The organism is Pedobacter sp. MR2016-19 (assembly GCF_014947265.1).
Lineage (GTDB): Bacteria > Bacteroidota > Bacteroidia > Sphingobacteriales > Sphingobacteriaceae > Pedobacter.
In genome coordinates, this window is the sequence record NZ_JADCNK010000003.1 from 346,029 (window position 1) to 403,699 (window position 57,671).

General features: G+C 40.0%; 40 protein-coding genes and 1 tRNA gene (2 of these 41 cut by a window edge). 21 read left to right on the top strand and 20 right to left on the bottom strand.

Going from position 1 to position 57,671, the window contains the following annotated elements; genetic code table 11:
* From IM793_RS06170 to IM793_RS06180, 3 genes are all read right to left on the bottom strand, one after another.
* A protein-coding gene (locus IM793_RS06170; protein ID WP_193420214.1) for a Gfo/Idh/MocA family protein crosses the window boundary here: on the bottom strand, positions 1-422 show its 5' end (the start). Its footprint begins 910 nt before the window's first position; 422 of the gene's 1,332 nt are visible here — the first part of the coding sequence; it begins with the start codon at positions 420-422; its stop codon lies off the left edge, out of view.
* Between the two features lie 784 nt (positions 423-1,206).
* Positions 1,207-2,757 carry a SusD/RagB family nutrient-binding outer membrane lipoprotein gene (locus tag IM793_RS06175; RefSeq protein ID WP_193420215.1) on the bottom strand — a complete coding sequence of 517 codons (1,551 nt, stop codon included), beginning with the start codon at positions 2,755-2,757 and terminating at the stop codon, positions 1,207-1,209.
* A 13-nt stretch (positions 2,758-2,770) separates the two neighbouring features.
* Positions 2,771-5,944 (bottom strand): SusC/RagA family TonB-linked outer membrane protein, encoded by a 3,174-nt coding sequence (locus IM793_RS06180; RefSeq protein WP_193420216.1) that lies wholly within the window; start codon positions 5,942-5,944, stop codon positions 2,771-2,773.
* 567 nt (positions 5,945-6,511) lie between these two features.
* Here IM793_RS06180 and IM793_RS06185 point away from each other — a divergent pair.
* The 5 genes from IM793_RS06185 (at position 6,512) to IM793_RS06205 (ending at position 13,590) form a co-directional block, all read left to right on the top strand.
* Complete coding sequence (locus IM793_RS06185) at positions 6,512-7,399, top strand: AraC family transcriptional regulator (protein WP_121286271.1); 888 nt, start codon at positions 6,512-6,514, stop codon at positions 7,397-7,399.
* Between the two features lie 1,307 nt (positions 7,400-8,706).
* Complete coding sequence (locus tag IM793_RS06190; RefSeq protein WP_193420217.1) at positions 8,707-9,543, top strand: fumarylacetoacetate hydrolase family protein; 837 nt, start codon at positions 8,707-8,709, stop codon at positions 9,541-9,543.
* 132 nt (positions 9,544-9,675) lie between these two features.
* Positions 9,676-11,391: an IlvD/Edd family dehydratase gene (locus IM793_RS06195; protein ID WP_193420218.1), complete on the top strand. Its 1,716-nt coding sequence runs from the start codon at positions 9,676-9,678 to the stop codon at positions 11,389-11,391.
* A gap of 8 nt (positions 11,392-11,399) precedes the next feature.
* Complete coding sequence (locus IM793_RS06200) at positions 11,400-12,719, top strand: gluconate:H+ symporter (RefSeq protein ID WP_193420219.1); 1,320 nt, start codon at positions 11,400-11,402, stop codon at positions 12,717-12,719.
* 742 nt (positions 12,720-13,461) lie between these two features.
* Positions 13,462-13,590, top strand: coding sequence for a transposase (locus tag IM793_RS06205; RefSeq protein WP_370629764.1), 129 nt, complete (start codon positions 13,462-13,464; stop codon positions 13,588-13,590).
* Between the two features lie 251 nt (positions 13,591-13,841).
* Here IM793_RS06205 and IM793_RS06210 read toward each other — a convergent pair whose 3' ends face one another.
* Genes IM793_RS06210 through IM793_RS06220 form a run of 3 tightly spaced genes read right to left on the bottom strand, consistent with a single transcriptional unit; the run spans position 13,842 to position 15,485 of the window.
* The gene (locus IM793_RS06210) at positions 13,842-14,963 is read right to left on the bottom strand and encodes an ImmA/IrrE family metallo-endopeptidase (protein WP_193420220.1); all 1,122 of its coding nucleotides are present in this window, start codon (positions 14,961-14,963) and stop codon (positions 13,842-13,844) included.
* Positions 14,954-15,262, bottom strand: a complete 309-nt coding sequence (locus IM793_RS06215) for a hypothetical protein (protein WP_193420221.1) — start codon at positions 15,260-15,262, stop codon at positions 14,954-14,956. The genes IM793_RS06210 and IM793_RS06215 overlap by 10 nt, the downstream gene beginning before the upstream one ends.
* Positions 15,255-15,485 (bottom strand): colicin E3/pyocin S6 family cytotoxin, encoded by a 231-nt coding sequence (locus tag IM793_RS06220; protein ID WP_193420222.1) that lies wholly within the window; start codon positions 15,483-15,485, stop codon positions 15,255-15,257. Before IM793_RS06220 ends, IM793_RS06215 begins: the two co-directional genes overlap by 8 nt.
* 1,344 nt (positions 15,486-16,829) lie before the next feature.
* Between IM793_RS06220 and IM793_RS06225 the strand changes: the two genes are divergently transcribed.
* From IM793_RS06225 to IM793_RS06235, 3 genes are all read left to right on the top strand, one after another.
* Positions 16,830-17,555 (top strand): helix-turn-helix transcriptional regulator, encoded by a 726-nt coding sequence (locus IM793_RS06225; protein ID WP_193420223.1) that lies wholly within the window; start codon positions 16,830-16,832, stop codon positions 17,553-17,555.
* A 130-nt stretch (positions 17,556-17,685) separates the two neighbouring features.
* Entirely contained in the window at positions 17,686-19,464 is a 1,779-nt protein-coding gene (locus IM793_RS06230) for a hypothetical protein (protein ID WP_193420224.1), read from the top strand.
* Positions 19,465-19,471: 7 nt separating this feature from the next.
* On the top strand, positions 19,472-21,196 hold the full coding sequence (locus tag IM793_RS06235) for a hypothetical protein (RefSeq protein WP_193420225.1): 1,725 nt from the start codon (positions 19,472-19,474) through the stop codon (positions 21,194-21,196).
* Between the two features lie 39 nt (positions 21,197-21,235).
* Here IM793_RS06235 and IM793_RS06240 read toward each other — a convergent pair whose 3' ends face one another.
* On the bottom strand, positions 21,236-21,553 hold the full coding sequence (locus tag IM793_RS06240) for a bestrophin family ion channel (RefSeq protein WP_193420226.1): 318 nt from the start codon (positions 21,551-21,553) through the stop codon (positions 21,236-21,238).
* A gap of 500 nt (positions 21,554-22,053) precedes the next feature.
* Here IM793_RS06240 and IM793_RS06245 point away from each other — a divergent pair, with 500 nt between their 5' ends.
* Genes IM793_RS06245 through IM793_RS06255 form a run of 3 tightly spaced genes read left to right on the top strand, consistent with a single transcriptional unit; the run spans position 22,054 to position 28,048 of the window.
* Positions 22,054-26,940, top strand: coding sequence for a hypothetical protein (locus IM793_RS06245; RefSeq protein WP_193420227.1), 4,887 nt, complete (start codon positions 22,054-22,056; stop codon positions 26,938-26,940).
* The gene (locus IM793_RS06250) at positions 26,937-27,395 is read left to right on the top strand and encodes a hypothetical protein (RefSeq protein WP_193420228.1); all 459 of its coding nucleotides are present in this window, start codon (positions 26,937-26,939) and stop codon (positions 27,393-27,395) included. Before IM793_RS06245 ends, IM793_RS06250 begins: the two co-directional genes overlap by 4 nt.
* The gene (locus IM793_RS06255; protein WP_193420229.1) at positions 27,392-28,048 is read left to right on the top strand and encodes a hypothetical protein; all 657 of its coding nucleotides are present in this window, start codon (positions 27,392-27,394) and stop codon (positions 28,046-28,048) included. The genes IM793_RS06250 and IM793_RS06255 overlap by 4 nt, the downstream gene beginning before the upstream one ends.
* Before the next feature lie 309 nt (positions 28,049-28,357).
* Here the strand turns inward: IM793_RS06255 and IM793_RS25105 are convergent, their stop codons facing one another.
* The 7 genes from IM793_RS25105 to IM793_RS06290 all read right to left on the bottom strand — a co-directional run bounded on the left by IM793_RS25105 (position 28,358) and on the right by IM793_RS06290 (position 33,215).
* Complete coding sequence (locus IM793_RS25105) at positions 28,358-28,504, bottom strand: winged helix-turn-helix transcriptional regulator (RefSeq protein WP_193420230.1); 147 nt, start codon at positions 28,502-28,504, stop codon at positions 28,358-28,360.
* 212 nt (positions 28,505-28,716) lie between these two features.
* Complete coding sequence (locus IM793_RS06265; RefSeq protein WP_193420231.1) at positions 28,717-29,343, bottom strand: nucleotidyl transferase AbiEii/AbiGii toxin family protein; 627 nt, start codon at positions 29,341-29,343, stop codon at positions 28,717-28,719.
* The gene (locus tag IM793_RS24770) at positions 29,301-29,789 is read right to left on the bottom strand and encodes a hypothetical protein (protein WP_227256153.1); all 489 of its coding nucleotides are present in this window, start codon (positions 29,787-29,789) and stop codon (positions 29,301-29,303) included. Before IM793_RS24770 ends, IM793_RS06265 begins: the two co-directional genes overlap by 43 nt.
* Before the next feature lie 95 nt (positions 29,790-29,884).
* Positions 29,885-31,102 carry a site-specific integrase gene (locus IM793_RS06275; protein ID WP_193420232.1) on the bottom strand — a complete coding sequence of 406 codons (1,218 nt, stop codon included), beginning with the start codon at positions 31,100-31,102 and terminating at the stop codon, positions 29,885-29,887.
* Positions 31,103-31,558: 456 nt separating this feature from the next.
* Positions 31,559-31,631: transfer RNA gene (locus IM793_RS06280), tRNA-Lys, on the bottom strand.
* A gap of 210 nt (positions 31,632-31,841) precedes the next feature.
* Positions 31,842-32,540, bottom strand: a complete 699-nt coding sequence (locus IM793_RS06285; RefSeq protein WP_193420233.1) for an NUDIX domain-containing protein — start codon at positions 32,538-32,540, stop codon at positions 31,842-31,844.
* Between the two features lie 3 nt (positions 32,541-32,543).
* The gene (locus IM793_RS06290; protein ID WP_193420234.1) at positions 32,544-33,215 is read right to left on the bottom strand and encodes an HAD family phosphatase; all 672 of its coding nucleotides are present in this window, start codon (positions 33,213-33,215) and stop codon (positions 32,544-32,546) included.
* A gap of 199 nt (positions 33,216-33,414) precedes the next feature.
* Here IM793_RS06290 and IM793_RS06295 point away from each other — a divergent pair, with 199 nt between their 5' ends.
* A complete protein-coding gene (locus IM793_RS06295; RefSeq protein ID WP_193420235.1) occupies positions 33,415-34,566 on the top strand; it encodes an aldose epimerase family protein in 1,152 nt (383 codons plus the stop codon).
* Between the two features lie 133 nt (positions 34,567-34,699).
* Here IM793_RS06295 and IM793_RS06300 read toward each other — a convergent pair whose 3' ends face one another.
* From IM793_RS06300 to IM793_RS06320, 5 genes are all read right to left on the bottom strand, one after another.
* Entirely contained in the window at positions 34,700-35,869 is a 1,170-nt protein-coding gene (locus IM793_RS06300) for an alpha-hydroxy acid oxidase (RefSeq protein ID WP_193420236.1), read from the bottom strand.
* Between the two features lie 223 nt (positions 35,870-36,092).
* On the bottom strand, positions 36,093-36,914 hold the full coding sequence (locus IM793_RS06305) for an amidohydrolase (RefSeq protein WP_193420237.1): 822 nt from the start codon (positions 36,912-36,914) through the stop codon (positions 36,093-36,095).
* 12 nt (positions 36,915-36,926) lie between these two features.
* Positions 36,927-37,256, bottom strand: coding sequence for an L-rhamnose mutarotase (locus IM793_RS06310; RefSeq protein WP_193420238.1), 330 nt, complete (start codon positions 37,254-37,256; stop codon positions 36,927-36,929).
* Between the two features lies 1 nt (position 37,257).
* Positions 37,258-38,112, bottom strand: coding sequence for a fumarylacetoacetate hydrolase family protein (locus tag IM793_RS06315; RefSeq protein WP_193420239.1), 855 nt, complete (start codon positions 38,110-38,112; stop codon positions 37,258-37,260).
* A 24-nt stretch (positions 38,113-38,136) separates the two neighbouring features.
* Positions 38,137-38,901 carry an SDR family NAD(P)-dependent oxidoreductase gene (locus IM793_RS06320; protein ID WP_193420240.1) on the bottom strand — a complete coding sequence of 255 codons (765 nt, stop codon included), beginning with the start codon at positions 38,899-38,901 and terminating at the stop codon, positions 38,137-38,139.
* Positions 38,902-39,167: 266 nt separating this feature from the next.
* Between IM793_RS06320 and IM793_RS06325 the strand changes: the two genes are divergently transcribed.
* The 7 genes from IM793_RS06325 to IM793_RS06355 all read left to right on the top strand — a co-directional run bounded on the left by IM793_RS06325 (position 39,168) and on the right by IM793_RS06355 (position 54,380).
* A complete protein-coding gene (locus IM793_RS06325; protein WP_193420241.1) occupies positions 39,168-41,903 on the top strand; it encodes a hypothetical protein in 2,736 nt (911 codons plus the stop codon).
* Positions 41,903-43,456 carry a glycosyl hydrolase family 65 protein gene (locus IM793_RS06330; protein ID WP_193420242.1) on the top strand — a complete coding sequence of 518 codons (1,554 nt, stop codon included), beginning with the start codon at positions 41,903-41,905 and terminating at the stop codon, positions 43,454-43,456. The genes IM793_RS06325 and IM793_RS06330 overlap by 1 nt, the downstream gene beginning before the upstream one ends.
* 216 nt (positions 43,457-43,672) lie before the next feature.
* Positions 43,673-45,250, top strand: coding sequence for a glycoside hydrolase family 28 protein (locus tag IM793_RS06335; protein WP_227256154.1), 1,578 nt, complete (start codon positions 43,673-43,675; stop codon positions 45,248-45,250).
* Position 45,251: 1 nt separating this feature from the next.
* Entirely contained in the window at positions 45,252-48,068 is a 2,817-nt protein-coding gene (locus IM793_RS06340) for a glycoside hydrolase N-terminal domain-containing protein (protein ID WP_193420243.1), read from the top strand.
* A gap of 212 nt (positions 48,069-48,280) precedes the next feature.
* Positions 48,281-51,721, top strand: a complete 3,441-nt coding sequence (locus IM793_RS06345; RefSeq protein WP_193420244.1) for a malectin domain-containing carbohydrate-binding protein — start codon at positions 48,281-48,283, stop codon at positions 51,719-51,721.
* A 98-nt stretch (positions 51,722-51,819) separates the two neighbouring features.
* On the top strand, positions 51,820-53,388 hold the full coding sequence (locus IM793_RS06350) for a sodium:solute symporter (RefSeq protein WP_193420245.1): 1,569 nt from the start codon (positions 51,820-51,822) through the stop codon (positions 53,386-53,388).
* A 59-nt stretch (positions 53,389-53,447) separates the two neighbouring features.
* Positions 53,448-54,380, top strand: coding sequence for a dihydrodipicolinate synthase family protein (locus tag IM793_RS06355; RefSeq protein ID WP_193420246.1), 933 nt, complete (start codon positions 53,448-53,450; stop codon positions 54,378-54,380).
* 151 nt (positions 54,381-54,531) lie between these two features.
* Here IM793_RS06355 and IM793_RS06360 read toward each other — a convergent pair whose 3' ends face one another.
* Positions 54,532-55,401, bottom strand: a complete 870-nt coding sequence (locus IM793_RS06360) for an AraC family transcriptional regulator (protein ID WP_193420247.1) — start codon at positions 55,399-55,401, stop codon at positions 54,532-54,534.
* A gap of 387 nt (positions 55,402-55,788) precedes the next feature.
* On the opposite strand from IM793_RS06360, the gene IM793_RS06365 reads away from it, so the two are divergent.
* Together IM793_RS06365 and IM793_RS06370 are read left to right on the top strand one after the other, a co-directional pair.
* Entirely contained in the window at positions 55,789-56,457 is a 669-nt protein-coding gene (locus IM793_RS06365; RefSeq protein ID WP_193420248.1) for a DUF3826 domain-containing protein, read from the top strand.
* Between the two features lie 458 nt (positions 56,458-56,915).
* On the top strand, positions 56,916-57,671 hold the 5' end (the start) of the coding sequence (locus IM793_RS06370) for a TonB-dependent receptor (protein ID WP_193420249.1). It continues 2,439 nt past the right edge of the window; 756 of the gene's 3,195 nt are visible here — the first part of the coding sequence; its start codon is at positions 56,916-56,918; its stop codon lies off the right edge, out of view.

The following is a 57,671-nucleotide window of genomic DNA, read 5'->3' on the forward strand; positions in this document are numbered from 1 at the left end:
TTTTCAACATATACATCTTTACCTGCCTGTACTGCATGGATCATCATCAGGGCGTGCCAGTGATCGGGTGTCCCGATAATTACGGCATCGACATCTTTATTATCGAGCAGCGCACGGTAATCTTTATATCTTGTTACTTTTGCGGCGTCAACATTCATCGACTTTAATTCGGCCATTCTTTCATCAAGCACATTGGCATCACTATCGCACAGGGCGATCAGGTTTACGCCTGGTACTTTGAGAGCCGCTTTGAGGTCGGACCATCCCATGCCTTTGATTCCGATTACACCAATATTGATTTGGTCGTTTGCGCCAATAGTCTTACTGAAAAGGGCATAGGCAGGATTATCTAAGGCAGAAAGCAGGGCAGTGGTTCCTACTGCGGTTGCAGCGTAGTTGAGGAAATTTCTACGGTTTAACATTTAATTTGGTCTATGGTTAATACTTAAGGTAAATTACAAAATAATTAGTGGAGCATCCAAGATATGGGTAAAATTAATAAGAATGTTACCCGTATTTTTGTCACTCCATCAGTTTATGGGTTACTTTATTTGATTGGGCAATACAAAAGTTGTAGCATATATTCCTTGGCGATCGTCATGCTGAATTTATTTCAGCATCTTTCCTGCTAAATAACAAGCTTGATATCTTAAAAACTATACTTTGGAGATAAATGTTTTTTTTCGCTCTATGCCGCGGGGCATGGTACTTTGGAGCGCCAAAGTACCCAAAGCGCTTTGTCAATCCAGCAATGAGCCTTTTGCACAATCTCACGCGCATCAAAAAAACAGCGGCACTTCGTTTTGTGTTCAATGTTTTTTTAAATTAAATAATCGGTTATGAACACAAAACCACTGCGTTTCAGGTTTGTTACTACCATTTTTACTGTTGTGCACCTGTTTTTTTGATTCTCCTGGCCCTTGGGATTGACAGCGTTCTTCGGTAAAACCTGTAATTTATTAAAGCAAGCTAGCAAAACGTATAAAAACCCCAAACCAAAAGATGTGTCTACACAATAGGTCTGCGCGGGAATGAAGGCCGTGCTAATAAAGTCTGTCAAAGGTAAGCTTGTCGAAGGGCCTGTTTAAATGTCTTAAGAGACGTTTAAACAGGCTCAACGTGACAAATTCAATCACAATTTATAATACAGCCTCTTCGGATTTAGCTGATCAAAAAGGCAAATTTTGAGCACTACTCAGGATTTTTCTATTTATCCCAAAAAATACGGGTGTCCATATTATCCGGCCCACCATTGTCTGCAACCGCTGCCTGGTAATTCGTTGCATTTGCAGAAAGCTCAAGCGTTGGATAAACAAAGCGGCGAACAAAACCACCGGTTATATTTTGTCCTGCGATGGTATTGGGCGATAAAGCTGGAAAACCGCTCCTCCTGAAGTTAGCAAATGCCTCGGTACCATTGCCCCAGGAAGCTACCCAATATTGCGTATTAATCAGGTTGAGTGCATTTGCAGAATTATAGGCATTAACGGGATTATTAATAAATGCATTTTGCGTAGCTAAAGGAATAATGGCTGCCGGGTTATAGGTTGTCCATTGGTCCATTGCCGCACGTATACCATTGGCGTAATAAACATCGGGTGTACTGCCACCGGTTATCCAGCCTCTAACAGCGGCTTCTGCCAGCAGTAATTGCGTTTGTGCGTGAGTGATAAAAAATTGCGGAGCAGTTAAACTACCGAATATACTATAATTAACCTGAGAATAATTAAAACCCGAGCCGTTAGCCCCTCTAAATCCAGGAGCAGTTGATAAAGTAGCACTGCTATAGCCTACAGGAAGTCCGAACTGGTTTGCAGATATGGTATCTGGCACGGAGGTAGGTGCAGCTAATGGGTTCGCATATTTACCAGATATGAACTTCAATCGCGGATCACCACTATTTTTTAGCTGATCTACAAAGGGAGCCGCTAAATAATACGTATTCGCTATTGCCGTAATCGTCTGGCTTACGGGATTCACATAAGTGGTATTGTATTTCAGGTAACAGTTGTCGGCATTTGATGTCATTACACCACCAGTTACGGCAGCTTGCACAATAGCTTGCGCTTTTCCCGGATCTATTTTACTATACCTCATGCCCAACCGAAGCAATAAGGAATACCCTAATCTTTTCCATTGGGCGATATTGCCACCGTAAAACACATCAGCCTTTACGATATCTTTTGCCGGATCTAAAGCTGCCGTTGCCTCCGTAACCTCTTTAATCAGGTCGGTGTAAATCGCTGCCTGGTTATCGTATTTAGGGGTAAGCACATTTGATAAATAGGCTTGTCCGGCTTCACTATAAGGTACATTTCCGTAACTGTCTACCAGCATCATAAATTGGTAGGCTTTCCAGATTCTGGCTTCATTATATAAATTTGTTCTTGCCGGATTGCCTTTGATCTGGCTTAATATCTGGACCAGTAATTGAACAGGGCCTGAAGAACTTGTTGCGCCAGTATTTGTTCCCGTATACTCAGCATTCCATTTTGACGAAGTATAAGTTTGATTCAGCTGGTTAAAATTAAACGCCGAGGTGATTCCCGAAAACGGATTAACAAATTGCTGCACAATGGTTGGCTCAGTTTCCATCGTAGCTCCATGCGTTCCAAATTGTGCGCTAGTAAACAAGAATGCCGCGTCGAGTTCTGTCGGATTATTTGGATTAATATTCAATTTATCAAACCCTTTATTGCAACTGGAAATTACTGTAACCCAGATGGCGATGGCTATAATTCTGATTAAATTTTTCATATTGTATAAAGCGTTAGAATTTTACATTTAAGTTAAATCCGTAAGTACGTGTTGTTGGTAGTGATGCCTGCTCATAACCTGTTAAGTTATCTCCGCTTGAGGCAATTGCTTCGGGATCAATGTTGGGCGTATATTTTTTGATGATCAATACATTATGGCATACCGCAGAAAGCACTAAGCTTTTCACATATTTTTTATTGATAAATCTGGACAAGTCGTATCCCAGCGAAAGGTTTCTTAATTTAACAAAACTCGAGCTGTAAATAAATGGATCTAAGATATTCGTTGAACGATAATTTGCATAAAAATCTTCTGCATTTACAGCGGTGGTGTTTGGTAATCCGTCAGTAGCGTTTACGCCAGGGAAAATTACGCCACCCACACGGCCAGGTAAAGATTCTTTTGATAAACCTTCTCTTAATAAGTTTAAACTTGTGCTGGAGAGTACTTTACCACCTGCTTTATAATCAATATGGGCGATAAAGGTAAAGCCTTTGTAATTGAACGTATTTAGCCAACCGCCAGTTGCTGTTGGAAGGCCACTACCAAAGTTAACTGGTTTAGCACTTGCTACGGGTTTGCCTCCTGATAATACGATATTTCCGGCAGCATCCCGCTTGTAAGTTGAACCTACAATCTGGTTAAGGGGTAAACCTACCACATCAACAATAGACCCAAAAAACTCAGGGCTGCCCACTACAAGTTGCGATTGGTTGTTTGCTAATGACAATACTTTTGAAGAGTTGAAAGCAGAATTAAAAGCCGTTTTCCAGGTAAAGTTTTTGTTTTGGACAGGGATTAATTCCAGGTTAAATTCTAATCCTTTATTGTCCAAACCACCCAAGTTAACTAACGTGGTGCTGTAACCGCTTGCTGCAGACAGACTTATTGGAACGGCTTGATTAGTCGTTTTTTTATCGTAAGCAGCCATGTCCAGATTTACTCTACTGTTGAACATGCGCAACTCGATACCAATTTCTTTTTCATTTACGCCGAAAGGTTTAATCTGGGTATTTGGTGAAGCTGTTCCGTTAATACTGCCTAATGGAAGCCCGTTGAATGAATTCTGACCAAGCAAAAATGTTAATGCATTATAGGCGCCAACCCCCTGGGCGCTTCCCGTTTCTGCAACAGCAACTCTAAGCTTTCCAAAATTTAACCATTTTGCTTTTGGAAGTAATTCCGAAAAAACGAAACTTCCACTAACTGAAGGATAGAAATAGTGATCTATATCTCTGGCCAGTACCGAATACCAGTCTGTACGGCCGGTAACATTCAGGTATAATAAATTTTTGTAGGAAAATTCTGCAGTACCATACAATGAATTTACGGTTTGCTTAGTGAGATTGTAACTCGAATTTGCCGTAACACCGTTTCCAATGGTATATAAATCTCTGATGTAAAAATTGGTTACCGCCTCGTTAAATGTAGACGTAATTAAGGGAAAGTGATTACCACCTACCGTTGCATTAAATGCAAAATCTTTCCACTTATGCCCGCCACCCAGCAGGAAGTCAAAGTTATTCTGGCGTGTACTTGATGTACTTATTCCATAGCTACCGTTATATAGCCCTGTTGGTGCTGCAGATACAGCCAGCGTGCCCGTCGGCGTGTTCGATTCATAGGTGGTTTGCAAAAGATCCATATTTGCCCTGCCCTGAAGATATAGCCAATCGAAAAACTGATAGCGTACCACAGCAGTACCTAACAAATGATCTTTTGTTTGTCTTTGAAATTGCTTCGCCAATATCCAGTAGGGGTTGGTAACGGTTGCAAACCTTGAAGTAGGTGTTTCGTTTCCGTTGGCATCTATTGCGCCTGCCTCCAGTACATCAAAAGAAATGGAGTTAGCCAACCTGTAAATTGAGGTAGGAATTGAATTTCCCTGTACGCCAACAAGTGGCGGATTGTTATTAAACTGGTGATCGTAGTTAACGTAAAATTGTGCAGATAATTTTTCGGTAAGTTTATAGTTAATGCCAACGTTAAAAATCTTTTTATGAAAATCGTTGTTTGGTACTATGCCTTGAGCATCCTGGTTAGAAAGCGACACCCGAAAACTTCCCTTATCGTTACCGCCAGAAAGTGCAACGGTATTGCTCCACGATGGTGCAAGTCTGAAGAACGTACTTATCCGGTCTTTAACAGGCGCATAAGGACGCTGAACGCCGTCGAATTGAAACGTTGGTACATTATCAAATGGCACACCAAAACTCCAGGCACCAGAACTCTGCGCAGTACCTACTGATGAGGGGCGAATATTATTCTCACCTTGCCCGTATTCATATTGAAAATCTGTAAAATCCAGCGCCTGGTTTAAAGTGAAATTAGAGTTAAAGTCAATCCCTATTCCACTATTCTTAGATCCCGACTTTGTGGTAATAATGATTGCTCCGTTAACGGCACGCGAACCATACAATGCTGCAGCGGTAGATCCTTTCAGAACAGTCATTGATTCGATATCATCCTGATTGATGCCTTGCAAATTATCTCCCTGGTCTACGTTTTGTGTATAACCATTACTACTGCTTGCCCCCTGCGACATTGGCAAGCCATTGATTACGATTAGCGGCGAATTGTCTGCGGTAAAAGAAGATTGTCCACGCAAACGAATCTTTGTACTCCCACCTGGCCCTGCAGCGGGTGGAGAAACGTCCAATCCGGCGATCTGGCCCTCAAGCGCATTGGCAAGGTTAGTTGTGCGGTTGGTTTGCAGTGCCTGTACATCAGCTTTTTGAGCTGAATAACCCAGACTTTTGGCCTCCCGTTTTATACCGAGAGCAGTTACGATAACTTCATTTAAAGCATTTGTAACCGCCACCATAGAAACATTAACAACGGTTTTTGCATTTACCGTTATTTCTACCGGTTTATAACCAATGGATGTGAACACCAACACGGCATTGGTATTGGCAACATTTATCGTATAACTGCCGGATGAACTGGTTATAGTGGCATTTCGCGTTCCCTTTTCAGCAACGCTTACGCCGGGTAAACCAACGCCCTGTTCATCTGTCACTTTACCTGTAATGCCTATCGGAGCTAATTTTAACTTTTTTGCTGGTAAAGATTTGCTAAATATTGCGGTTGTTAGCCCACCAGCTGAAGCGCTTGCGGATTCGAAAAGAATGAATACCGTTAACACAGTACAGGTAAATACCAGTGGAAGTAATTTTTTTTTCATCATTGTAATTTGGTTAGAATTGGTTTTTAATAAACAGCTTAAATAACCGCAGAAGAGGCGGTGCTGTCAGTTCGGAACATACGCAGCGTTTAACGACTACATATGGTGCTTGAATGTGAAGTAAATCTATCTCATATGATTCTATTGGTTTGTTAGTTAATCAATCTCTGTTCTAATCATCCATGGCAAATATGCCTGGGCTAAATAGTTTATCTGAAGAAAATAGTTGCGAAGAATAGAAGCATTACTTTCCTTTTATATTTGGTTTCGAAACAGTTATGTTACACAAGCAAATAAAGACAACTTTAATGAAAAGCAATTTCAGTATTACAGCAAAAAATTGTAACATATTAACATAGCTATTTCTTTGTGATATTGGTTGCTGTATGATAAAGTATTCAAAATATGTCTGTTTATCAATTACTTACGAGATTGTTTTGACGTAAAACTAATCTGCTACCTAAATAATAAACCCTGACGTTGTTAATATACTTACCATCAACAGGTAATAGATATGCATTATATCGTACATAATTTATAATTTCATGCTATAGTTAACCAATTATAAACATGAAGGCTACGTTAAAAAAGGCTACTCCAAACCCAGAGCATTCCTTTAATATCCATAAGGATATAGGGCATGCGATATTAAGCGCCTGGCATTATCACCCCGAGTGCGAACTATTAGTTGTTAAAAGAACCTATGGCACCTGTCTGATAGGCGACCATGTTGGTCCATTTAAAAATGGTGACGTATTTTTATTTGGATCAAACCTCCCACATACTTTCCGGTGTGAACAAAAATACCTGGAAAGCGATACCGAAAAAGTTGGAGAAACCATTGTGATTCTTTTTGAAAACAACATCTGGGGCGATACATTTTTGAACCTTCCTGAAATTAGTCCGATTGTTAAACTGCTAAACACAAGTAAGCTGGGTTTGCGTTTAAAAGGAGCAACCAGACGAAAGGTTGGCAAAATAGCGGAGGAAATGCTTAACGAATCGCCTGCCCGTAAGCTGATCAGTTTATTGTCCGCTTTAGAAATAATAGCGGCTACGAAAGAATATGAAATTATATCATCCAACGGCTTTAACCCGGAAGTAAACAGCATTGACCAAAACCGCATTAACACGATATTCGAATACACGTTTAATAATTACCACAAAAAAGTAGCGCTGGAAGATGTAGCTGAATTAATTAACATGGGAAAACACTCTTTTTGCAGGTACTTTAAATCCAAAACAAAGAAAACATACATTCAGTTTTTAATGGAAGTGAGAATTGGAAATGCATGCCGATTGTTATTAGAAGAGGAATTTAATATGACTGAGGTAGGCTATGCCTGTGGCTACAACAATATCTCTCATTTCTATCATCAGTTTAAAGCGCTTACGAAAAAAAATCCAATGGACTACAGATATAATTATCTTAAAACTGAAGAGAAAAAATTTGCCTAGTAACCTCAGTTCGCTTATTAATATTTCTTTAAATTCTAATACAGATATTTTCATTCATAGCCGTCACCTTGAGGGGTAATTAATTGTTTAAAATCAACATGAACGACAAATTTTTTAGCGAATTATAGGCTTTGAGAGGAATCGTCATTCCCAACTTGATTGGGAATCGTAATGCAAGCGCAGATTCCCGCCTGAGCCTATCGTGTGGATATATCTTTTGGTTTTTTATACGTTTTGCTAGCTTGCTTTAATAAATTACAGGTTTTACCGAAGAACGCAGTCAATCCCAAGGGCCAGAGAAATCAAAAAAAACAGTTGCAGGAAAGAACTAATAGTACTGCCAAACCTAAACGCAGTGGTTTTGTGTTCATAACCGATGATTTAATTTTAAAGAAATATTGAACACAAAACGAAGTGCCGCTGTTTTTTTTGATGTGTGTAGGGCTGTGCAAAAGGCCCATTGCTAGATTGACAAAGCGCTTTGGGTACTTTGGCGCTCCAAAGTACCATGCCCCCGCGGCATAGAGCGGAAAAGACAATATTTATGTATTAACTAGAGTTCGATTAATAAAGTGGCTTTTAGAGCTATTCTTTAGGTGTTTTAGTATTAGTGTCGTCGCCCTGATCTCTATAGCTATCGGATTCATTTCAGGATCTTAATAGCAGGAAAGATGCTGACCACGTAGTAGCTACAAGACAATTGAAAACACAATTTCTACTTGTAAAATAAATTCAGCATGACGACCGACTTAATGAATTTGTACTAAGAAAACAAAGATGGAATTAACAAAGATGTGTCCAAAAGATAGGCCTGAGCGGGATCCGATAGCTATCGGATGACGACCGTGCTAATGGAGTTTGTCAATGATAGGGTTAATTAATTGTTAAAATCAATATGAATGATATATAATTGTCTTTTCTTGTCCTCCGTATGGGGTTGATGACAGATATACAAGGGACGTCATTTCGACCGCAGTTGAGAACCCGAAGGCTCTGCTAAGCAAAATCTTTTAACATAGTTCAAAGATTTCTCCATTTCGCTGCGCTCCATCCGATAGTTATCGGATCGAAATGAGGCGATTTTTTTGATCTGTCAATGATCGGTGTAGCGAAGCGAAAAGCTACAAAGTAATCAAATCAGGCAACGCAAACCAGTAATTTTAGTATTGAAGCATTTTATTGTATTATATTAACATTATGCTGTAAATGTGCTTTAAAAGGACTTATTTGCCTTTCGATTTTACCGCCTGGATACTTAAATAAAGTTCAAACTTAATTTTCGATCCAAAAAACTTAACCAAATAATTATGAGAATTTATAACACCTCCAGCGGGATTATTATCAACCACAATAACCAATATTTTTTAACAGAAGAGAAAAGCTGGGATAAGTTTGTAAACAGGAGCAACCTTTTTAAAGTGGTTAGTAGTGAGTTGCAACAGCTCCAGCCTAACGAAGATTTACAAGCGCTCACCCATTCAGCTGTTTTAACGCCTATAGGTAACCAGGAAGTATGGGCATCGGGCGTAACCTACTTTCGTAGCAGGGAAGCCAGAATAGAGGAATCAAAAGAAGCAAAAGGCGGGGATTTTTATGCCAGGGTATATGATGCAGACCGGCCGGAACTTTTTTTTAAATCGCCGGCTTACCGTACAGTAGGTTCCGGAGGAAACATACGGATCAGGGCAGATTCTAAATGGAATGTACCTGAACCGGAACTGACCTTATTTATTTGCTCAGCAGGTACTATAGAGGGTTATACAATCGGTAATGATGTATCATCGAGGGACATCGAGGGCGAAAATCCGCTTTATTTACCGCAGGCAAAATCATACAATGGGGCTACCGCTTTAGGACCTTGTCTTTTAGTAACAGAGGGCCCGATAGATCCGGATACCGATATCAGCATCGAAATATCCAGAAATTCAGTAGTTCTTTTTAAGGAGAAAATATCCATTAATCAAATGAAACGTAAGCATACGGAATTAGTGGCTTACTTGTTTCGGGAATTGGATTTTCCTCATGGAACCTATTTAATGACAGGTACTGGAATAATCCCTACAGATGATTTCACTTTACAAAGCGGAGACCTGGTTAAAATAACCATTTCAGAGATTGGTTCACTCATAAATACCGTAGCGTGATCAGCAAGGAAAACAAATTATAGGTTTAGCAACCGCTGCCTAAGCAAGTGAAACGATTTTTCAATAAAAAGTCCGCTAGCGAAAAATCTAATTAAAGAAGTAAAAAATAGCGCAACATAGCATATTCTAGATATGAAATCATATAGAAGTTCGACCTGGTTTGGGAAAAAAGATAAAATGGGCCTCATTTATCGAAGCTGGATGAAAAACCAGGGCATGCCCGAAGACATGTTTGACGGCAGACCGGTAATCGGGATTTGTAATACGTGGTCTGAACTTACACCTTGTAATGCCCACCTGCGTGATATTGCCGAAAGTGTTCGTCGCGGGGTATTGGAGGCTGGTGGTTTTCCGCTCGAATTTCCCATCATGTCATTGGGTGAAACGCTCATGAAACCCACCGCCATGTTGTTCCGTAACCTAGCCAGTATGGATGCAGAGGAATCAATAAGAGGCAACCCCATTGATGGTGTCGTATTACTTACGGGTTGCGATAAAACTACGCCTTCTACGCTCATGGGCGCGGCAAGTGTAGATCTGCCAACGATTGTGGTTCCTGGCGGACCCATGTTAAACGGAAAATATCACGGACATGACATCGGCTCAGGAACAAGCGTATGGAAGCTGACAGAGGAATTAAAGAAAGGCGAAATTACTTATGATGAATATGCAGAAGTAGAAAGTTGCATGTCTCGAAGTCCGGGCCACTGTATGACCATGGGCACGGCGTCTACTATGGCTTGCATGGTTGAAGCGTTAGGCATGAGTCTTTCCGGTGGTGCGGCTATACCTGCCGTTGATTCCCGGCGGAAAAGGCTTGCACAGCTATCGGGTAGGAGAATAGTTGAAATGGTTAAAGAAGACCTGAAAATTTCTAAAATATTAACACGGGATGCTTTTGAAAATGCCATTAAGGTAAATGCTGCGGTAGGAGGTTCCTCAAACTTTATTATTCACCTCACCGCTATTGCAGGGCGTATGGGGGTAGCACTAAATTTAGACGATTTTGATGATATTGGCAGTAAAATGCCGCTTCTGGTAAATCTTATGCCTTCAGGGAAATTTTTGATGGAGGATTTTTACTATGCCGGTGGTTTACCTGCTGTTATAAAACAAATGCAATCTGTTTTAAAAATGGATACCCTAACGGTAAGCGGGAAAACGCATGCCGAAAACATTGCCGATAAAGGAATAAATTACAATAAGGAAGTTATTTATGAATTTGAGCAGCCGATTATTCAGGAAGCAGGGATTACGGTACTAAAAGGTAATCTGGCAATTAACGGAGCGGTTATAAAGCCATCAGCAGCTACGCCCGGCTTGATGCAGCATCGGGGTAGGGCAGTAGTGTTTGAAAATATTGAGGATTACCATGCGAGAGTAGACGACCCTGATTTGGATATCGATGAAACTTGTGTTATGGTCTTGAAAACGGTTGGTCCGGTCGGCTATCCGGGGATGCCTGAGGTAGGTAATATGACTTTACCGAAAAAGCTGCTTGACAAGGGCGTAACCGATATGGTGAGGATATCGGATGGCAGGATGAGTGGTACGGCATATGGCACGGTTATACTGCATGTATCGCCGGAGTCTGCTATTGGTGGAAATTTAGCGCTGGTAGAAAACGGCGACATGATTGAGCTGGATGTAGCCAATAAACGTATCCACCTTGAAGTGAGTGATGAAGAGTTAGCCCTGAGGCGAAGCAATTGGGTACCGCCAATTCCTGCTGCAACACGTGGTTATGTAAACTTATATGTGAACCATGTTCAGCAGGCAGATAAAGGTGCTGATCTGGACTTTTTAGTAGGCGGCTCAGGTTCAACCGTAACCAGAGACTCTCATTAAGCAGAAACATGGATGTACTGATTCTTTTTGGCTGTATAGTTACACTTGTATTATTAATTGCCTGGGCGAAGGTTAATACCTTTCTTGCATTTTTAATCGTATCTGTAATGGCAGCTTTATTATTAGGTATGCCCGCCGCCAGTATTCCGCAAACGGTTAATAAAGGATTAGGGGATACCTTAGGATCGCTGGCAATCATCATCGTTTTGGGCGCCATGCTTGGAAAACTCGTCGCTTCAAGTGGTGCCGCTCAAAAAATAGCTTCGGTATTAAAAAAAACATTTGGCCCAAAACACATTGCCTGGGCCATGTCTTTAACAGGTTTTATAGTGGGCATTCCGTTATTTTATAATGTTGGGTTTGTGTTGCTTATTCCAATTATTTTTTCGGTAGCGTACAACTATAAATTACCTCTGGTATATGTAGGCTTGCCTATGCTTGCATCGCTGTCTGTAATGCATGGTTTTTTGCCACCTCATCCATCGCCCATGGCTTTGGTTACTCAGTTTAATGCAGATTTGGTTAAGACCTTTATTTATGGCTTAATAGTGGCCATACCTGCTATAATTATTGCAGGCCCTCTTTTCTCAAGAATATTAATAAATATGCAATCCAGCCCAACAGTTACCTTGCGGGCTGATGAACTGCCCGATAATGAATTGCCGGGGATAACAAATAGTGTGGTTTCTGCATTGTTACCTGTGCTTATCATTTTGGGTACCACGTTGATCACCAGGCTATGTAGTGGCAATATGGTTGTTGTAAATTTTGCCGGATTTATTGGTGATCCAACAATTGCCATGATATTAACCATTTGTATTGCAACATTTACACTAGGAGTAAGGTCAGGTAAAAAGCTGACTGACATTATGGTCATTTATGTTGATGCAACAAAAGATATAGCGATGATCCTTTTAATAATTGGTAGCGCTGGCATTTTGAAGCAAGTATTTGTAGAAACAGGGGTGAGCAACAGCCTTGCCGCAATTTTGCAGGGGCTAACCCTGCCACCTTTGTTACTGGCCTGGTTAATAACGGCGGTGTTAAGGCTTTGTCTGGGTTCGGCTACCGTAGCTGGCCTCACCGCTGCCGGTATCGTTTATCCGCTTGTTGGGCCTCATGGTGCCGATCCAAATTTAATGGTGCTCGCAGTTGGATCAGGAAGCCTGTTTTGTTCGCACGTAAATGACTCCTCTTTCTGGCTATTCAAAGAGTATTTAGGATTATCTATCAAACAAACATTTTTGTCCTGGTCGCTGATGGAAACGCTGGTTTCCGTTATCGGGCTTATTGGAATACTGATCCTGAACCAAGTATTGTTTAGATAGATAATAATCATCACCTTTAATAAAATCGTTTTTAATTTTCCTTATGCGTCAGTTTATTGGCAGGTGTTCTATAATTTGTAAAGCAAAAATATAGCTTTTAATGTACGCCCGAATCACTCACTGAAGTTTTGTGAATTCGAGCGATTTTTGGTGTTTTCCTAAAAGTAAAGACCCTGCTAATCGTGCAATTGCAGGGTTTTTACATTTTGATAGTCTTTTGGTGTGGATGTTGGGATTCGAACCTGAAATGCATCATTTTAAATACTTTGTTAGCTTTTCAGTCAGAGAGTTGCATCTAATGAACCGAAAAAGTCTACAAAATCAATGACTTTTGAAGGATTTTATCCTTTTTTTGAACTATAAAGAATTAAATATCTAAATTTGGATAGGGAATTCACATCCATGGCCAATTACAGTATGTTTTCTGATCACGAATTGGCGAGATTGTTGAAATCTGACGATCGCCTGGCTTTTACTGAGATATTCAACCGGTATAGTTCCCCTTTATTTGTCAATGCCTATAATTAGCAACACACAAAAAAAAGCTTATATCCAGATTATGCCAATCATCAACTGAATTAAAACGAACTATGTCATTGGTAAAAAAATTCCGAGGATTGTTTGAAAATAAAACAGGCAATGAATTGAATGCGTGGATTACTGAAGCTAACCATTCGGTTATTGCAGAGTTGAAGAGTTTCGCCACAGGATTGTTATCTGACCTTCAGTCCATTGAAATGCTATCAATCTACATTGGAGCAATGGTCCCGTCGAAGGCAATGTTAACAAACTGAAGACTATTAAGCGTCAAATGTATGGAAGAGCAAGCTTCGATTTACTCAGGAAAAGATTAGTATTAGCACCGGATTGACCACCAAAATTGGGGAAGAACCACTTTCACTGAATTACACAATTATCACCTCGTCCATTGAAGAGGCAATGGTAAAACACGCAAATCCAAAAATTATGACTGAGCAGGTGTTTGCTAATTTCAATCAGATCGTTTCAGAGCGTGTGGTTTTGTGGCTCGAACATCTGGATGCGCGAAAAAATAGAGTGGACCTTTAAGCTACCAATTGCCCAGTCACCTGTTCCAATAAAAATTGGGTGTTGATATTTTTGCTATGATTCATAGAAAGCCTCGGATCTTTTTTTGATAAATAACAGGAAGTCAGGATGGCCTAATAATGAAAGATGGTTGATATGATTAAACCTGTGTAAAGCTTCCTTTATAAAATCGTCGATTGATTGGTCTGGGGACTTAGACTTTCTACTACTGTTCAGCCCAGAAAGCTTTCCACCAATGACCTGTTTAAATTTTTGCGCACCACTTCCGGGCGCGAGATCCTCGGCAAGTTTATCCAGGATTTCCCGCCAAGTCCTTCCATCTTCAGGGATATTGACCGAAACATCCAAAGTCCACCAGTGGGTTCTGGTGCCTTGATGTTCACAGTTATTGTAGGAGTCATAACTAGGATACGGGTAGGCATTGAATTCGTTCCCCTGCATTTGATGGGAAAATTGGGTGCCATTAGTACATCCAGATTCTATGACTAAATTATCTTCCTCTACACAAAATGCTATTTTTCCTGATAAACAGTTGCACATATGCCATGCGATAGCTAGGGAATCTAAGGAAGTGTGGGTGCGCAGAAGCTTTACCTGAACCAGGTCTAAACGGCCGCTTTGCGCATACATTTTCTGGATAGTGTCTTTAGGTATAAGGTGGTTTAAAATCTCTTCAAATGCTTTCTTTAACCTAATCCTGGCAGCTATTTCGGAGACACGACACCGGGTGCAGGTCCTAGCCACCAGTGATTCAAAATCATTGTCTTTCTGAAATTCAGAGAATATCCAATCAAAGGGCATGAGCAGTTCGGAGGCAAACCTGTTCGCCTCACGCTCATATTCAATGTATTGCGTCTTGCTCTTTCGGCTTTGTTCGATATCGATTTCATCGATGATCGTACCCAGGTGCCATGGGATAATAATGTGCCCCAGTTCATGGGCCAGGGTAAATCGCTGGCGTGTAACGACTGAAGTATCGTTAACTACCACAGTAGGTGTTTTTCCCGGAACCTTTAGGTTCACACATATACCATCGATTCCATCGATAGGTATAGTCTTGTATATTACTTTGGCATATTTTTCGACCAGTTTATCCAGGTCGAATGGAATTTTCAGGGAATGTTTTTGTATGATTTTTCGGGCCATCCGCACTTCGGGACTGGTGATCAATCCCATAGATTTTCATTCTCAAGCCACTTTTGCAGTTTTTTGGCTTTGGTGGGATCATCTGACCTGGCAGCCATTCTTAATTCTGCCAGCATTACCGGTACAATATCAAGGTTTGACCTATGGGCAGTAATAATACTGGCTAGATACATTTCGTCCTCAAGATATAGGGCATATTCCTTCCTGCTCATTCCCAGAAACTCATGCAACGATAAGTCGGAATTGCCATCATGCCAGCTATCGACATAATCGTCAATATCAGTCATTAAAGCATCACCCTGTATGCAATCTGCTATGAAATTAGACATCTATTTTCCTCCCTTTTACTGCTTCCTTTATAAACAAACCATCAGGATCCTTAACCCCCAGGTGTTTTCCTCTAATGTTAAAAACCTCAATTTCTCCATGTAGTGAATCCCATGTATATAGTCTTTTACCGTCGGCTGACTTCCAGCGTTTCTGATTATTAATGGCTCCAAGATATTCACATTCATCAAGGTATGATGGTTTTGGAATCGGCTTACCTCCCAAAATATTAATTTTTTAACAAAGATATAAATTGATAATGAATTATACTATCAAGTATGGCTGGTGGTTTCTTACGCCTATGCAATCATGTGCTCATGGTCTGATTGCTTTCATTTTTCAATTTTTTAAGTGAAACATTTTTTTTCGGACGAATCTGGCACAACGTTCCTTGCTCCAAAGATGGTTTCGACAGGGATTAATTACCAGAACTCTAGCTTCAGATTTTATTGGAAATAAAGATTCTCATGATAATGAATATGTTATGAGCCTTGGAGATTGTAAAGCTTTTTGGCAAGATGTCAAGGATATTGAAGCGTTATTTAAATGCGATGATTGCAATAAATTTGTTAGTATAGACTATTATGCTGCAGATAGTAAGGAAGTCAAGTGCCGTTGTGGCAAATTAAAATATGACTGGCAGAAATAATACTCATTAGACTGATTTTAGTATCAAGGACGGCTTTTATCCATCGTTCTTGTAATGTTTATGATTTTTTGGTTTAAACACAATCTTTTGTCTGTTACTGGGTTCTCCGTTGAAATGCTTGTTGGCAAACAATATATCAGTATTGTTTTTTACCAGCTTGAATAAAATAGGCCTTAGTGTGTACGCGTTGCATCGGTAGTTTGCTACAATTTCATATCTTTGAATAGTGGTTTTTGGGCGAAATTGCAAGGCCAATAGTAACACAGTCCCTAACAGATACTTATTTTTAATGGATAGATCCAAACGACCAGCTAGCCATATTTTGGCCAAGAAATCAGAGAAATTTCTAGAGAATTGTTCACACGGTTATGACCCACAGAAAGAGCATGCTGATTCGGGCGAAAAAATCAAATGCTGCCTCTTTAGTGAGTCTCGCTTTCGTGAAGGAATACTAAGTTAGCATCTAATTTTAACATTTAAATAAGGAATTTCATGTTGTCTGATCTGATATACTAGCTTTTCACCAGTTCAGCCAATAATCTTCAGCAGTTTTTTATGCTTGGATTTGCATATAATTTTAGTTTGCTCAAAAAATAAACTGGTCGTTACGCCTGGGTATTTTAGTAAAGGTCGCCACCTGATTTTATCTCAAAGCGAGCGCCCAATTCCGTTATCCAGATTTTAGAATGACCAATCTTCGCGGAGCGATTTTCAGACCAGTATTTGGGCATCCAAAATATGCTAAAATTAGTGTTAACGGCGTATTCACTTTACGGAAAGCCCGGATTTATCTGGGATTTTGTATTTAATTAGATTAATGTTTGTTAGAAATACTCCTAAAAGTTAGTTGTATCGATAGCCCTTTCATTGCGCGTCGAATTTTCATAAATTAGCTTAATAATTAGTTTTCTTTAGCGCTCATGAAAAATTACCACACTGAAAGGGAGCTTTTGCTCTCTTATCAAGCTCAGCATCATTATTTTTCCACTCGTATGAATCATTTCGAACTCACGGGACCAAACATCGGTGAGCTTTTACCGGCAAGTATGATTGTGCAGGATGTGGGATTAAACTATAACTTATTTATGAATAAGGTAGGCTGCGATTATTTGGGGAAGGATTCAGATGCACTTAGGGAAATGGGACCCGAGTATTTTTTGCGCTTTTTTCCCTTGGAGGAGATGCTGAACTTGAAACGAAACTTAGTGGCTTTTGGCCAGCAGAATGACTTTTCTTTGTCTCATAGTTTTTTTCAAAGGGTTCGCGCGGACTTTAATGCAGACTATAATTGGTACCTCACTAGTTCTCGCTTGACTCCGGAGACAATCTCTTCTGCCGCGACGCTTATTCATGTTTCGGTTCCTTTAAGTGGTATTGATGGACTTTCGCTAGCAATGAGAAATGTCTTGGGAATGGAGGCGCAGTATGCTAAGGATTTTCAAAAGTTCTCAAGCTTAACCAGGCGGGAAAAGGAACTTATTGTGCTCATGGTCAATGGAAAGAGTAGCTTGGAGATTGCTTATCTGCTTCACCGCTCGATTCATACCATCAATAGCCATCGCAAGAACATTTTTAAAAAGCTTTCGTTCTCTTCTCTCGCACAATTAACACGCTTTGCAATTTGTTATCATCTGGTTGAATTCTAGCCAAAAAATCACTACAAGTAGTGATTTTTAATGTTCAGATTTTATTCCAATTTAGAGTAGGTAATCTGTTTGGGAATAGGGTATTTTCCTCAATTCTCATTTAGGCCGCTAAACTCTCTAAATTCGCTCTATGGATATGTTAGATGTTTGTATCTCGCTAGTTATCACGCTCTTCATCTTAAGCATGGTAACTGAAAAGCTTACCCAGCTGATCAAAAATTATAGTCTTTTTTTTAATATTTTATTTACGTTAGTTGCGGCTTCTCTCTTAGCTCGAGCAACGCTTCACCTGTTCAAGGATACTTTGGATTTAGTTGTTAAGATTTTAGGCGTTATAGTATTCGCTGCTAACTCGGTCTCTATGTGGCTTTTCACTAAAGCGCAGTCTCGAAAGCTGACCCTTGGCGTCTTAGTTAGTGTGGGAATTTTGAATCTAATATTAATATTTACTGATTTCAAATTCGCGCTATACCTGCCAACAGGTGCGCTGATTGGTTATTTCGCGATGATTAGCCTTTTTCCAGATTGGTTTATTGCATTCAGGCTTAAAAATAAGGTTTATAATAATCGATTATTTAAGCGCATCAATGCTGCGCCAAATACGCCACCTGAGCAGGATAAAAGGGGTAAGGAAATTACGATGTTGAGTTTTTTGACTGGACTATTTATCGCTTACCTTTTTCATGCTAGTTTTCTGGATATTCTTGATGGATTGGTGAATCCTGGAACGTCTGGTTCTAAATTGCCTGATTTCAGTTGGCCAACCTTTCCATTTACCTTTGATGGCTTCGAGCCTTCATTTGAATCTTTTCACTTCTCCGCACGCTTTGCTGTGGGTATTATGTTGACCGGGTTTTTCCTCTCTTTTGGTTCTAGTTTCTTTCATGATTTGCTAGAGATGCTCTTTTATGCTAAAAAGGCTAAAGGTGCTATTTCGGATCCAGATACTTATCAAAAAACAAGTGCGGATGAGGTGGAGAAATGGGTTGAAAACTATCAGATTGAGAATTTTTACTTTAAGCATCAGCAACGGCTAATGAAGATGAATCAGATTTGTTCTGTTTCTGTGGCTAAGGTTTCCTGGCAAGATAAGTCCGTTCTGGGTTTATTAATTTATACTAAAGATAATAGGCTGAGCGGTAAGGATATCAAACATTTGTTTGTAGATAGGGATGCAAATGGAATGGAAGTAAAAATACCTTTTGAAGTAAAGTTTTCGGATGCAAGGGTGGAGCTGACCGTAGCTGAGGTTGGGGGAGTGGATGCTGTTATAAATAGCAAAGGGCCTATTGGTGCTGGTGGATCGTTGGGCTGCGCGCTTGGAATTGATGGTACTGTGGATAAGTATGTGATGAGCTGCTTTCACGTGGTAAAAAGCGCTAATCACTCCTGGGACTTTTCGCCTTTAGAAAATGAGCGGGAAGTGAAAATTTTTGGTGGTGATGTAATCGGAGATATTGTTTGTGCTGCGCTCAGGCCTGATGCAGAAGCGGCTTTGATTAAACTTAGGGGTTTTGTTCCTAAAATTCCTTTTTTTCCGGGACTCAGCGCGAAACCTTTAGTTGAAGGATTTGCCGGCACCAGCGATGAAGGGATGCAGGTTTATATGTATTCTCGCAAAGGGAATAAAAGGTGTTGGGGTTATTTGCGTTCGGTTTTACATAGCGATGATATGCCTTATGAGGATATTTCAGGGAATTATCAGATGAAAAAGCTTTTGATGGTGGTCAGCGAAAATGGTGGACATCTTCAGCAACCTGGTGATTCTGGTAATTTACTATTCAATTCGCGTGATGAGGTCATCGGGATGGTGTTTGGACGTAAAATTGGTGAATATACCTTAGCCTTTTCTATTGCGTCGGTTCTCGATATTTTCCGTGACCATGGTTTTAAAGTTAAACTAAATTAATGTTGTTATGATAAAAAAAATAGCTTTACTGACTTTGCTGATGCTTAGTTCAGGAATTTTTGCTTTCGCTCAGAATGTTCTCTTTTTAAAAATTAAAGACGGTAAATTGGAACTCGAGAAAAAGGTATCTGATAGTGGTACCGGTAATGAAGAAACGCCGGTGTTTGATTACAAACTATTGACCATTCAGGTTTCTGGTACTGCTGATGAGGTCAAAAAGGTAAGTTTCGTTTTAACAGGTAATTCTAGTAAGGATGGTTGTGCTGCTGGCTCCGCACTGGATACTTTTGCTGCTTTTAAGGAGAATACGGCAATGCCCTTTGCTGCTATGCTCAAGAAAATCAAGCTTGATGATCTTCCTTCTCGAATGCATTTTAGTTTTTTGATAGCTGGACAGTCTGCTAATTTGGATTTTTGTGTTCAAAAGGTTGGAGCTGTGGAGAAGGCAACTACTGCAAATTTACTGCCTTGCTTGAATCCAAGTTTTTATGAGTTGGCTGCCTATAGACAAATCTATGGTGTGAATAAGGCATCGAAATTTTATGTATTGACGCAAGATTTAAAGGACTTTAATAGTGTTCCTCAAATTAAGCTCTATGATCCTTTGAAACCAGATGAGGTTAAAACTGCTGAGGGAATGAAAGTTGGGAGGAGTTTGATTATTCAGTTCAAAGGCTATGAGGAGAATTATGGTGAAATAAAAGCGCCAGTATCCTTTAGAGACTTTAATTTGGAAGATAAGAGTTTATTTCAATCTTTTTTAGCTGGTGGTAAATCTTCCACTGCCAGTACTGAAAAAACCACAGACGATGGCAAAAAAGATAAGACAACTGAAGGCGTTACGCCTGTTGAATATAAAAATGCGATTAATGTGCTCATCACGCAATTGAAGAACTTACAAAATGATTTGGATTCAAAAAACATAGATGAGCGGTACTTTTTTTCGGTCTTGGAAGATTTGAAGCACAAATTGGTTGGGTGTTTTCCGGGATTAAGTGAAGGAAAATCGAGCGCGCTTGCTGCTTATTTTTTATCAAAAAACTTTGATGCTCAAACTAAAGCTTTGGGAGAAACTGCTGTTTCGGTTTTGTCAAGCATTGAAAGAACAATCGGTAAGCGGGAACCTAGCGTGCAGCTCAAGAATGCGGATGAGGTGGCAATTGACGTCAGTTATTTTGGTAAGGGTTCCACCACTGCAGACGTGATCCGGCAATGGACTTATCCGCTACTATGGGGCTGGAAGGTTGATTTCAGCTCTGGTCTGATTTTATCAAGTTTGGTGAATGAAAAGTATTTGATCACTGAGGCATCTTCAGTAACTGACCCGGCGACTAATACTTCGGTGGATATGAAAATGGTGCTGAAAGAAAAGCAAAGTGATGTGAGGCCGGGCCTTGGTGTTTTGGCGCATTTTTATCCGCGTATGAGTAAATGGTTTTCACTGGGACTGACGAGCGGTTTTCTTTTAAATGAGAATTTGGCGGTTCAGTTTCCAGTAGGATTGAGTGCAATGCTGGGACGTGAGTCTCGTTTGGTACTGAGTGGTGGCGTAATTGGTGGGGAAGTGAAACGTTTGAGCGCTAAATATAATGAAGGGGTTGCGGTTAAGGCGACAAGTCTTGCAAATATTTCCGAGGAAAATCTTCTTTCGACCCGAACTAAGGCGGGATGGTTTTTATCGGTTACTTATAATTTTGGTGGCACAAACTTGGGTGGTACTACAGGTAAGTAACAATTGAGTTTTATCATATTCCAGGCAATAGTCAGGGTTTTAGTTAATCCTGATTATTGCCCGGTTACGATTGAAGATGCCCATATTGCCACTCTGGCTTATTTGCTCCCATTCAGCAGGCTTTAAGAGCTGTCCTCTTAAAGTATAGACATACAAAATAATCCTATTGATCAATTTGCGTCTGGACTGTTCCAACTCGACTGGATCTGTGCTTTCATCCTCTATAAAATGCTTGATCATCGTCATCAATATCCGACTGTTGTTGAGTAGTGCTCCCCAGATCTTCCGCGCCTCCCAGAGACGGTCATAGGCCTGATTATTCTTAAATCCAAGGTAAAAAGCTACCGAGGTCCCCACTATCGCAACAAGTGGCTAGGAGATGATTAACCAACTGCTTCCAAAAAAATGAAAGAATACAGTTACTGTAGACATCCAAGCAGTAAGCCATATAAGATGATGCCCAGCGAAGGCGTAAATAGAGCATAGGCTGAGGTTTTTTTCGTTATCATAGTAGGTGATTTTATCGTTTGTCTTTCAGTAAAGATCGCGTTCAATGAAAGTAAATGTTTTGTTTAAAAAGTCATTTTGTTTTGTTTATAACGTCACGGGAAACCCTTTACATTTTGTACTTGAAGATTTTTAGGGTTTCAAGAAGCCATTTTATGCGAACCTTAAAGATGTAGAATTAGATAATTTAATCTAAAAGATATCAGAACTGAAAAATGTTAAGTTAGAAGGAAAATAGAATAAAAATTAAGCATATAAATTTGTAATTATTTAATTATCATTCTATATTTAGTTTCATGGATACGTAAATACATTTTTTCCAAGCCTCATCTAAATTAATCTGTTTTTTTATGCACGCTCGCTCAAAAAAAAGACGCCCACCTGAAGTGCCCTACCCAAGTGTAGTGTATAAGCATTTTGTCGATTACCATGAAACTTCCCACCAGGAACATTCGGTGGTCACACTGAAAATCGACAGCGTTTTCGATTTCCAAAGAATCCAGTCTTTTATCGGAAACCTGAAAGCCGATTGTATTCCCCTTTTCAAAATCTCCGAAAAAATCAATGCCCAGGATTTTTTTACACTCCTGAAAACAGAAATACATTTAAAAGAAGCCATTGTTGTCGGTCCTAGACTAGATGCCACGTTAACATTAATTGAGAACATCCGAAGCAAAAACTCCACAGGACTAGAAAACAAAATCCTTCAATGGTACTTCAAAAACGGAAAAGGCTACTATTCGCCCTTATTTATAACACCTGGTAGCTTCTCGGATTTCAAAGAAATAAATAGGTTTGCAACTAACCTGCTCATAGCGGAGCCCTGCGCCAATTCCGGCAGTAATCAGGCAATGATATCCCGCTGTCAAAAACTTGCAGCGCTTGATATCATCATCAAAAAAAATAGCAAAACCATGTTTGAACATTTTGCCTATGCTTGTTTAAATGAAGAAATGCTGCAAGAAAATACCGACCAGCTCACACTTATAGATGGCCAGGCAACCGTTGATATCCGGGACCTGAACTTTAGGGGGTATAAAATATCCAAAAGCCACATGAAACTGGGCTCAAAAATCCATGTCCGTGACTTTTACTATGCAAGCACGCTTTTCCAAAGCAGCTATTTTATCACCCGGTTTACCTTGCTTTTGGTCAAATATATCGTGAACGAAATTGAAGGGCAAAAAAGGGAGCATCCTGGCCACACTACACTGGTGAGTTATGGAAAGTATTCAGAGCCTTTAGTCTTCCAGGTGATATCTAAACTCCGGCAGATTCACCCGAATTTACATTTTGACTATGAAATCATCAGCGATACCGAAGAAGCGATCGCTTTGAGGAATATAAAAATTCAGGAGCGTGATCATATCTTTATTCTGGTTCCCATTGGTACCACACTCTCGACTGGTATAAAAATTAGGAATTTTCTAAATTCAGCGCCCTATTTTATCAAGGAAAGCTCAATTAGGCAACCCTACATCAACCTGTTGGTTTCTGCTAGCGGAGCCTTGGACAACCAGCGTGCCCAGGCATTTAACCGTGACAAAAAAAACAAAAACGACATCCTTAGCCAATATGGATGGGAACATATTGATGTCCGAAACCAGATCATTACTGTCAGCAGTTTAGACAGCAAGCCCCAGAAAATCCAGCAAAAATATTTCCTGGCCTTATCCACCAAATGGTATAATATCAACTCCTGCAAATTATGTTTTCCCGACCATCCCATCGAAGAAATACCCTTGATTGAAACCGACAGGACTTCGGTTACCCCACAACTGATACTGAATGGCGACATCAACCATGGCCAAATCGATGCAATCTCTACACCATTTATATCCCTTTACGAAAAATCGCGGGACATACTCCTTGATAGGTCCTATCACCATTACGGGCACATTCTGTACGAGGGAGAAGAACATGTCCATTTTTTAAACCCGGTCAAATTCCTTGAAACCCATAAAGTAGCGATAGAAGAATGGCTGAAAGCCAAAAAAGTAGAATTGATGGAAAACTACAATCACGGAAGACAGGGGGAAAAGAAACTCATTACACTGGAAGAGCTCAATATTACCCTGATCTCTCCACAGGGAAACCTGAATTCCAATTTCTCCTCCCTGATTAATGATATCATATTCGATGGCAGGGCCAATGTTATCCAATATGACACTAAAAACGACTTCGTTGAGAATTTCGTCCAGATTTACCACCAGACCATATTCCGCTCGGACTGCATCTACTTTATTGACGATCTAATCCTGACTGGGAAAACCTTCCACTCTTCAAACAACTTTATCCGACAGTGCCTTTTAGAGTATGAAACAGGGCTTCCACTAAAAGGTTTCGACAGCGTTTTCGTACTCATTTCACGGGCATCGGTTGCTACACTAGCTGGCATTTCAGCCGAACTTCCGGAGAAAAAATACCCAAAAACCATATACTGCTTCAAGAACATTGCCATCCCGCCACTGAAAGTACCACACATGGAATGCCCGATTTGTGCTCAGGGGAATACCTACCGTAAAATTGGCCAGAGCTCAAGCCTTAACAGTACCCGGGCATATTTCTTCCAGAAAGCCGGCAATCGTCGCCTTACCGATTTTGACAAAGACCAGCTGGGGAAGCCCTCAGACGTCTACCAGCTTAACGTCGGGGTTACCTGCGAATTGACGGCAGAAGTCAGCCAGGATTATCCATTGGTTGATAAATATGTCTGGCTAAACAAAACAAACCGTCATTTGATAAAACTGATCATCACCGATTTAATGATGAGCCCTGCCGCGGAAGATATTTTTGACCGGATAGACAACGTTTTCAAACTTAAAGGAAATGAAATGATCCGCTTTGTGAAGACCAAGCAAGTATTGAAGCAGTATCACCTTACTGATCAGGAAACTCAGGCGATGCTCATCAAGGTCCTTACCCTTCCGCCGTTTGTAAACTATAAATCAAAGAGGGAAAAAGTATTCCATTCCCTTTTGTTTGAAGCCCAATCGACATTTTTGAAAATCGTTGGCCGCGATGCTGAACTTTCTGACGAACTGCAAGGCAAATTATCACGCCGTTTTTATGACTTCAGCTACCTGAAACTGATATTGAAGAAACTCTCCAACTTCAAATCAAACTACCTGCTCAGGAAAAGCACATTGACAATGTTTTTCGAGATCTACCAGATGGGTGGCCAATCGGGTGAGGAGAAGAATTTCCGAGCCTACAGGGCCGAACAGCTACATCGTTACCAAACATTCAAGGCCCAGTACAAAGAACTCCTCCAGTCCCTAAAACCTGAATCACCCGGTCAGCATGGCGTGGCAACCCTCACCGAGCGTGCGCACTCAGGCAAGATTAGTGCCGAAGAAAAATACAAGAAGATAATCGACTATTGCAACCAGGCTATTGCCAACATCGGCATCATTGACAAATCCTTAAACGGCTTTCAGTATTTCATTGTTGCTTGCATAAAAGAAGTGATTTTTAGCAATGAAGCCAAAGCGATCAAACTGGAAGAAAATATCAATCAGATCTTCAGAAAGCCTGCAGAGTCTGCCCTTTACGGCATCTCACCAGAATTCTACCATTTACTACGGGTCATTAAACTGGAAAATACAGGTATACTCACCCAATACCTGGATAAAACGGTTGCAACAAGAGGAGATTTACTGGGCGAAATCGATTTTAGCTATGTCAACCGACAAAAGAAAAATTATGCTATCAAACCTCTTTATGACTTCCTTGTAGCAGAAAACCATTCCCTGGGCCTGAAAGGACAGATTGCCAATATTCCTTTCAATCAGTTTATGAAGATTTACAGTTTCCTTCACAGCGAATCCATTGGGAACGAGAACGGGACAAGAATGCCCCTGATCGATAAGATCAGGTTTTTGCTTACCAAAATACTTGTGCTTTTTGAACTGAACGATATCAATGCGGAAATTTCCATCAATCTTTCGGATAAATCTTTCGAACGGAAAAAAACAGGCAAAAAGAACACTAGCCTCTATGCATTTACCAACGGTAAGGAAATCAGCAAAGCCATCAAAGCAGACAGCTTCGCATACCTACTACACAAAGGGATTGCCGCCAACCAGCCCGGAATCCAACAGACCCTGGTTGAGTACCGCAGGGTAGGGGAAGATTATCAGACACTGGTCGCAGACCTGTTTGATTTCAAAGGAGATAAAATCAACCATATGCACCAGGAGAAGTCCAATAATGTGAACCGCCTGGTTGAATTCTCCGATAATCCAACGCACCTTCTTTTTTTTAGGATTGCCCCTTTTGGGTCTGAAGGAACGGAACAGCCTTCGCTCGCCGTATTGACCATCAGAGTGAATCAAAAGAAAAAAACAAACTGGTACTTTCCCATTGAGCGGCTTCGTTACCTGGTTTGTTTACAGTCCAAAATCGCTAACTTCATACAGGTCAATACTGAAAATGATGCTTTCCAGGCCTATATCGAAGAAAAAAGGGATTTGATGTCCTTAACAAGGTACCGCCACGGATTAGATAATTATTTCAACCAGATCAAATCCCAATTAAATAACTTGCGTGCCATCAGCCCTTATACCGTTATCGCCCCAGATACAGTTACCCTGAGCGAGTCGCACTTTCATCAACTGGATGAAAACGAGGATAAAAGGCTAACTCACATCAAATATGTGGAAGAATACCTCACACTGGGGTTCTACCAGATTTTAATGTCGAGGGAATTAGTCGAAATTCAGAAAAAAAACCGCAAAGACAAGATGCGGATTTTCTCGGACAGCAAGAAGTTTCATTTTGGGCATATGACCGTAAAGGGACTCGAAAATAGACTCCGTGACAGGCTCGGCTTCGTGTTTTCCATCTCCAATCCTGTTGATCCCATGCCTAAGCTTGATTTCAAAGGATTTGACATCACGCTTTCCTTTAAAATAATCATCGAAATTTTTGACATGGTCATCCTCGAAATCATGACCAATGCATTCAAATACATCAATTACGAAGATAATTGCTCCGTATCCTTTGAAATCAAAAAACGCGCCAGCCAAACCTACCTCGAGGTCAGGAATTCCTTCGGCTCGGATGCCAGTAAAATGCAAAGGGATATGATTTTCAGTGAAGGGAAAGGTCTGATGATGATTAACGATATTTACCTCAAACTCTTCGAAGATAACCGATTCAGATATTCAAACCCAAAATCCAAAAAGAAAATATTCACCGTTCGCTTACCCCTGATTCTAAAAATCCTGGAATGAAAAAAATAGTCTATTTCGAAAACCAAAAAGTACATTACGACTTCATCTACAATGCCCTCTGCGAGGAATATGATGTCTATCCCAAGCCTGAAGAATTCAAGAAGTTGTGCAGGATGTCACTTGCCTTTCTCTATGATATGGAAAAAAATCTCAGACCGCTGGTCAGCTATCTCCGCTCGGTCAAAGCAGACCTCTATATTGTCGACGTGGCCCTGGCCACAGACATGGAAAGTGCACAGGATGATTTTACAGGGGGAGAGATCAGGAAAAATCTCCTGAGCAACCTTTTCCCAAAAACCACGGCCATATTCCTGACCGGGCACTACCGGGCCGACCTTGAACCGTATGCCCAGGAGGGAGACGATTTTCTGAGCAAATTTGACAATTCTCACTATCCACACGAAGTGAGTCTGAAACAGTTGAAGATATTAATCGAAAAACACCTGCAGAAATGAGCAATTTACACCAGACAACACCCCGCAACACAATTGATAAGTTCCTAGGATTCCTTTTTTTATTGGCCATCATCGTAAGCGTAATCGCCTTTTTTGGCATTACCATCAGCGCATTCGTAATTTGCGTAAAATCGGTAATTAGCGGTTTCGACGTGAATTACCTGTTCAAAGCCATAGAATTTATTTTCATAGCGCCTTTGCCCATCCTGATTTCCAGCGTTTCCTACAGCATTTACCACAAAATCATTCGCTGGTATTTCCTCGACCACGGTATTCGTACCCCCGAAGACGCCAATACCGCAAGGGAACAGGTACTCGTTGAACTTTCCCTAACCAAATACCTGTTCATATCGACGCTTCTCTCCACGGTGATCGTCATTATCATCGAATTTTTATACAGGAGGCTAGGCGAACTGCATGGGAAACCGGCAGCCATCGACTGGATGACACTAATCATCGGAGCCGTTGGTATCTTAGTGCTCATCATCCTTATTAAATATGTCAGCTTAATGGGCGAACATCTTGGACACCAGATTAAAGAAATCAAACAATACCGTATTAGCAAAATGACTTCAAAAGAAGATGTCGGCCGCCGTATTGCGGAGATCGACGTTGAGGAGGCTAACCTCGATGCGGTACCGGATAACAACTAATAAAAAATCAATCCGGCGTCAAACAACCTAATACAATTTGAGGACTGTGTCGACTGAAGATCAAGTAATCAAACCCAAAAAAATGAAGAAGAAAAAATCTATGCAAACAAATGAAAAATAGTGGAGCCTTAACACTTATAACCTAAGCTATTGGAATAGGACAAGTCGACACCACAGTGTAAACTTGCCCGTATTAAATAAAACGGTTACGGGGCTCAGTTTGCCACTGGGAATAGCCTCAAAAATGAATAAAATTTATCTTAATGATTAAAGAAATAATCATTATTTTAATCATAAATCACTTGTCTATTAGAGGTAAGTGATGCTTTCTTTTACCAAATCTTGCAGAAGTAACTTATGATCCTCGCCCCAAGTTCCCAGTTGAATTATCAAATGCATCAACTCCCTTCCTAAGTCTGTTAAAAAGTATTCAACTTTTGGATGGAAAAACCACAACCTATTGACCCCTTTTCACCAAAAATAAATTTTTGATTACTTCTTGATAACCAGTTTGTTTCGGGGTCTTCTAAAATTGGAGGAATGAGGTCAATCAAATTGGTTTATCCAATAACCTGTCTTATTGTGAAAATCTAGCGACTCATCCCTCTGCCACGGTCATTTTTATGGCTATTTTTTGCCTCCTGAATCTTACGATAGAATTCCCTGCTTTATAGTAGATTGGTGTATTCACGTACTGCCTTTAAAATGCTTTTCTGCACATCCTGCCATTTTAGCTTTCCATCCATCAGTTTTACAGGAACATTAAAGTCGATATCGTTATGGTACATTAGGGATAACTTAGCGGTGTTGGGATCGACATTTGGATATTTCTGGCAGTAGTAATCCAATATTTCATCTAAAGGCATTTCCATTAACAGGTAATGCATATCGATAAAATCCTTGATCCGTTGTCCGCTATTCACAATTGCATTGATCTTCATGGCCGATATATCCTGATTGGACATCATCCTTATGCCTTCGATTGTTTCTATTGGTCTGATAGATGGATACTTGTGCGAGATAAAATCAAAATCAACTTCGCCAATACTACCACTTACATAGTTGCCCTTGTGGCGTTTTACATCTGCGCCATAGCTGTTCCTTAAATGTACGGCGAGTCCATCACCATCAAAGTCTGAAGAGCTGAAAAGGTCGATATCTATGGATTCCCTGTGTCCGATCCTTAAAGATAGTGCGGTACCACCTACAAGATAAAAGGAGTTGAGCTGATGATCTTGCATCAGTGTCTGGATTAGATCCAGTGTCCCTGGTGTAACTGTTTCTTTATGTAACATCTGAGTTTTTCTTTGCTCAACTGAAAATATCTACAAACGGCCTCCATGGTCATATCAGAAAGATAGGTGATGTCTTCTTTGAGGGCTCGGATTACGTTTTCTCTACCATAAAACCTGATCATCTCCTCCCAATCCATTGTATTGCCTTTATCAAGCACCCGTTCGATAACCGTTTTGTAACTCCTGCTCCAGTCCAGTTTCTCGAAATCAAAGTCCCAGAACAGTACCTTTGGAAGGTCTGGTCTTCTGACCTTTTGTATCAATGGATGTCTTTCAATTTTGATTTCATCGTTTTCGAATGGAACCTTTTTTTTCGAAAGATAGTTGTTCAATGTATGATAGTTATAGGTTGGGTAGCTGTCGCAAAATCCTTTCAGACTTGAAAACACATCGATATCTGTACTGGCAAATCTTTTCCAGTGCACAACGATTACTCTTTTGTTCAATTCCTTTAACATCCTACAAATCTAACTAAAACAGGAATTAATGCCTAATATTTTTAAATATTTGTCAGTTGGCTGTGATTATTAAATTTATTGATTTATATCATAGCTAACTTTTTCTTTAGCACTGCCATGTCTTCGCTTACCTTGATATCCAAAATCTTCGCGTAATGCTGGGTAGTCCTGATATTGGTATGTCCTAGCATCTTCGATACGCTTTCTATCGGTACACCATTCAATAGCGTAACCGTTGTGGCGAATGTGTGGCGGGCAATATGCGAAGTCAGTTTCTTTTCAATTCCGCACAGTTCGGCAATTTCCTTCAGGTATTCGTTCATCTTTTGGTTGCTGGGAACTGGAAGAAGCAAGCCTTTATTAAGGCAGACTTTGTTGGTGGAATATCTATCCACAATCTCAACAGCTGTTGAAAGTAGCGGAACCGATGACCTTGTTTTGGTTTTCTGCCTGTTGGTAAAGATCCATCGGTCGTCATCAATTCCCTTCCTGATATTTTCCTGTTTCAGTTTGAAGACATCGACATAAGCCAAACCAGTAAAACAGCAGAAAATAAAAACATCTCTTACCTGCTTCAATCTCTCCGATAAAAATTCTTTACCCGCGATATGAGCCAATTCCTCCTTGTTCAGATAAAAGCGATCAACATTCTTTGTTTTGCCTTTATAAGCTGTAAATGGCGATTTATCTATCCATTCATTCTTCATACAGATGCGAAGGATTTTCCCGAGGTTCTTAATGTTTTTTACAACATAATTGTTTGCGCAGTTCTTGTCAGACCTTAGGTAATGGTCAAATCCGTTCAGAAATGCCTGGTCGATAGTTCTAATGTCCATATCGGCTACACCATATTTCTGGCGGATAAACACTTTCAGGTGCGTCTCTAGAACCTTGTAACGGTTCAATGTGCCACGGACGTAATCTTTACCTACAAGCTGTTCCATCTTTAAATTATGGTCGGCAACCGCTTCCAATAGGGTATGTGAATTAGTAAGCGTACCCAGATAACTTGATTTGATTGCATCTGCTGTTATCGGCAACCCCATATCGAAAACACACTGATGCGCATAATAAACCGCATTCTGCAACTGGTCAAGATGGGTATTCAACACCTTAATCTCTTCTTTTGAGCCGATGGCTCTGCCGCCCTTGGCATTCCATCGCTTGGGGTCGCAGTCACGATTGGTGGCGATCTCTGCACGGTTTCCCTCTACGGTAATCCTCATGTAGATCGGTACATTTCCGCTTACATAGTTCTTTTGCTTTTTCAGATAGAAAAGCAGGCTAAAATTGGTCTTCATAATCTCTCGATTTTAGTTAAACAACCCGAGAACCGACTTTCGGTTCGAGAGCTGCATCACCGTTAAAAAACAATAGATAACGACGATGCAAACATAGCTTTGCTTCTTAAAATACACAAGATATTCAGTTTATAACAACCTGTTCAATAGATGGTTATATACAATTCGGTGAGTCAATTTTAACCGTTTTGCCTTAACACCGAATCACTCACCAAAGTTTTGTGAATTCATGTGATTTTTGGCAATTCCCTAAAAGCAAAAAACCTGCTAATCGTGCGATTGCAGGGTTTTATACATTTTGATAGTCTTTGGTGTGATCCCGCTGGGATTGGCTCAGCCCCGCAAAACCCCGAACCCGGCCCTGAGCCTTTTACAAATCGAACCCAGGCCGGCGCTTCTGTTCGAATCCCAGAGGGGATAAAACAAAAAAACCTCACATTTCTGTGAGGTTTCTTGTGATCCCGCTGGGATTCGAACCCAGGACCACTACATTAAAAGTGTAATGCTCTACCAGCTGAGCTACGGAATCATTTTCCTTTTGTTTAAGGAGGTGCAAATATAGAGATAAATCCTTTCTTTGCAAATGTTTTTACAAAATGTTTTTGGCCTTTATCGTTAAAATAATGTTATCAGGTTGTAACCTCTTGATTTTAAAATGGCTAAGCACCAAAAATAATTTTCATCTTTTAAAAATAAAAAGTTAAGCAAGCTAAATAGGGATATGCTTACCCGAAATATATTATTTAACCGACTTGGGTATAAAGTTCAAAAACGATTGAAACTGTGCTTTATGTTTGTTTTTATCGAGCTTAAAGTAGAAGGCACCACGCCGTGAGCTCGATTTATCTTTCTCGTTTTGTTTAATGAGCAAACCACTGGCAGTAATTTTACGGATAAAGTTGCGGTTATCAATCGGTGTATCGTACACCTGTTCGTATAAAGCCTGCAATTGTGGGATGGTAAAGCGTTTGGGTAATAACTCAAACAAAACAGGGTGGAGGGCTGCCTGGTAACGGATTTTATCCATCGCTGCTTTTACCATAATATTATGGTCGAAAATCAGTTCAGGTACTTCTTTAAGTGTAAACCATTCGGCACGGAACTGATCATTAATCTGTTTACTGTATTTATTGATATCGATCAGGGCAAAATACACTACTGATACCGTGCGCTCAATAGGATCACGGTCGGGGCTACCGTAAGCGTGCAACTGCTCTAAATATACATCGTGCAGTCCGGTAAGCTCCAAAAGGATCCGCTTCGCAGCGCCATCCAGGTTTTCGTTTTCGCCAATAAAACCGCCCATTAAGCTCCATTGATCTTTTATTGGCTCAATGGCCCTTTTAATAACCAAAAGTTTCAGTTGTTCGCCGTCGTAACCAAAAATAATACAGTCTACGGCAACCAATACAGGTTTTTGATTTAGATATTTTTTCATGTTTTAAAAAAGCAGGGTTAATTTAGCATCGTTGTAATTGGTAATATAGCCCAAAATATTTGGATAACCATCAAATTCTTCCAGGCTATGGGTAGTCGTTAACACCAGGCATTGCATACCTGCGTTCAAAGCTGATTCTACACCTTTAGGCGCATCTTCAAAAACCAGGCAATCAGCTGGTGAAACACCCAGGGCAGCTGCAGCCTTTAAAAATGTTTCCGGATCGGGTTTGCTTATTTGTACATCATCGGCACTTACAATGGCGTCCAGGTAATGGCGGATGTTTAAGCCATCTACCACAAAATCAATGTTGAAAGGAATAGCTGCGGAGCCAATGGCCATCGGAATCTGTGCAGCCTTAGCCCGCTCCAAAAAGTCGTCCAAACCGGCTATCAAGGCCAAATGCGGTAAATAACCCTCCTGGTAGCGCTTTTCTTTATCTATCGAAAGGCGTTCGATTTCTGCAGGACTAAACTTATCCTTACCAAAAACACGCTCCAGTACTTCGTGGTTTTTGCCGTACATTTCTTTCTTTACACTTTCGTAATTTAGTGCTGCACCTAAATCTTCCGTCATAATACTGTACCAGGCTAACGTATGGTATTCCATATCGTTAATCATGGTTCCGTTTAAATCAAAAAGAAGAGCTTTAGGCTTGAAATTAAAATCGTGCATAGTGTTGCTAAATTATATGATTTTTTTTGATGTTGGGAATGATGATCAATATTAACAGAAATAATATTATAATCGTTAACCTGACGTTAATTATTTTTACTACTTTAGCTGTAACCAAAAATAAATCTATATGCAAGCATCAGGAGTTTTGCCAGGTAAAATTCACGATTGCTTCATCAACTTAAAACAATAATAACTGATGAAAAAACCATTTCTTAAGGCATTACCATTGGCTACCTTGTGCGTAGCCCTTGCTTTTAGTGCATGCAATCCTAAAACCGATAAAGGTGCAACGAGCAACGCACAGCAAGATTCGTTAAAATACAGCGCGACCATTGATGGTAAGGCGGTTAAACTTTACACGTTGAAAAACAAACAAGGTGCTTCGGTATCGATTAGCAATTTCGGCGGCAGGGTAGTTTCCTTGTTGGTGCCAGATAAAAACAACAAACTAACCGATGTGGTACTTGGCTACGATAGCGTGGGTGCCTACCGTAAAAAAGGTGAACCATTTTTTGGCGCATTGATTGGCCGCTACGGAAACCGCATTGGTAAAGGTAAATTTACTTTAGATGGAAAAGAATACCAGTTACAGCTTAACGATGGCGTAAATACCTTGCATGGCGGTACTGATGGCTTTTTCGGCAAAGTATGGGATGCGAAACAAGTGGATAGTACGAAGCTTGAATTGAGTTACGTTTCTAATGATGGCGAAGCCGGTTACCCTGGTAAATTGGATGTGAAAGTGACCTATACTTTAACCGACGATAATTCGCTGCAAATTGATTACGCGGCTACTACTGATAAAACGACTATTGTAAACCTGACCAACCACGCTTATTTTAACCTAAACGGTGAAGGCGACAGTACCATTTTGGATCACGAACTGATGATTGACGCCAATACTTATACACCAGTTGATTCGACCCTGATTCCAACCGGAAAATTGCAGCCTGTTGCAGGTACTGCTTTCGATTTTAACAAAGCAAAACTAATTGGCAAACAAATTGGCGATAACGACGAGCAGTTAAAATTTGGTAAAGGTTACGACCATAACTTTGCCTTAACCCACCACGATGGTAAAACACCGGTAGCTGTGGTAAAAAGTACTAAAACCGGGATTGTTTTATCAGTGATCACCACCGAGCCTGGCTTACAGTTTTACAGTGGTAATTTCTTGACCGGGGCGGATAAGGATGGTAAAGGCGGTAAATCTTACCCACACCGTTCAGCTTTTTGTTTAGAGACGCAACACTTCCCTGATGCACCAAACCACCCGAATTTTGCTTCAACCGTACTTAAACCGGGTGAAACCTATAAAACGAGTACAACGTATAAGTTTTCGAAATAAGGTTAACGGGTTGTATCAAATATAGAATTGTCATACTGAGCCTGTAGAAAGCCTGCCGTTATGCGTATGGGGCATTCGACAGGCTCAACGTGACAAACTTCTGAGAAAGCAAGATTGATTGATACAGCCTTTTTTATACTGACAATAACCTTTCAGGGAATTGCGAAATTTTTTCGATGGTGAGTTGCTGCATAATCTGGTATAAGTGGGTTTTAAACATATTGATGGTATGTTCACCGCCCTCATCACCTAAAGCGCCAACGCCATACATAAACGGACGGCCCATAAAGTTGAATTCAGAACCTACTGCATGTGCTCTTGCCAAATCAACACCCGAACGGATTCCTCCATCCAGCATGATTTTGAGTTTTGATTTGTAAACCTCATTCCCGGCAAGTTTAATTAAAGAATTGATCGATGATTCACCCGCATCAATTTGCCGTCCACCGTGATTCGAAACAATAACCCCATCAACACCAATTTGTATGGCTGCCTGCATATCTTCGTCGGTAGCGATGCCTTTTAATACTAATGGGCCTTTCCAGATTTCGCGGATGGCTGAAACTTTTTCAATATCAACTTTTCCTGTAAATGTCCTGTTCATAAACTGTCCGAGCTGCGACATATCCATTCCTTTTTCCATATATGGCTTTAAGGTGGCAAACGAAGGGATGCCGTGCTGAAGTGTTTTAATCCCCCATAAAGGTCTTGCGAATGCCTGTAAAATATTACTTATCGACATTTTAGGGGGTATAGACAGACCACTTTTAATTTCCTTGTACCTTAATCCAAAGGCAGGAACATCTACCAGTACCACTAAAACCGGACACTCAACCGCTTTTAACCTTGATAAAATATCATCCCTCAGTTTGTTTTCAGTAGGGTGATAAAGCTGAAACCAGGCTTTTCCTTCTGAAACTTCTGCAATGCGTTCGATACTACTGGTAGATACTGTACTCAGTGTATAGGGAATATCGGCTTTAGCAGCAGCCTTAGCTAAAATTTCGGGTGCATTAGGCCACATTAAACCTTGTAAACCAATCGGAGAAATGCCAAATGGCGCACTGTATTTACGACCAAAAAGCTCAACCGACATGTCGATATCTCCACCAACACGTAGGTAATTCGGTTTAAGGTAAATATTATCGAAGTCGCTCTCGTTTCTTGATAAATTAAGTCCCTCATTACAACCACCCTCCAGGTAATCAAAAGCAAATTTGGGGATTCTTGATTTTGCTTTTTTTCTTAAATCGGCTACAGAAGGGAATTGAGGATGGTAAGGGAATGTAATATTTTTACTCATAATTAAATATTGTGTTGGTCAGATTGTGTTTTAAAATTGAAAACTAATGTTTTGTATTATGTTTTCCATCCTGCACTATCTGCTATTTTGTATTGATCGTTTTATGTTTGAATTTGTTTGCGCTCGTTTCCAAACGAGTGCATAAATAGCAAAACGATTATATCGTTATAAACGATAAAATATTCAACGCTCGTTGGAAACGAGCGTTAGCGCATATATAAAACTAAACCCCATAAAAAGCTTTCGCATTATCGGTGAAAATTAATTTCCTTTCAGCTTCAGAAAATCGAGCGGTGTACTTAGTAACTAAATTAAACCAATCTTCATAAGGCCTGCTGATTAACATTACCGGCCAATCGCTGCCATACATCACACGTTCAGGGCCAAACGCTTCAAAGATCACATCGAAGCAGTTAAATAATTCTTCCTCCGTCCAGTTTTGCCAATCGGCTTCGGCTAAAAGGCCTGACACTTTACATTGTACATTTGGGTTTGCAGCCAAAATTTTAATGTTTTCAGTCCAGGCTTTCAAATCCTGACTTTTTACATCCGGTTTACCGCAATGGTCCAATACAAATGGCTGATCCGGAATTTGATCAACCATTTGTATAATGGCTTCCAACTGATTGTGGTAACACAATAAATCGTAAGTATAATTGTATTTTTTTAACTGTTTAACACCCGCAATAAAAGCTGGGTTAAGCATAAAATCACGGTTCTCGGCCTGCAGCACATGTCGCCAGCCTTTAATGGTTTTATGATTTTGCCAGTAGTTTAAACGTTCATCCAGATTGGGATTAAGCAAATCAACCCAGCCTACAATGCCTTTAATGATTTCATTTTGCGCTGCCAGCTTCAAGAGAAAATGATTTTCCTCTTCCGACTGACTGGCTTGCACGGCAATACATCCGGTAATATGAAGTTGGTTATAAGGCTCCATTAGGTTTTCCGGAGAAAAATCTTTGCGGATAATTTTCATATCATCGCTAATCCAATTATCTCTAACCGGATCGAAATTCCAAAAATGTACGTGCGTATCAATCATTTGTTAAAATTATTAAAGTTTAAATATCTGGTCCATTAAGATCCACTTTTCGCCCGGTTTAGCTCCAGGCAAAGCCTGCTGGAATTTCCACATCAGGGTTTCCCATTCCTGCACTTTTGGGTTGGCTAAATCGGCTGTACCTTTAGCTTCAAAAGAAAAACTTTCATTCACCTCCATAATCATAAACAGCCGGTTACCAGCGAGATATATCTCCAGATTCTCGATGCCAGAGGAGCTGATACTTTCTTTGATTTCAGGCCAAACTGACTGATGGTATTGCTTATATTCTTCAATAAGCTTTACATCGTCAACCAGATCGAGCGCGAGGCAATATCTTTTCATATTAATTTTCGCCGTAAGCTTTAGCAGTTTGTTTGCTGGTGCCTAAACCATCAATACCTAATTCAATCACATCGCCTGCTTTTAAATACCAGGGTTCTGGTTTTTGGCCTAATCCAACGCCGGCTGGTGTTCCTGTAGAGATTACATCTCCTGGCAAAAGCGTCATAAACTGGCTGATGTATGAAATCATAAAAGGAACATTGAAAATCAGGTTCGAAGTATTTCCATCCTGTAAGGTTTTTCCGTTTACGGTTAACCAAAGGCGAAGATTATGTACATCCGCAATTTCATCCTGTGTAGCAATAAATGGCCCGATCGGCGCGAAAGTATCGCAGCTTTTTCCTTTTACCCATTGGCCGTTTCTTTCAATCTGAAACTCACGTTCGCTATAATCGTTGTGCAACACGTAACCTGCGATGTGATCCAAAGCATTTTCTTCAGAAACATAACTCGCTTTTTTACCCACAACAATGCCCAATTCTACTTCCCAATCGGTTTTTTTACTGTTTTTTGGGATAATTAAGTCATCATTCGGACCAACAATGGCCGAAGTAGCCTTGAAAAATAAAATCGGCTCCGAAGGAATGGGTGCATTGGTTTCGGCCGCGTGGTCTTTGTAATTTAAACCCACACAGATAATTTTAGAAGGACGAGCCAAAGCTGGACCAAGGCGTACAGCTTTATCAACCTGTGGTAAATCTGCATTTTCGATGTCCTTTTTAAGTTTTTCTAAACCGTCGCCACCGAAGAACTCTTCATTATAATCTTTTACCAGTGCAGAAACATCGAAATAATTATCGTTAATGATTACTCCAGGTTTTTCAGCTCCCGCTTCTCCAAATCGTATTAATTTCATTATTTTATATTTAAAATTGTGTTATTAATTATTTAAGGTTGTAAATCCACCATCAATCGGGTAATCGCAGCCCGTAATAAAAGAAGCTTCATCACTGCACAGATATAAAGCCAGCGCGCCTACTTCTTCCGGTTTCGCCATCCGGCCGATAGGTTGTGTTTTAGAAAGCTTTTCGAACATTTCAGGGATATTATCCGGATAGTTTTTCTGTAAAAAGCCATCTACAAAAGGCGTGTGTACCCTTGCCGGAGAGATGGAATTACACCTGATGTTTTCGCCGATATAATCTTTGGCTACACTCATGGTAATGGCTTTCACTGCACCTTTAGCCGCACTATACACGAAACGGTCGGGTAGGCCGACCAAAGCAGCAATTGACGCCATATTGATGATCACACCTCCACCTGCCAAACGGATCTGCGGAATGGCTGCATGCAAACAGTTGTAAACACCTTTAACGTTTACGCGCATTACACGGTCAAAATCGGCTTCTTCAGTCGTATCAGCCTTTCCGATATGTGCAATGCCTGCATTATTGATCAGGATGTTGATCTGCCCGATCTGATTAAAAACCTCATGAACTGCTTTATGGTCAGAAACATCGCAGGCATAACTAAATGCTGTACCGCCATTTTCCTTAATTTCATTGATCGTATCCTGCGCCTGTTCAGTTCCCAGTTCGATGATGTGAACTTCAGCGCCCTGTTTAGCTAAAATGGTTGCAATGGCCTTTCCAATGCCGCTTCCCCCGCCTGTAACCACGGCTCTTTTGTTTTTTAGTGAAAACATGTATGGTTATAAATTATAATTGATTAGAATATACAATACAAATAAAATAAATATTGTTGGTTAAAAATTTTATCTTCTTGTCTAAATATTAACAGATATTGTCATACTCCACCTGTAACATCCCAACTGCCTTACCTTGCATAAATTTTACAAACACAGAAAGCTAATTTACTTATATTTGAATATTATTTTTATATTTAAATAATATTTTAACCAAATATCATATTTCATCTTTCTGTAAAAGAGAGTGGTAAGCCACAAATTGAATGAGAAATTTTCTGATTTTTATTTCCTGTTATTTTTTATCAATCCCATTATCTCACGCAGATTACCGTGCACAAAAAACAATTGTTATTTCTACCGAGCATCATGTCCGCGTAGGTTTTGGTGCAGAAAGAATTTCAAAAGCATTAGCTAAATTAAATTATTCGATCAAAATCGAACAGAAAGACAAGATCGGTAGCGTAGGCAATATCATTGCAATCGGTATATTTTCCGATAAGCTCTTCGCCAATCATCTTCCTGCTGAAGTTAAAAATAAGATCTCCACTACAAAAAAAGAGGGTTACCATATTTATACCTCAAAAAATGGCACCATTTATATCATTGGTAACGATGCATCGGGTGCTTTGTATGGCTGTATTGAATTAGCAGATCAGATTAAAAGTAATGGTAAATTACCATTGCAGCTAACCATGTCCGATCAACCCGAAATGGTATTACGGGGCACTTGTATCGGCTTGCAGAAACCAGATTACCTCCCCGGACATGATGTTTACGAATACCCATATACCCCAGAAACTTTTCCCTGGTTATATGATAAAGCTTTATGGATCAAATACCTCGATATGATGGTAGAGAACCGTTATAACTCGCTTTATTTATGGAATGGCCATCCCTTTTCTTCTTTATTGAGGTTAAAAGATTATCCTTATGCTGTAGAGGTAGATGATGCTACTTTAAAAAAGAATGAAGAGATTTTTCGGTTTTTAACCACAGAAGCTGATAAACGCGGAATTTGGGTAATCCAAATGTTTTATAATATCATTATCCCAAAACCTTTTGCCGCTAAATATGGATTAAAAACACAGGATAGAAACCGTCCGATTATTCCTTTAATTGCTGATTACACCCGAAAATCGATTGCTGGTTTTGTAGAGAAATATCCAAATGTGGGGTTAATGGTGGCTTTGGGAGAGGCGATGGAAGGCGTTGGACAAGATGATATTGATTGGTTTACCAAAACCATTATCCCGGGGGTAAAAGATGGATTAAAAGCTGCCGGAATTAAAGAAGAGCCTCCGATTGTATTGCGTGCACATGATACAGATGCGCCCAGCGTAATGAAAGCCGCATTGCCACTTTATCATAATTTATACACTGAAAATAAGTTTAACGGAGAGGCCTTAACCACTTATACGCCGCGTGGAGCATGGGCCGATCTGAACAGAAAGTTGGCAGCTATTGGAACGGTTAACATTTCTAATGTGCATATTTTAGCTAATCTTGAACCATTTAGATATGGTTCAGCAGATTTTATCCAGAAATCGGTGCAGGCGATGAATAAAATTTATGGCGCAAAGGGATTACACTTATACCCACAGGCAAGTTATTGGGACTGGCCGTATTCAGCTGATGAAGTAAAAGGCAGGTTGTTAGAGGTAGACCGCGATTGGATCTGGTATAAAGAATGGGCGAGGTATTCGTGGAATTCGCAGCGCGACCGCAAACAGGAAATCGATTATTGGGGCAAAGAACTCAGTGATAAATACGGAACCAATTTAATTGGTGGCAAAGCCATTTTAAATGCCTATGAAGAATCTGGAGAGATATCGCCTAAACTTTTACGCAGATACGGCATTACCGATGGTAACCGGCAAACGCTGACTTTGGGTATGTTAATGACACAATTGATTAATCCTTACCGATACGGACTTTTTACCTTGTTATATGAGTCGGAAGCGCCAGAAGGTGAAATGATTATTGATTATGCAGAAAAGGAATGGAAGAAGCAGGGACATATTGGCGAAACACCCGTTCAGGTGGCAAAAGAGGTGGTTGAACACGGCAAAAAAGCTATTCAATCGATTAATCAGGCCGCACCAAATGTAAGAAAAGATACCGCAGAATTTAAAAGGCTTAAAAACGACATTTATTGTTATGATGCCATGGCCAATTTTTATGCGGAGAAAGTAAAAGCAGCGCTTTGGATATTGCGGTATAAATACTCGAACCAGGTAAGCGATTTAGAACAGGCCTTGCCTTTTCTGCAAAAAAGCGTTAATTACTATTCGGAACTGGTTAAACTAACAGATCATCATTATTTGTATGCCAACAGTATGCAAACAAAGCAACGTAAAATACCGATGCGTGGTGTAGATAAAACTTTTATCCATTGGAGAGAAATGTTACCCATTTTTACCAAGGAATTAAATCATTTTAAAAGGAGCATCGATTCTTTAAAATTAATAAAAGTAGGAACAATTGCTGCAATTATACCCTATAAAACAGCCGATGTTAAGATATTGAACCAAGCTGAAAATTATACCATCGCCAAAGATGCTCCGCTTTTTACGGATACAACAGTTAAAATCAAAGAAGTGGCCGGGCAGTTAAGCGGTTTAAAGGGCATTAAATTGAGCAAAGCACAACAAATTAAAAACGGTACAGAAATAAAGTTCAGCACCAAATCTCCTGTTAAATTATTGGTTGGCTTTTTTAACCAGAAAAACGCGCAATACCTGGCTCCACCACAATTGGAAACCGATGCAAGTGCCAATAATTATGGTCAATCCGAAATTAAAATATCGAATGCGCTGGTGCCTTATGGCTTTCCTCCGTTAAGTGTACACGCTTATGCTTTCCCAGCCGGAACGCATACTTTAAATTTAGGAAAAGGAGCCTGTTTGGTTTTAGGCTTTATTGACGATAAACAGGAACTGCGCATTTTTAACGCGGGTTTAGATGGTAGGGGAAAAGATATAGACTGGTTATTCGAATAATGGAAAATACACGAAAATTTATAGCCACGGTAGCATTGTCGATATTGACAATTACCGGCTTTGCACAAAAACAGCCTATCCCGGGAACAGGAAAATTGAAGAAATACGTTGAATATTTTAATTCGATAGACACGGAAGCGGTAAAGAATTATATTCCAAATAGCGAGGCTTTTAAATGGCTTGCCGATCAGGCTCCTTTATTCGAATGTCCGGATTCGGTATTGGAACAAAATTATTACTACCGCTGGTGGACTTACCGTAAACACCTGGTTAAAACACCCGAAGGTTTCATTTTTACCGAGTTTATTGAACCAGTTAAACATGCAGGCAAATACAATTCCATCAGTTGTGCATTAGGTCACCACATTTACGAAGGCAGGTGGCTAAAAGACAACAGTTACCTGAAAGATTATATCAAATTTTGGCTTTACCATGCCGATGTGGGGCAAACCAAGCAGCGTTTTCATCAATTTAGCAGTTGGGTGGATGATGCAGTGTATCAAAACTATTTGGTGAAACCGGATCAGGGATTTTTGAAAGAAATTTTGACTGAACTGGATAAAGATTACGAAAAATGGGAATCGCAACGACAGCTTAAAAATGGGTTGTTCTGGCAGCATGATGTGAAGGATGGCATGGAAGAATCAATCAGCGGATCACGCAAAGACCAGAACCAGCGACCAACAATAAACAGTTACATGTATGGCAACGCCATGGCTTTAGATAAAATTGCCACACTTTTAGGTGACGGTGCGCTCGCCAGTAAGTATAAAAACAAAGCAATTGCGCTTAAAAAACTGGTTCAGGATAGTTTGTGGAATGCTTCTGCTTCATTTTTCGAAACCAGAAAAGCCAAAGGCGGTTCAGCTGATGTACGGGAAGCCATCGGTTTTACGCCCTGGGATTTTAATTTACCCGACGATAAGGCCAATTATGCAAAAGCCTGGGACCAGTTATTGGATACAGCCGGATTTAAAGCACCCTGGGGCTTAACCACGGCAGAAAGAAGAAATCCAACATTCAGAAAAAGGGGTACAGGGCACAGTTGCGAATGGGATGGAGCACTTTGGCCTTTCGCCAGCTCGCAGACATTAAAAGGATTGGCAAATCTGCTCACGAATTATAAAAAACATGGTAAAATGAATGCAAAGATCTTTTACCAGGAACTGCACCAGTATGCTGCTTCTCATATCAAAAACGGAAAACCTTACATAGGCGAGTATCAGGATGAAAAAAACGGGGAATGGTTAAAAGGAGATAATCCTCGAAGTAGTTTCTATAACCACTCTACCTTTAATGATTTGATTATCAATGATCTGATTGGTATAAAGCCACGTCAGGATAATGTACTCGAAATTTCTCCATTAATTCCTAAAAATCAATGGGATTGGTTTATACTGGATAATGTCTCCTATCATGGAAAATTAGTGACGATTTTATGGGACAAAACAGGCACAAAATATAAAAAGGGCAAGGGCTTATTGTTATTTGTTGATGGCAAAGAAGTTTATAAAGGCAAGGATTTGAAGCCTTTAAAGGTTAGGATGGATTAAATCAACTATCCCGGTCTGTGTCCACAAAGACAGAAATTGTTTATTGGTTCGTGGGGACACGCACCAAGGCATTATAAAAAATCGTCATTGCGAACGGAAGCATTGGAATGTGCGGGGGAGTGAAGCAATCTTTGAAGCTTGGAAAAACTAGAAAGATTGCTTCGTCCCGATGAAAAATCGGAACTCGCAATGACGAGGCATTTAAATAAAAAAACAATGAAATATATTTTCAAAACCTTACTTTTTGTACTTGCAATAAGCACTTCCTTAACCGTTAAAGCCCAGTCTTACTATAACGTAATTAAATACGGTGCAAAAAACGACAGTAGTAAACTGGCCACAATTGCCATTAGAAATGCAATAGAAGCCGCATCAAAAGCAGGGGGCGGTTCAGTTTATTTTCCTGCCGGAAAATACTTAACCGGAGCAATTCACTTAAAAAGCAATATTACTATATTGATTGATGCCGGTGCCGAATTGCATTTTAGCGATAATTTTGATGATTATTTACCGATGGTGAAAAGCCGCTACGAGGGCGTCGACGTAACCAGTTTTTCGCCTTTGTTTTACGCCTATAAGGCAGAAAATATTTCAATCATTGGTCGTGGAATTATCGATGGACATGGTAAAAAGTGGTGGGGTTTTGTAGAAGGTTATAAAGAAGGTCAACCGCGATCGAAATGGCAGACTACTTTTGATGGTTTAAATAAGGATATTATTCTTCCTGACGACCCTAAACAGATGAAGAGAGGGTTTCTCCGTCCGCCTTTTATACAGCCTATGTTTTGCAAAAACGTATTGATTGATGGCATTACGATTCGCAATTCTCCTTTCTGGACCATAAATCCTGAGTTTTGCGAAAATGTTAAGGTTCATGCGGTTACTATTAACAATCCCCATTCGCCGAATACAGATGGGATCAATCCTGAATCTTGTAAAAATGTGCACATTTCAGATTGCCACATCAGTGTGGGCGACGATTGCATCACCATCAAATCGGGCAAGGATGCACCCGGGCGAAAAATGGCCGTTCCGGCAGAAAATTACGTGATTACAAATTGTACGATGTTATCAGGTCATGGCGGAGTGGTTATTGGCAGTGAGATGTCGGGCGATGTGCGCAAAATAGCCATCTCGAATTGTGTCTTCGATGGAACGGATAGGGGAATTCGCATCAAAACTGCCCGTGGAAGAGGTGGTGTGGTTGAAGAGATTAGGGTGAGCAATATTATCATGAAAAATATTAAAGATCAGGCTATCGTATTGGATATGCAATATGCGAAAACCAGTCCTGAACCTGTATCAGAGCGTACGCCTAAATTCCGGAATATTCATTTCAGCAATATCACCGGTCAGGTTAACCAGGCCGGCTATTTAAATGGTTTAGAAGAAATGCCCATCAGCAATATTACTTTTAACGACATCAATATGGAAGCTAAGACCGGTTTTTACATTCAAAATTCCAGTAATATCGAGTTTCATAATGTAATGGTAAATACGGAGTTAGGCCCTTCATTAAAAGCATTAAAAGTGAATAATCTAATTATTGATGGCTTTAAAAGTAATAAACCGTTAGCAAATTCAGCAGTAACTGATCTTTCAAATGTATCTGACCTGTTTCTGTACAACGCTTTTCCTGTAAAAGAAACGGTTACTTATTTGAAATTAAGTGGGGCAGAAACCCAAAACATATACCTTGGAAATAATAATTTCAGAAGGGTTAAGCAAGCCATTAAAAAGGAAAAAGAAGTAACAACAAACATCGAAATTATTTCGGGCGATAACGGACAGTAACATGAGGTTTAAACTTTTATTAGGTATTTTATCTTTTATATTAGTCGCACGTAGCGGCAGTTTTGCGCAACAAAACAACCATACGTTGTGGTACACCAAACCCGCAGAAAAGTGGACAGATGCTTTACCGATTGGTAACGGTCGCATTGGTGCCATGATTTTTGGAGGTACAATGGTTGATCATATCCAGTTTAACGAAGAAACTTTGTGGACAGGAAAACCAAGGGATTATAACCGCAAAGGTGCCTTTAAATATTTAAAGGACATTAGACAATTGCTTTTTGAGGGCAAACAAAAAGAAGCCGAAACCCTTGCTCAGGCAGAATTTATGGGACTACAAAGTGAACCAGGCGACAGGAATGCCTGGGTAAACCAAATGAAAAACGGGAAGGGCATTCAGGGCAACCCTGCGTTAGCCGATTTTGATGATAAACTTTGGAAAAGCATTAAACTACCTGCTTTTAATGGCTGGGAGACTGTGGGTTTAGCCAATTTAGACGGTGCAGTATGGTTTAGAACAAGTTTTGATGTTCCCACAAATTGGATAGGAAAAGATCTGGTAATTGATCTTAACCGCATTCGCGATCAGGATTTTACCTATATCAATGGTCAACTGGTTGGCAATACCGATAATACTGAGCCCAGAAAATACACCATTCCGGCAAAGCTGATCAAAAAAGGAAAAAATTCAATTGCCATCCAGGTACTCAACTATTTCGATAAAGGCGGTTTATTAGGTTATAAGGATACTTCAAAAAAAATAGGCATTTATCCTGTGGGCAGCAGTGTTGAGCAGGGCATTTCATTGGTTAAAGCGTGGAAATATAAAATCCAGGATGAAGATCCACCGGCCGTTCCCCAATATCAGGAAAGTTACCAACCGTTTGGCGACCTTAACTTATACTTTAAACTCAATAAATCGCTGGTGAGCAATTATAAACGTTCGCTCGATATCACCACTGCTATTGCTAAAACTACCTTTACCAGCAATGGAATAAATTATCAGCGCGAATATTTTGCCAGCCAGCCTAATCAGGCTGTTATTATTCATTTAACTGCCGATAAACCTAAAGCGATCAGTTTTGATGCTGAATTATCGAGCGTTCACCGCAAGTCGGCTGTTAAAAAATTGGATAACCAGACGCTGGCTTTGACTGTGGCGGTTAAAAATGGTCTATTAAAAGGAGAAAGCAGGTTAACAGCCATTATTAAAAAAGGCAATTTAAAAATCGCGAACGGAAAAATCAGTATCAATCAGGCTGATGAAGTAACACTTTATTTAACTGCGGGTACCAATTTTATTAGTGCGCAGGATGTTTCCGGAAACCCTTCGACGGCCAATGTTAATGCGCTTAACAGTTTAAAAGGTAAAGCGTACACTGAAATTAAACAGAAACACATTAAAGAATATCAAACCTATTATAACAACTTTAGTGTTGATTTTGGCCGTTCGGAGAATGAAAACCTGCCGACGGATGAAAGATTGGAAGAATTTGCGAGCGCTAATGATCCTGCATTTGCAGCGCTTTATATGCAATACGGCCGGTATTTATTGATTTCGAGTTCCAGGCCAGGAACACAGCCTGCTAATCTTCAAGGGATTTGGAACGACCTGTTCACACCACCTTGGGGAAGTAAGTATACCACGAATGTTAACCTCGAAATGAACTATTGGCCCACCGAAATCCTCAATTTATCAGCCTTAAACGAACCACTTTTTAGTAAAATTAAAGGACTATCAAAAACTGGTGCTGAAACGGCAAAAGCATATTATAATGCCCGTGGCTGGGTGTTACACCACAATACTGATTTATGGAACGGTACAGCCCCGATTAACGCTTCCGATCATGGTATCTGGGTTAGTGGTGGTGCTTGGCTAAGTCAGCATTTGTGGGAACATTATCAATTTAGTAAAGACTGTAAATTCCTGGAGACAGAGGCCTATCCCTTAATGAAACAGGCCGCTCTATTTTTTGAGGATTTTTTAGTGAAAGACTCAAAAACAGGCTGGTTGATCAGTACACCATCTAATTCGCCGGAAAATGGTGGTTTAGTGGCTGGTCCGACGATGGATCATCAGATTATTCGATCTCTTTTTAAAAATTGTATCGCTGCTAGCGAGGTGTTAAATGTTGATGAAGATTTCAGGAAATCCCTGACAGAGAAAGTTAAACAAATTGCTCCAAATCAGATTGGCAAATATGGACAACTACAAGAGTGGTTGGAAGATAAAGATGATACCACCAATAAACACCGTCACGTTTCTCATTTATGGGGTGTTTATCCCGGAAATGATATTACATGGGACAGTAACGAAAAAATAATGCAGGCTGCAAAACAGTCTTTATTGTATCGCGGTGATGATGCCACAGGCTGGAGTTTAGCCTGGAAAATAAATTTCTGGGCACGGTTTAGGGATGGCGACCATGCGATGAAACTGATCAAAATGTTAATGAAACCAGCCCATAATGGTGCAGGTTCTTATTTAAACCTTTTCGATGCACATCCTCCTTTCCAGATTGATGGAAATTTTGGTGGTGCAGCAGGAATTGCTGAAATGATTCTGCAAAGCCATCAGGGTTATCTTGATATTTTACCAGCTTTGCCAACAGCTATTCCAAATGGAGAAATTAAGGGTTTACAGGCGCGAGGCGGATTTGAACTGGATTTGACATGGAAAAACGGCTTACTGACCTCGCTTACCATAAAATCTAAAACAGGTGAAAACTGTAAAGTTCATTATAAAAACAACAATATAAGTTTTGAAACCAAAATGGGTGAAACTTATAAACTGAATGGAGATTTGAAAGAGCGATGAATCAACTTACGAAATCTAAAAGGTCTGAGCGGAAGAAGATTTCGTCAGTCTTAGCATGTAGTCCAGTAAATACTTCCGAAGTTTGCCACCTTACCACCTTACAAAACTTCGGAAGAAACCTTTTGCGGCGCATTGGTTCGTGTCTCCACAAACCTATAACCTACTCAAATTTTACACGGACACTTTTACTATCTTTTTGCACTATTTTCTTAATGGGAATCAATTTCGTTCATGCCCAAAGTTCAACCAGAAAAGATATCTCCTTAAATGCCAATTGGCTTACCATAGCCGATGAGAAAAACAAAAATGCTTACGATGGCTTTCAGTCGGCCAGATACAACACCTTAAACTGGAAAAATGTTAATGTTCCACATAACTGGGATCAATATGAAGGTTACCAACGCAAACTTCATGGCAATAAACATGGTTATGCCTGGTACCGAAAAATATTCAAAACCAATGAAGTTAAACCCGAAAAAAGGTTCTTCTTATATTTTGAGGGGGTAGGTTCTTATGCAACTGTCTGGTTAAATGGTAAAAAAGTAGGCTATCATGCGGGTGGCAGAACCACTTTTACATTAGATGTTACTGCTTCAATTAGGTTGAACAGTCAGGAAAATATTTTGGCCGTTCGTGCCGATCATCCTGCAAATATTCAGGATTTACCCTGGGTTGATGGCGGTTGCTCAACCGAACGCGGTTTTTCGGAAGGCTCGCAACCCATGGGGATTTTCCGTCCGGTGCATTTAATTGTGACCAATGATATCCGTGTTGAACCATTTGGTATCCACATCTGGAACGACAATAAAATTTCAGAAAAAGCCGCAGTATTAAACCTGAGTACAAGCATTAAAAACTATGCTTTAAAGCCAAAAAATGTATCGGTAATTAACCGGCTACTTGATTCAGACGGAAAACAGGTTAAGGAAATTAAAAAAATACTTGTTGTTCCCGCAGGGAAAGAAATCCAGATCAATCAGCAAACCGACAAAATCATCAATCCAAAACTTTGGTCTTTGGAAAGTCCATATCTCTATACGCTGCAAACCACCATCATTGAAAATGGAAAAATTGTAGATGAACTGAAAACACCTTATGGCATCCGTTGGATCAGCTGGCCTACAGGCGATCACGCCAATCAAAAGCAATTTTTATTAAACGGAAAGCCTGTTTTTATCAATGGTATTGCAGAATATGAGCATTTAATCGGCCAGAGCCATGCTTTTAGTAAGGAACAGATCAGGTCGAGGGTGATGCAGATTAAAGCAGCAGGTTTTAATGCCTTCCGCGATGCACACCAGCCACACAATTTATTGTATTCTGACTATTGGGACAAAGAAGGGATTTTATGCTGGACGCAAATGGCGGCGCACATCTGGTACGATACGCCCGAATTCAGGAAGAATTTTAAAGCCCTTTTAACGGACTGGGTAAAAGAAAGAAGGAACAGTCCTGCGGTAGTGTTATGGGGATTGGAAAATGAAAGTACGCTGCCCGAAGATTTCGCAAGAGAATGTACCGAATTGATTCGGAAACTGGATCCAACCGCTTCTTCACAAAGAAAAGTAACGACCTGTAATGGCGGTAAAGGAACCGATTGGGATGTACCCCAAAACTGGACAGGTACCTATGGAGGTAATCCGTTAACCTATGGTGAAGACCTACAAAGACAGGTTTTAGTGGGAGAATATGGCGCCTGGAGAACCGTTGATCTTCATACAACTGATGCCAATGGAAAAGGGTACACGGAAAATAAAATGACAGATTTAATGGAAACCAAGGTGCGCCTGGCCGAATCGGTAAAAGATAAAACAGCGGGTCATTTTTTCTGGTTGTATAGCTCACACGATAATCCTGGCCGGGTTCAGGGTGGGGAAGGTCTGCGCGATTTAGATCGCATTGGTCCGGTAAACTACAAGGGCATGTTTACTCCCTGGGAAGAGCCTACAGATGTTTTTTACATGTTCAGGTCTAATTATGCGCCTAAACAAACCGCACCTATGGTTTACATTGTTTCGCACACCTGGCCAAACCGTTGGGTAAAACCTGGCATCAAAGATAGTGTAGTGGTGTATTCTAATTGTGATGAAGTAGAACTTTTTAATGATGTAAACGGACAGTCATTAGGCAAGAAAAAACGTGGGGCAATTGGTACGCATTTCCAATGGGATAGGCCGAATATTCAGTATAACGTTTTGTATGCTATAGGGTATGTTGACGGGAAACCTGTAGCTAAAGATCAGATCATTTTACAGAACTTGCCACAAAGCACTAATTTCAATCTGTTGGTTACCGATAAGAAAATAATCAGTCCTGAAAATGGTTATCACTATGTTTATCGTTTAAACTGTGGAGGAGGCGATTATACCGATGTGAACGGCAATCAATGGTTCGCCGATCGGAATTTAACTTCTGCTGATCGTTTTGGTTCTACCTCATGGACGGCTAATTTTCCGGGTATACCCGATTTTTTCGCCAGTCAACGCCGTACTTTTCAACCGATTAATGGCACTAAAGATTGGAAGCTTTTTCAAAGTTTCAGATATGGCAGAGAACAGTTAAAATATCACTTTCCATTGCCCGATGGAGAATATTTGGTTGAACTTTATTTTATTGAACCCTGGCTGGGAATTGGTGGTGGTTTTGATGCCAAAGCCATGCGTTTATTTGATGTGGCATTTAACGGTAAAACAGTTGTTAAAGATTTAGATATCTGGAAAGAAGCCGGCAGCAATACATTATTGAAGAAAACAATCAAAACTTCAATTAAAGGTGGCTTTTTGGATATTAATTTCCCTGAGGTGAAAGTGGGGCAGGCGGTGATTTCGAGTATTGCCATAGCCAGTTTAAACCAAAATATTAAACCTGCACCAGAAAGTAATTCGCTTTTAACGAAAATAAAAAATGCCGAATTAAACAGCTGGCTGGATATTGGAGACGAGCAATTTAAAGGAGAAAAATCAGCATTTACCGATTTGCCTTCAAATTTATACGGTGCAGAATGGCTTAAGGCCACCCGTGGACAGGAAAGCATCGGATTTACCGCTACTGATAGTGTTGATGCCTTTATTGCACTGAATAAAAACAGCAGCGTTCCGCAGGGATTTGAAAATACCAAAACCACTTTAAGCAACAGTAATGATGAAATGTTTGATCTTTACCGCAAAAGACTTATCCCCAACGAAAGAATCATTTTTGATAGTAGGGTGGCCAGCGTTTTTGTGTCGCCCATTACCCATTTACAACCTGCTTACGATTTAAAAACAAGCACGAGCTACAAAGCTACCGACGGCATTTTAGAGGGAAAAGATATTACAAAAGCAGTATTGATGAACAAACAGCGTGTAATTTTTAATGCTGCCAACCAGGGGAGTGTCACCTGGAATATTTCAGTTGGCGTTGCCGATACCTATTCCTTAACCATTAAATACCATAACCCTTCCAATCAGCCATTGAAAGCTAAACTGGAGTTTTTATCGGCAGATGGAACCTTAATGAAAACAGAAATGGCAGAATTTTCGCCTACCAAAGAGGGGAAATGGAATTACCTGAACACCAATACCGGAAGCATGATTAATGCCGGAAGTTACCAAGTGCGCTTAACCGCCACAGAAACCAAAGGACTGGCAGTTGATGTTTTAGATGTTCAATAAGATAAGATGGTATAATATGTGGCCAAAATCTTATATTAATGATGATATTTAGCGATGCATATTTGTTTTAACCAAATTAATAAACGAGCCAAGAAGTAATGAGAGGTTTACCCGTATTCGACCTTGCGATCATCTTCATTTACCTTGTCGGGATGATATTAGTTGGGGTTTATTTTTCGCGAAAAAATAAAAATTCCGAGCAATTTACAAAAGCTTCGGGCCTGATCCCCGGATGGGCGATAGGTTTATCTATTTATGCAACATTTTTAAGCAGCAATACTTTTTTGGGCGTGCCCGGTAAATCTTTTGGTGGCAATTGGAATGCATTTGTATTTAGTATTTCGATGCCGTTGGCGGCGTGGGTGGCTTCTAAATATTTTGTGCCATTTTACCGCAATAGCGGAGAAATATCAGCTTATACCCATTTAGAAAAACGTTTCGGCGCATGGGCAAGGGTATATGCGGTAGTTTGTTTTCTGTTGACGCAGTTGGCCAGAATGGGATCGATATTTTTCGGAATTGCGCTGAGTCTGCAGGCACTTACAGGCTACTCCATGCAGATGATTATGATTGTGATGGGTATCTGTATCATTGTTTATACCGTTTTAGGAGGAATTGAAGCGGTAATATGGACAGAAGTGGTACAGGCGATTGTAAAAACCCTGGGTGCGCTACTCATTCTGTATTTGATTATTTCGAATATGCCGGGAGGTGTATCAAAGATTGTAGAGATTGGAAAATCTGCCGATAAATTTAGCCTGGGCAGTTTTAAATTCGATTTTGTCGGATCGTCGTTCTGGGTGGTTTTTCTTTATGGTTTTTTCATCAACCTGAACAATTTTGGAATGGATCAGAATTATATTCAGCGATACCATACCGCATCATCAGGTAAAGCGGCTTCGAAATCAATCTGGTTATGTGTTTGGTTGTACATCCCTGCTTCACTGCTGTTTTTCATTATAGGATCTTGCTTATTCGCTTATTATGAGGTTAATCCGGAATTGGTGCAGTCGGTCAAACATCAGGTAGCTGTTGAGCGTTTGCCGCTACATGCTTCGGCAGCAGAGGTCTTAAAAGTACAAAACGCGTTGATTCCATCAGATTATGGAGATAAAATAATGCCACATTTTATGGTTACCAAAATTCCGGCTGGTTTGGTTGGACTGATTGTTTCGGCCATTTTATCTGCGGCTATGAGCACCATTAGTTCTGGAATGAATGCTTCGGCAACCGTGTTTTCAGTAGATATTTACAAAAGGTATTTCAAACCCGGCATCACCGAAAAACAGAATTTATCACTGTTACATCTGGCTACGGTAGGATTTGGCTTGCTGGGCATGATTGCAGGAATAGCCATGATCGGTGTAAAAAGCATTTTGGATGTTTGGTGGGAATTATCAGGCATTTTTGCGGCCGGAATGCTGGGTTTGTTTTTACTTGGCATTATCAGCAGGCAAACCAAAAACCATGAAGCCATCACTGCAACCATCATCGGTATTGCTGTAATTATATGGATGACATTTTCTTCACTTCTTCCTCCTGAATATGAGGTTTTTAGAAATCCTTTGCATAAAAATATGATTATCGTAATCGGTACTTTAACCATTTTTTTAACAGGGCTCTTCGTGACAAAAATTAAAAACAAAAAGATAAAAACAGCCCATTAAGCTCATCAGTGCTTATTCGCGGCAAAAAAAATATAGCACATTTACCATATCAAATTACAATGGAAAACTCACAAAAAGGGTTCATCCCGGTTATGCTCACGCCATTTTTGAGCAATGGGAACATCGATTATCCTGCTTTAACACAACTTACGGAGATTTATTTACAGGCAGGGGCTTCAGGTTTGTTTGCCAATTGCCTCTCGAGCGAGATGTTCGAATTGAGTGATAAGGAAAGAATCCAGGTTATAAAACATGTGGTAAAAGTGGCAAACGGTGCCGTACCTGTTGTAGCCACTGGAACCTTTGGCGGCGAAATTACCAAACAAGCTGATTTTATAAAAGAAGTAAGCGATGCAGGTGTAGAAGCCGTAATTGCCATTACCAGTTTATTGGCCAGTGAAGCGGAAAGCGACGAAATATTTAGCGAACGTGTGTTCAATCTGCTGCATCAAACCAATGAAATTCCGATGGGTTTTTACGAATGTCCTGTACCCTACAAAAGAGTATTAAAGCCACAGCAACTGGCCGATTTTGTCGCTACAGGAAGGGTAATTTACCATAAAGATACCAGCCTGGATCTTAACCAGATAAAAGAAAAACTCAAACTCACCGAGGGCTATGCTTTTGGCTTGTACGATGCCTACATGGTTCACGCAGTTGATTCGCTCAAAGCAGGCGCTTCAGGATTATCCTGTATTCAGGGTAATTACTTTCCGGAGTTAATTGTTTGGTTGTGTGATCATTATGATAATGAATTGCTTAATGGTGAGGTACAGGCTGTGCAGCAGTTTTTGATCGATAACATGGAGGTGATGCACCATGTTTATCCGGTGGTATCCAAATATTTTCTGCAAAAACGGGGGTTAAACATTTCTACTTTTACACGCAGAAATGTGGGCGCATTTACAAGTAGTGAAGTAAAAGGAATGGAAACCTTATTTGATGATTATACTTCGCTACGCAATAATTTGAATATTAAGGTTTTTATATGATTTTTTTTAAAACCTCGCAGGTTTGAACTAGAAAGACGTTTGCGCTCGTTTTCAAACGAGCGCAAAATAGTTAAACGATTCTATCGTTTTTAAACGATAAACTATTCAACGCTCGTTAGAAACGAGCGTTAGCGAAGATCGCGAATGAAATTTAATTCAAATATTTTCTTTTATAATCCAAAGGAGTCATCCCGGTTACCTTTTTAAAGTGCCTGTAAAAATTAGATACATTATTGAAGCCGCAATCAAAACAGATCATTTCGGTGGGCAGTTTATTCTCAATCAGGAAACGGCAGGCGTGGCTCACCCTGATTTCGATCAGGAAATCGTAAAAAGTCTTCTTCGTCATCAGTTTAAAGTAGCGGCAAAAAGAAGTCACGCTTAAATTGCTTAACGATGCCACTTCCTCTAAAGTAATATCCTTTTTATAATTACTAAGCGTATAATTGCAGATTTTATTGATGCGTAAAGTTTCCGATTCGTTCGATTGATAAAAAGTATTTTTACTGGTTACAATGGTCGAATATTCATCCGTTTCTGCGAGCGTTTTTAAGATCGAAAGTAAAATAATAATGCGGTCTAAATTCGTAGCATCAACAGCTGCCCGCATTAAATCAACCAGTTTATCTTTAGCCTTACCTTTAATTACCATGCCACTTTTGGCTTTTTCGAACAATTTAGGGATCAGGTAAGCTTCTGGCAAAGTAAGCAGGTATTTGCCCAAACAATCAGGCAAAAAATGGATTACCATGGCTTCCGTTGTCAGGTCGGGATTGTTTTGGAAATACTCATCCTTACAGCGCCAGGTGTGGGGCAGGTTTTCACCCAGCAATACCATTTCGTCAGGCACAAAATTACTGATGTTATCGCCAATAAAACGTACACCTTCACCTTTGATTACATAATGGAGTTCCAGTTCAGGATGGTAATGCCAGATGTTTCCAAAATCGGGTTTAATGTCGTGGCGGATACTAAAAGAACTTTGTAAAGTAATGGGAACTTTATGAAAATGGGGTTTCATCTCAGGGTTAAAATATTTGGTTAGCGCCGCAACAATCTACTCAGTTAAATTTGTGCAGCGGACATAAAGTTAAAGAGTTAAATGATAATATCCTATATTAATTGGCTAAAAACCATTAGAAAATAGTGTTTTTCTATGTTGAGTTTTGTATTAAGCCAAATGGGCGTAACCAAATTATAAACAGACAAATTATTTTCCTATAAATTTTTTGTTTATTAATAAATTATGAGACAAGGAAAAACAACCAAAAATTCCACTAATTTAGGCTGCCTATTTAAATATCCTCATCATTAAAACTGTTGGTGGTGGATGGATCCCGTTTAAAAATTTTATGCTTCAAAAATTGCAAATTCCATTAAAAATATATTCAACTAAAATATCAAATACATGAAATCATCCATTTTGGCCTTATTGTTAACGTTCTCTGGCATAACAGCCATTTTTGCACAGACGAATGCCGCTGCAGATAAAGAAGCCTATACCAAAATGATTACTGATCGTGCGGCTAAAATTGTGACCAATTTAGGCCTTAACGATGCCAGGAAAACACAAAAAGTAACGGTAATTGTTCGCGATCAATACAGCAATCTGAATGATATTTATGCCGCCCGTGATGCCAGGGTTAAAGAAATTAAAGAAAAAAATAAAGATAATAAGGTAGAGCGCGACTCGGCACTGGCAAAAGATGGCCGTATTGTAGAAACAGCTTTAAACAAACTGCACAAAAAATACATCAACAAACTTTCTGCTCAACTAACTAATGAGCAGGTAGAGCTGGTTAAAAACGGCATGACTTATAATGTGTTGCCCATCACTTACAAAGCCTATCAGGAAGAAATTTTAACACTAACCGACGATCAAAAAAAACAGATTCTGAACTGGCTAACCGAGGCCCGTGAGCATGCCATGGATGCTGAATCATCTGATAAAAAACATGCCTGGTTCGGTAAATATAAGGGCCGTATCAACAATTACCTTTCAGCAGCAGGTTACGACCTTAAAAAGGAAGGCATAGAATGGGAGAAAAGGCGAAAGGCCAAGGCTGGAGTCAATTAATTTCTAATAATTTAAGGGCATAAATTTTTTTATGATTTTTTATTTAAGAATACTTCATTTATATATGAATTTATTTATACCTTGTATGATCAATTAAAAAAGGTATAAATGCGCCTTAAATTTTGTTTTATGCTGAAAAATAATTCAAAATTTAACGGGGGAGATTAGCTAGAATTACCAATTTAATTATAGTTCGAATTATAATACATTTTCTAACCAGATAATTCACAGAGATCAAAATATAAATGAGCCAAATTACCTTAAATTTTTTGTCCTATAAATTTTAATAAGCGTTAGTTGATGTTATCTTTTTTAAGGTAATAAAATGATCGCCTGTTACCGATAATTAATTTACGACGGTAATTATTATGAGGCCAAATTAGAGATGCCCGAACATTAAATGGAAGAACCTTACTAAGTCATCCAAAAATCAAATTAAAAACTAACCAAATAACAATATGAACTTAAAATTTTTACGCAAGATTTCTTTGCCTTTGCTGCTGATGCTCATGGCAAGTATAATGCTTTTTGCCCAGGACCGAAAGGTTACAGGTAAGGTTGTTGATCAATCCGACGGGAGTGGTATTCCCGGGGTGAATGTGAGCATCAAAGGTATTCCCAGCAATGTAAGCACTAATGCAGATGGCATTTACACCATCCAGGTAAAATCTGATGCAGATGTTCTTGTATTCTCGTTTATAGGTTACATAAGGCAACAGGTAATAGTAGGTAAACAAGCCAATATTGTAGTGCGTTTAGTTCCGGAAAACAAGAACCTTGATGATGTAGTTGTTATTGGTTATGGCACGCAGAAAAAAGCCAGTTTAACGGGTGCAATATCTACTGTTAATATGAAAGCTATTGAGGATATTCCGACAACGAACCTTGCAGCTGCATTAAGAGGTCAATTGCCCGCTGTAAGTGTTACAGGTGGTGTTGCGCGTCCCGGAGAAAATGCTACAATTACCATCAGAAACCCAATATTTTTTGCCAAGGACGGTAAAACCGATCCACTTTATGTGATTGATGATATTCAAAGGACTATTACTGATTTTAATGCACTCGATGCCAGTGAAGTAGAAAGCATAACCATATTAAAAGATGCAGCAGCGGCTATATACGGTATTTTAGGTGCAAATGGTGTGGTACTGGTTAAAACAAAACGTGGAAAACCGGGAGCTCCGAAAATCAGTTATAGTGGATCTTATGGACTA

Coding starts and splice junctions, on each gene's coding strand:
- IM793_RS06175 (WP_193420215.1), bottom strand. CDS start 2,757: ATGAAAAATTTAATCAGAATTATAGCCATCGCCATCTGGGTTACAGTA.
- IM793_RS06180 (WP_193420216.1), bottom strand. CDS start 5,944: ATGATGAAAAAAAAATTACTTCCACTGGTATTTACCTGTACTGTGTTA.
- IM793_RS06185 (WP_121286271.1), top strand. CDS start 6,512: ATGAAGGCTACGTTAAAAAAGGCTACTCCAAACCCAGAGCATTCCTTT.
- IM793_RS06190 (WP_193420217.1), top strand. CDS start 8,707: ATGAGAATTTATAACACCTCCAGCGGGATTATTATCAACCACAATAAC.
- IM793_RS06195 (WP_193420218.1), top strand. CDS start 9,676: ATGAAATCATATAGAAGTTCGACCTGGTTTGGGAAAAAAGATAAAATG.
- IM793_RS06200 (WP_193420219.1), top strand. CDS start 11,400: ATGGATGTACTGATTCTTTTTGGCTGTATAGTTACACTTGTATTATTA.
- IM793_RS06210 (WP_193420220.1), bottom strand. CDS start 14,963: ATGGGATTGATCACCAGTCCCGAAGTGCGGATGGCCCGAAAAATCATA.
- IM793_RS06215 (WP_193420221.1), bottom strand. CDS start 15,262: ATGTCTAATTTCATAGCAGATTGCATACAGGGTGATGCTTTAATGACT.
- IM793_RS06225 (WP_193420223.1), top strand. CDS start 16,830: ATGAAAAATTACCACACTGAAAGGGAGCTTTTGCTCTCTTATCAAGCT.
- IM793_RS06230 (WP_193420224.1), top strand. CDS start 17,686: ATGGATATGTTAGATGTTTGTATCTCGCTAGTTATCACGCTCTTCATC.
- IM793_RS06235 (WP_193420225.1), top strand. CDS start 19,472: ATGATAAAAAAAATAGCTTTACTGACTTTGCTGATGCTTAGTTCAGGA.
- IM793_RS06245 (WP_193420227.1), top strand. CDS start 22,054: ATGCACGCTCGCTCAAAAAAAAGACGCCCACCTGAAGTGCCCTACCCA.
- IM793_RS06250 (WP_193420228.1), top strand. CDS start 26,937: ATGAAAAAAATAGTCTATTTCGAAAACCAAAAAGTACATTACGACTTC.
- IM793_RS06255 (WP_193420229.1), top strand. CDS start 27,392: ATGAGCAATTTACACCAGACAACACCCCGCAACACAATTGATAAGTTC.
- IM793_RS06265 (WP_193420231.1), bottom strand. CDS start 29,343: ATGTTACATAAAGAAACAGTTACACCAGGGACACTGGATCTAATCCAG.
- IM793_RS06275 (WP_193420232.1), bottom strand. CDS start 31,102: ATGAAGACCAATTTTAGCCTGCTTTTCTATCTGAAAAAGCAAAAGAAC.
- IM793_RS06285 (WP_193420233.1), bottom strand. CDS start 32,540: ATGAAAAAATATCTAAATCAAAAACCTGTATTGGTTGCCGTAGACTGT.
- IM793_RS06290 (WP_193420234.1), bottom strand. CDS start 33,215: ATGCACGATTTTAATTTCAAGCCTAAAGCTCTTCTTTTTGATTTAAAC.
- IM793_RS06295 (WP_193420235.1), top strand. CDS start 33,415: ATGAAAAAACCATTTCTTAAGGCATTACCATTGGCTACCTTGTGCGTA.
- IM793_RS06300 (WP_193420236.1), bottom strand. CDS start 35,869: ATGAGTAAAAATATTACATTCCCTTACCATCCTCAATTCCCTTCTGTA.
- IM793_RS06305 (WP_193420237.1), bottom strand. CDS start 36,914: ATGATTGATACGCACGTACATTTTTGGAATTTCGATCCGGTTAGAGAT.
- IM793_RS06310 (WP_193420238.1), bottom strand. CDS start 37,256: ATGAAAAGATATTGCCTCGCGCTCGATCTGGTTGACGATGTAAAGCTT.
- IM793_RS06315 (WP_193420239.1), bottom strand. CDS start 38,112: ATGAAATTAATACGATTTGGAGAAGCGGGAGCTGAAAAACCTGGAGTA.
- IM793_RS06320 (WP_193420240.1), bottom strand. CDS start 38,901: ATGTTTTCACTAAAAAACAAAAGAGCCGTGGTTACAGGCGGGGGAAGC.
- IM793_RS06325 (WP_193420241.1), top strand. CDS start 39,168: ATGAGAAATTTTCTGATTTTTATTTCCTGTTATTTTTTATCAATCCCA.
- IM793_RS06330 (WP_193420242.1), top strand. CDS start 41,903: ATGGAAAATACACGAAAATTTATAGCCACGGTAGCATTGTCGATATTG.
- IM793_RS06335 (WP_227256154.1), top strand. CDS start 43,673: ATGAAATATATTTTCAAAACCTTACTTTTTGTACTTGCAATAAGCACT.
- IM793_RS06340 (WP_193420243.1), top strand. CDS start 45,252: ATGAGGTTTAAACTTTTATTAGGTATTTTATCTTTTATATTAGTCGCA.
- IM793_RS06345 (WP_193420244.1), top strand. CDS start 48,281: ATGGGAATCAATTTCGTTCATGCCCAAAGTTCAACCAGAAAAGATATC.
- IM793_RS06350 (WP_193420245.1), top strand. CDS start 51,820: ATGAGAGGTTTACCCGTATTCGACCTTGCGATCATCTTCATTTACCTT.
- IM793_RS06355 (WP_193420246.1), top strand. CDS start 53,448: ATGGAAAACTCACAAAAAGGGTTCATCCCGGTTATGCTCACGCCATTT.
- IM793_RS06360 (WP_193420247.1), bottom strand. CDS start 55,401: ATGAAACCCCATTTTCATAAAGTTCCCATTACTTTACAAAGTTCTTTT.
- IM793_RS06365 (WP_193420248.1), top strand. CDS start 55,789: ATGAAATCATCCATTTTGGCCTTATTGTTAACGTTCTCTGGCATAACA.